Origin of the sequence: Psychroserpens sp. S379A, from assembly GCF_049800755.1 — a bacterium.
In the GTDB taxonomy this organism is placed as follows: Bacteria; Bacteroidota; Bacteroidia; order Flavobacteriales; family Flavobacteriaceae; genus Psychroserpens.
In genome coordinates, this window is record NZ_JBNAFQ010000005.1 from 5,001 (window position 1) to 62,671 (window position 57,671).

Sequence of the window (57,671 nt, forward strand, 5' to 3'; positions counted from 1 at the left end):
GCTGGGTTCAGAACGTCGTGAGACAGTTCGGTCTCTATCTACTGTGGGCGTTAGAAATTTGAGTGGATCTGACTCTAGTACGAGAGGACCGAGTTGGACTAACCTCTGGTGTATCTGTTGTCACGCCAGTGGCATTGCAGAGTAGCTACGTTGGGAAAGGATAAGCGCTGAAAGCATATAAGCGCGAAACCTACCACAAGATGAGATTTCTTTAAAGGGTCGTGGAAGATGACCACGTTGATAGGCTATAGGTGTAAAGGCAGTAATGTCATAGCCAAGTAGTACTAATAACCCATAGGCTTATTGTACACCTGTTTTTTAGAGTACAAACAAACTTTTTATGTAATTTTCTCAATATGTCAACAATATTAGTGTTGATTATTTATAACAACCATATCCTGAACAAGTTTAGGATAAAAATTTAAGGTGGTTATAGCGATGGGGCTCACCTCTTACCATTCCGAACAGAGAAGTTAAGCCCATTTGCGCCGATGGTACTGCATTTGTGGGAGAGTAGGTCGTCGCCTTTTTTAAACGCCCTTACTATAGTTTAGTAAGGGCGTTTTTCTTTTTATATATTATCTCCCAATACCAGCTCTTAATCAAATAGACTGCTCATAATTGTTTGGAATAAAAATTTTCTTATAGATTTTTGTTTTTTGAGTGTTTTAGAGGAATAGATAGACTGTTGAGAGATGATGTTGAGTAATACAGTAAATATGTATCATAAAAAAGTCCAACAAAGATATGTTGGACTTTTGTTTTTTATAAAAGTTCTTTATTTATTCTCTTATAACACCTCTTGAAATCACAATCTTTTGTATTTCAGAAGTTCCTTCATAAATTTGAGTGATTTTTGCATCTCTCATTAAACGTTCTACATGGTATTCTTTTACAAATCCATTTCCACCATGAATTTGAACGGCTTCAACTGTTTGTTCCATAGCTACTTTGCTTGCATATAATTTTGCCATGGCACTAGACATGTCATAGTTATTACCTTGGTCTTTATCCCAAGCAGCTTTCATAACAAGCATACGAGCAGCTTCAATTTCAGTAGCCATGTCTGCTAATTTAAAGGCAATAGCTTGATGATTACAAATTTCAGTACCAAATGCTTTACGTTCTTTAGAATATTTTAAAGCCAATTCATAAGCTCCTGAAGCAATACCTAGGGCTTGAGCAGCAATACCAATTCTTCCGCCAGATAGAGTTTTCATCGCAAACTTAAACCCAAAACCATCATCTCCAATTCTATTTTCTTTTGGAACTTTTACATCATTAAATTGTAGTGTATGTGTATCACTTCCACGAATACCTAGCTTATCTTCTTTAGGACCAATATCAAAACCTGGCATTCCTTTTTCAACAATAAAAGCATTAATGCCTCGATGTCCTTTATCTCTATCGGTTTGAGCGATTACCAAATAGACATCACTTCGTCCACCATTAGTAATCCAGTTTTTTGTTCCGTTTAAAACATAGTGATCGCCTTTATCTATTGCTGTTGTGGCTTGTGATGTTGCATCACTTCCAGCTTCAGGTTCACTTAGACAAAAAGCTCCTAAGTACTCACCTGTTGCTAATTTGGTTAAATATTTTTGTTTTTGCTCTTCGTTACCAAAAGCTTCTAAACCATAACAAACTAAAGAATTATTAACAGATACCATAACAGAAGCAGAGGCATCAATTTTAGAAAGTTCTTCCATTATAAGTACATATGAAATAGCATCCATTCCACTTCCTCCATATTTAGGATCGACCATAATACCTAAGAACCCTAAATCTCCCATCTTTTTTACTAATTCTTGAGGAAATTGTTGCTTGTCATCACGTTCTATAACGCCAGGAAGTAATTCGGTTTGCGCAAAATCACGAGCTGCGTCGCGTATCATTAGGTGTTCTTCAGTTAAGCTAAAATCCATAGTAAAGTTTTGTTATTAATTTGATAAAAAAATGATGTCAAAGATAAGTCTTTATTGGTATATTTTCAATAATGATTCCTATTTTTACTGAATATGATAAAATCTAGATACAATGTTATTGGTGTGATGTCTGGAACATCTTTAGATGGAATTGATTTAGCATATTTGACATTTGAGTGTAATAAAAAATGGACATTCGAAATACTTAATGTTGTAACTATTCCATATTCACAATTTTGGTTAGAAAAGCTTTCTAAGCTGATTTATCTAAATTTAAATGATTTAAAACAGATCGATGTAGAATATACAGTTTATCTCTCTAATGTAATTAATAGCTTTATAGATAAATATAAAATAAAGGATATTGATGCTATTTGCTCTCATGGACACACAGCTTTGCATCAACCAAAAAAAGGCTTTACATATCAGATTGGAAATCAAAAAAAAATAGCTAAACTTACACAACATAAAGTAGTATGTGATTTCAGGGTTCAAGATGTGGCTTTTGGCGGACAAGGTGCACCTTTGGTTCCTATTGGCGATCAATTATTGTTTTCAGATTATAAATACTGTTTAAACCTTGGAGGTTTTGCTAATGTTTCGTTTGAAGATAATAACAATCGTATTGCATTTGATATTTGTCCGGTAAATATTGTTCTAAATCATTATAGTAAAATATTGGGTTTAGAGTATGATGCTAATGGAAATATAGCTTCTGAAGGAAAAGTAGATTCTTTACTATTAGCAAAATTAAATGCATTAGAGTTTTATAAACTTGATTTTCCCAAATCACTTGGTTTAGAATGGGTAAATTTAAATATAATCCCAATTATTGATTCACATCAACTTGAAGTTAAAGACATATTACGAACAGTGGTAGAGCATATCGCTGTTCAAATTTCTTCAGTATTAAATAAACAAACAACTGCCTCAGTTTTAATTTCTGGAGGAGGAGTTTACAATACATTTTTAATTGAGCGATTAAAAGCTTTTTGTAAGAACGAAATTGTAATTCCTTCTAAATTGATAATAGAATACAAAGAAGCACTTATTTTCGGACTTTTAGGTGTGTTAAAGTTACGAGGAGAAACTAATTGTTTAGCTAGTGTTACTGGAGCGTCACATGACCATTCTTCGGGTACAATTTATACTATTTAACAGGATTAAAAATTAAAACAGTAAAAATATAGATTTGTAGAAATCAGCTTAAACTAAAATTTAATTGTTTTTGCAATAATATAATGGCTTTACTTTTTAAAGCCATTTTTTGTTTTTTATATTTGCTGAAATTTAACTAACTATCTTAATGAAAGACTTACTTCAAACGTACGAAGACAAAGAACCAGAAATTGTTTTTAATTGGAAAGATCCTGAAACTGAAGCTGAAGGATGGACAGTAATCAACTCGCTAAGAGGTGGAGCTGCAGGAGGAGGAACTAGAATGCGAAAAGGGTTAGACATGAATGAAGTTTTGTCTTTGGCAAAAACTATGGAGGTTAAATTTACAGTTTCTGGACCTTCAATTGGAGGAGCTAAATCTGGAATTAATTTTGATCCTCATGATCCTCGTAAAAAAGGTGTTCTTGAACGTTGGTATAAAGCGGTGTCACCTTTGTTAAAAAGTTATTACGGAACAGGAGGTGATTTAAATGTCGATGAGATTCATGAAGTAATTCCTATTACTGAAGAGAGTGGTGTTTGGCATCCACAGGAAGGTGTTTTTGAAGGCCATTTCAAACCAACCCAAGCCGATAAGATTAATCGCATTGGTCAATTACGTCATGGTGTTATTAAAGTTATTGAAAACCCGAAATACTCTCCTAATGTTTCAAGAAAATATACAGTAGCAGATATGATAACTGGTTTTGGAGTAGCTGAAGCAGTTAAACATTTTTATAATATTCAAAACGATTCTGTAGTTGGTAAACGAGCTATTGTTCAAGGCTTTGGAAATGTAGGAGCTGCAGCTGCATTTTACTTAGCTCAAATGGGAGCAAAGGTAGTAGGTATTATTGATAGAGTAGGCGGATTGATAAAAGAAGAAGGGTTTAGCTTTGAAGAAATCACACAACTATACTCTAATAAAGATGGTAATACATTAATTAGTGATCTTCTCATTCCATTTGATGAAATGAATGAAAAAATTTGGTCTTTAGAAACCGAAATTTTTGCACCTTGCGCAGCTTCTAGATTAATTACCAAAGAACAAATAGATGCCATGATTGATACTGGTTTAGAAGTTATTTCTTGTGGTGCAAATGTACCTTTTGCTGATAAAGAAATATTTTTTGGACCAATCATGGAACATACAGATAATAAAGTAAGTCTAATTCCAGACTTTATATCAAATTGTGGTATGGCAAGAGTCTTTGCTTACTTTATGGAACGCAAAGTTCAAATGACAGATGAAGCAATTTTTAATGACACTTCTAATACCATAAAAAAAGCCATCCAAAACGTTTACGATAAAAATCAAACAAAAACAGGAATTAGTGCAACTGCCTTTGAAATCGCATTGAGCCAACTTATTTAAAACAACCTATGGAAACAATAATAATTTTAGTTTTTGTATTAGGCTATTTAGCCATTACAGTAGAACATAGTATTAAAATTGATAAACTTATTCCAGCTTTAGTCATGATGGCTATTAGTTGGGCATTAATTGCTTTAGGAATCGATTCGTTCACACAATGGTTTGATTCTGCAAATCATGGCTTGGTTGATGGGTTTTCTACTTTAGATCATGAAAATAAGATGCATATTATGGAGGAAACCTTATTACATCATTTAGGAAAGACATCTGAAATTTTAGTGTTTCTTTTAGGCGCAATGACTATTGTCGAAATCATTGATTATTTTGACGGGTTTTCAACGATTAAAAGCTTTATAAAAACAAATAGTAAACGCAGTATACTATGGATATTTGCTATACTAGCGTTTATCTTATCAGCAATTATAGACAATTTAACAGCGACTATTGTATTAATTTCTATTCTTCAAAAAATTGTAAAAGATCGCAGTGTTCGTATCTGGTATGCAGGTTTGATTATTATTGCTGCTAATGCTGGAGGAGCATGGTCTCCTATTGGAGATGTTACCACTACAATGCTTTGGATTGGAGACAAAGTAACCACAGGAAAACTATTCATGTATTTATTTATTCCTTCGTTGTTGTGTATGATTGTGCCAACTTTAATCGCATCTTTTTTACCTGCTTTTAAAGGGAATTTGGAAAAGGTTGAAGATAATGATAAGCCAAAAAATAAGTTTAGCTCTACAATGTTATATTTAGGGTTAGGCGGAATTGTTTCTGTTCCATTTTTTAAAACAATTACTCATTTACCTCCTTATGTTGGTATGATGTTAGCTTTAGGTATTGTCGCTATTTTTGCTGAAATATATAGTAACTCTAAATTTGCGCTCTCTGGAGTTGATTCTGATGAGCATATTGAACACGCTAGCCATAGTCCTGTACATCATGCGTTATCTAAAATTGAATTACCAAGTATATTATTTTTCCTTGGAATTTTAATGGCAGTAGCAGCACTTGAATCTTTAGGAATCTTATTCGGATTTGCAGGAACATTACAAGAAACTATGCCAATGCTAGGAACAGAGTTTCATGGTGAAGGTGTTTCCGATTTAGTTGTACTGCTTTTAGGAGTAGGTTCTGCTGTAATCGATAACGTACCATTAGTAGCAGCAAGTTTAGGAATGTTCTCAGAACCAATTGATAATGAATTATGGCATTTTATTGCGTATTCAGCTGGAACTGGAGGAAGTATGCTTATCATCGGTTCTGCTGCTGGAGTTGTTGCTATGGGAATGGAAAAAATAGATTTTTTCTGGTACCTTAAAAAAATATCTTGGCTAGCACTTCTTGGCTTTATTGCAGGAGCTGCTACCTTTATGGTGACAAGAACATTATTTTAGTTCGAATACTTTTGAACCAAAAAAGGCGTTATTACACTAATAAATTAATTTCAATACTCTATTTATATGTTATTACAGAGTAATATTCAAGATGGAACTGAATTAGTTCCTGATTCAGAATCTACCGAAAAAACACTATCTATTATCGAATTAATAAGTAGTGGAGGAACTGCAGGTCAAATTATTATTGCAATACTTTTTGTACTTCTAATTGCAGCTATTTATATCTATTTTGAACGCTTATTTGCTATTAAAGCAGCTTCAAAAATTGATGCTAATTTTATGAATCAAATTAAAGATCATGTTAGTAATGGTAAAATTGATTCTGCTCAAATGCTTTGTGCTCAGGTTAATTCTCCTGTATCAAGACTTATTAATAAAGGGATAACTAGAATAGGTAAACCACTTGAAGATATCAATACAGCTATTGAAAATGCTGGTAGATTAGAGTTATATGGTTTAGAAAAAAATGTAAGTGTTTTGGCTACCATTTCAAGTATTGCTCCTATGATTGGGTTTTTAGGAACTGTAATAGGGATGATTTTATCAATCTTTGAGATTGCTAATTCTGGTGGACAAATTGATATCAAACAACTTTCGGATGGATTATATACTGCTATGACAACCACTGTTGCTGGTTTAATTGTTGGTATTGTTGCATACATGGCTTACAATCATTTGGTTGTTAGAACCGATAAAGTTGTATACCAAATGGAGTCAAATTCATTAGAATTCTTAGATCACTTAAACGAGCCTATTTAATGAATATTAGAGGTAGAAATAAAGTCAAACCAGAATTCAATATGTCTTCAATGACAGATATTGTATTCTTGCTACTGATATTTTTTATGCTTGCTTCTACGTTGGTAACCACTAATGCAATTGATATTTTATTACCAAAAGCCAGTGGGAAAACTGAAAATAAGCAGTCTGTTGCTGTAAGTATAACTAAAGACCTTAACTATTATATTGATCAGAAATTAGTAGGAGGAAGTGTTCTCGAAACCGAATTGATTACAATGCTTTCATCTCAAGAACAACCTACAATTGTACTACGTGCTGAAAAATCTGTTCCAGTTGAGAATGTTGTAAAAGTTATGGACATTGCTAACCGTAATAAGTTTAAAGTTATTCTAGCTGTCAAGCCAAATAATTAATCTTTAATTTGTTTTCGGAATAAAGTTTGCACATGCATTACTATGAAGTACTTAAAAACCAAACACGAACGTAATTCAGCAAAAATCACAACACTTATAGTGATGATATTGATATTGCTATTGTTTGTGGTTGGACCTCCATATATGGATCCACCCGAAGAATATGGAGTTGCGGTTAATTTTGGAAACTCACCTGTTGGTTCAGGGAATATTCAACCTACTGAACCTATAAAATCAAAACCTACTGAAGAAATTGTAAAGGAAGATACTCAAGCTGATAAAGCTCAACCTGAAGAAACAACAGAATCTAATAGTCAGTCGGAAGATGTACTTACTAATGAGTCTGCTGAAGCATTAGCCATAAAAAAAGCTAAAGAAGAAGCCGCTAAAGCAAAGGCTGAAGCCGAACGTTTAGAACAACTAAAAAAAGAAGAAGCTGAACGTATTGCTAAAGAAGAGCAAGACAAAAAAGATAAACTCGACGCATTAATTGGAGGTGTTAAAAACTCTGATGGACCTACAAAAAGTGGAGAAGGACCAGGTGATGGACCAGGAGATAAAGGAGAATTAGATGGAAGTCCTTATGCTCCTTACAAAGGAACTCCAGGTTCAGGTAATGGAGGTGTTGGTTATGGTTTAAATGGTAGAGGAACTCCAGATTATACGCTTTATGATGGTTGTGAAAATGAATATGGATTAATAGTTGTCGATATTGTAGTGAATCGTAGTGGTAAAGTTATTGAAGCTATTCCAGGAGCTAGAGGAAGTAATAATGCTACCTCATGTTTAAAAGCACAAGCAAAAAAAATAGCATTGTCTTATAAATGGCGTGCAGATTCTAAAGCACCAGCTAGACAGTATGGTAAAGTGAGTGTAAACTTTACACCGACAAACTGATGAACTATCAAGATACTGTCAATTGGATGTTTAAGCAGTTGCCTATGTATCAAAATCAAGGTAAATCAGCTTATAAAGTAGACTTATCTAACAGCATTCTTTTAGCCAAGTATCTCAATCATCCTGAAAAGCATTTTAAAAGCATTCATGTCGCTGGAACTAATGGGAAAGGTTCTACAAGTCATATGTTGGCTTCAATACTTCAAGAAGCTGGCTATAAAGTTGGATTGTACACATCTCCACACCTTAAAGATTTTAGAGAACGAATTAAAATTAATGGTAAGGAAGTAAGTAAGCAGTTTGTTATTGGATTTATAAAACGAAATTTTTCATTTTTTAAAAAGAATCCATTGTCTTTTTTTGAAATGACTGTTGGAATGGCTTTTGATTATTTTAAGAAGCAAAATGTTGACATCGCTATTGTTGAAGTTGGATTAGGAGGTCGACTAGATTCAACAAATATTATTACACCCGAAATTTCTGTGATTACAAATATTGGTTTTGATCACACACAATTTCTAGGAAATACATATGAAGCCATAGCCAAAGAAAAAGCTGGTATCATAAAACCTAAAGTGCCTGTTGTTATTGGTCAAACGCAAGACGAAACGAAAGATGTATTCATTGAAATTGCTGAACAGAATTCTACAGAGGTATATTTTGCAGATCAACTTATTAGTGAAAATTTTGAAAGTGATTTAAGAGGTAATTATCAAAAGCATAACATCAAAACAGTTGTGCAAACCATAAAAGTATTAAACAATCAAAAACAATTTTTTGTTTCACAAGCACAATTAATCAACGGACTTACAAATATTATAAGCAATACTGGTTTGAAAGGTCGTTGGCAAATACTTCAAAATAATCCAAAAGTGATTTGTGATACAGCGCATAATAAAGAAGGTTTGTATTATGTAATGAAGCAATTAGAGGAAGAAGACTTTCAGGAGCTACATATCGTCTATGGAATCGTTAATGATAAAGATCTAGATGCGATACTTCCATTGTTACCAAAGTATGCTACATACTATTTTTGCAAACCAGATATACCTCGAGGAATGGATGCAAAGCAGCTTCAAAATGAATTTTTGAAAAATGGTTTTAAAGGACGTTGTTATAATTCAGTAAATGAGGCGTTTAATTCTGCTTTTCAAAGCGCAAGTCCAGAAGATTTAATTTATGTTGGAGGTAGTACATTTGTAGTTGCTGAAATAATTTAATTTTTTTTAAAAAAAGCTTTTGCTAATTAAAAAACTAGACTATATTTGCAGTCCAATATTTAGGGCGCGTAGCTCAGTTGGTTCAGAGCACTTGGTTTACACCCAAGGGGTCAGGGGTTCGAATCCCTTCGCGCCCACAACAATAAAAAGTTCACATACTATGTGAACTTTTTTGTTTTTAATTAAAAGGGTCATTAACTCAGTTGGTTCAGAGTGTTACCTTGACAGGGTAGAAGTCACTGGTTCGAATCCAGTATGACCCACTTTTAAAGATCTTCTAAAATTCTCTCTAAGGCCATACCTCTAGAGCCTTTTATTAGTATGATTTTGTTTTTTAAAGGCATACGAGATAGTTTACCTTTTAAGTCTTCAAAAGATTCAAAACATTTTACATTGCTTGCATTATTTTTAGTTCTGAAAAAATGTTTTCCAACTAAAAAAATATGTTCGATATTAAACAGTTGTGCATAGTCTGTTATGGCTTGGTGTTCTACTTCTGAAGCTTTGCCTAATTCAAACATATCTCCTAAAACGGCAATTTTTTGCTTGCCTTTCATACTTCCAAAGTTATCTAAAGCAGCCATCATGCTTGTAGGATTTGCATTGTATGCATCAAGAATAATTTTATTGGTGTTTTTTTCTATGATTTGTGAACGATTATTAGAAGGAATATAGCCTTCAATTGCCTTAGCGATTAAATAATCTTCAACTTTAAAATGTAAACCAATTGCAATAGCAACACAAATATTATTAAAGTTATAAGCTCCTGTTAAATGGGTTTTTACTTGAATAGAATTAAACTGTACATTAATAAAGGGTTGAGCATCTAGCATGGTCATATTTGATCCAAATTTGATAATCTTTTTGTAGTTTCCAACTTGTTCAATTTGCAATTTGTCGTTTACATTAATGAATACAAATTTATCATTAGCTTTTAGGTGGTTATACAATTCAGATTTTCCTTTAATGACACCTTCAATACCACCAAATCCTTCTAAATGTGCTTTGCCAAAATTTGTAATTAATCCAAAGTCTGGTAAAGCAATATTTGATAAAAATTCAATCTCTTTTTGGTGATTTGCTCCCATTTCAACAATACCAATTTCTGTATCTTTTGTAAATTCTAAAAGCGTTAAAGGAACTCCTATGTGGTTGTTTAAGTTCCCTTTAGTTGCACTGGTATTATAAGTTGTTGATAGTACAGCATTAATCAATTCCTTCGTTGTAGTTTTTCCATTACTTCCTGTTAATGCAATGATAGGAATGTTTAAAATTTTTCTATGATGAGTTGCTAAATACTGCAATGCTTGTAACACATTGGCAACTAATATACAGGATTTGTGTTTGTTGTATTCTTCTTCGTCAATAACAACATATTTAGCACCTTTTTTCAAAGCTTCTAGAGCAAATGTGTTTCCATTAAAGTTGTCGCCTTTTAGAGCAAAAAACATGCAACCAGAAGTGATTTTTCGAGTATCTGTACATATAGAGTCGCATTTTAAAAAGGCTTTATAAAGTTCTTCTATTGTCATAAATTAAATGTAAATAAAAAAAAGTCCTAACATTAATAGTTAGGACTTTTTTTTATTGAAAATAAATTTTAGTTTCTTTTTTTACTGCCTTTAGATTTAGAACCAACTCTTGACATAGCACATCTAAAACCAATATAATCTGTAGCCATATCTTGAGGGAAATATCTACGCTGAGCAGGATCAATCCAATATGCTCTATCTCTCCATGAACCACCTTTATAAACTCTAACGTTATCATTAATTAAAGAAGTTCTTTGGTTAGAAGTATCATATTCTTTTAAAATTTTGCCAGTAGAATCTCTTTCTATGTTATGTTTAGGAGAATTATACATTTTTCTAGTCATAGTTTCTTCTGAATTTTCACCTTCTTCTTCATCAAAATCTGTAGCGTAGCTTCTAGATGATCTTACATCACCATCTCTAAAGTTTCTGTTGTCACTTCTATCAAAATTTGTTCTTAGGTATGTGTCATCTTCATCAACTGCAACTTGTAATATTTCTCCTGGAAGATTTCTAGCAACAATTTGACCATTACTTAAAGTATCGTATACAATTTCATCTGGCGTTACTACTTTAACAGTACCATCTTCGTTGATCGCATTTTTAGTATAAACATTACCTCTATAGTAGTTGAAATCACTAAACTCATCATCTACAATTGGACGATAAACATCTGCTACCCATTCAGCAACATTTCCAGCCATATCATATAAACCATAATCATTTGGTTCGTAACTCATTACTTGAGCAGTGATATCTGCACCATCATCAGACCAACCTGCAATTCCACCATAATCACCTTTTCCTTGTTTGAAGTTTGCTAATTGATCTCCTTTAGTTTTTCTTCTTCCAGAACGTGTATATTGTCCATCCCAAGGGTATTTTTTACGTCCTCGGTAAACATTAAAGCTTCTTAATTCGCTCATACCTAAAGCAGCATATTCCCATTCAGCTTCAGTTGGAAGTCTATAGTCTGGAGATATAATTCCAGATTCTCTTCTTGCATAATTGTTAATAGTATCACCAGCAGCAGTAACTTGAACTCTTTTTCTTGATTTAGCTGGATTGATAATACTATCGTTTCCTCCATAAGTTAATGTAGGAGCATTGATGTAAGTATCTGTACTAAAGTTACTATCTGCAGATGATGTTAAATGTGAATCTCTTTCTAAATAACCTGCATTTTGTAAATCCATTTCAGCAACTCTATCGGTTCTCCAGCTTGCAAATTCTACAGCTTGAATCCAGCTCACACCTACAACAGGGTATTCTCCATAACCAGGATGACGTAAGTAGTTTTCTGTCATCATTTCGGCATACCCTAATCGGTTTCTCCAAACTAATGTGTCTGGTAAAGCGCCTTGATAAATTAATCTGAAATTTTCTTCTTCTGGTGGATATGTTCTTTTGATCCAATCTAGGTATTCTGTATACATTTTATTGGTAACCTCAGTTTCATCCATATAAAATGATTGAACGTGTTGCTGATTTGGACTGTTATTCCAATCATGCATAACATCATCCTGAACTTTACCCATAGTAAATGTTCCACCTTCAATGAATACTAAACCAGGACTTGTTTCTTGTTCTTGGAACTTGTCATTGTATTGAAAACCACCATTTTTGTCATTAATTTTCCATCCAGTAGCTCTAGAACTGTTCTTGTTTGAAGAGTTTCTACTACAACCTACAATTGTTAAAGATATCATTAGGGCTAATAGTATCCTTAGGTTTAAGACGTTTTTCATATCCATACTTTTAAGTAAGCTAATTAAATTTTTAGACACGCAATATAGCAATTAAAGGTAAAATAACAACATTTTTTAGCAAATAGATTGAAAAAAAAGTTGCATTTCATCCTGTTTTTCATGCAATATAACGGACTTTTACTCAGTTTATCGATGTATTTTGACTTTAATAACGGTTGGTTAAATCAAATATTGTTGTAATTTTGAATAAAAAATTGAAGTGCTATAATAACATGACATTATAGCCGTTATTTGTACTATGAAAAAACTGTTACTCATATTTTTTATTGTCTATTCTGTTTTTGGTTTTGCTCAACAAAAACAATTTACAATTCAATGGAATGGTACAACTATATTAAAAACATCTACTTTTCAAATTGAGTTGCCAGCATTTAATAAAGAAAATTTCAGTTATAGTGATTCTGAAGGTTTGTATTATGTTTCCCAATGGGAAATAAATACGTTGTTAAACGAAAAATCTCTAACACTTTCAAGTGTATCTTATGAAACTATTTCAAATAATGAATTAAAAGGACTATCAAAAAATTTAATACCAAAATCGATAGACATAAAATTGTCTAATTCTATTGATAGAGATAAAGTTTATGCTTTTCTTAAGATCAGTCCGATTATTAATGATAACGGAGTTTTTAAAAAAGTTACGTCTTTTAGAATAAATTATTCTTCTGCTTCAACCATTGCTAATAGAAGTGCTTCCAGTTCTCAAGACATTACAAACTCTGTATTAAGCTCAGGAGAGTGGAGACGCTTTTATGTTGAAAATTCAGGAGTATTTAAGTTAACCAAAGATTTTTTAGAAGATATAGGAGTTAATACAGATGTGGATCCGAGAACAATTAAAGTATATGGAAATGGAGGCGCAATGCTTCCAATGCCTAATGATGAGTTTTATCCAATTGACCTTGCTGAGAATGCTATAAAATTTGTTGGAGAAAATGATGGTGTGTTTAATGATGGTGATTATATTTTATTCTATGCAGAAGGGCCTACAGGCAATGTAGAGTTACCTTTAATAAACACAAACATAAACCCTTATACAAGTAGGGCTTATTATTATGTCACTTTTGGAGGAGCGTTTGGTAAACGAATAGATACTGCTGTACAGCCAAATGGAAGCCCAGATTTTACAGTTGACACATTTCAAGATTATCAATTTCATGAAGTAGACGAATATAATATTGCTAAATTAGGTAGGCGTTGGTTTGGTGATCGTTTCGATATAGATAATGATAAAACATTTACGTTTAATTTTCCAAATTTGGTCACCTCAGAACCTGCGAAGCTAAAGGTTTATGTAGGAGCAGTATCTGAAGTACTAACCTCATTTCAAATTAAAGTAAACTCAGTAGATATAGGAAGCATTGCGCCTCCAGTTCTTACTGATGGTATATTGGGTTCAGGTGCGTCGTATAATAATGATATTCAATTAAATGCTTCTGAAGTTAATGTAAATATAAAATATAATAACTCTGGAAACCCTTCATCTTTGGGATATTTAGATTATGTTTCAGTAGAAGCTACTCGTGAATTAAAATACGCAGGAGGTCAATTGCGTTTTAAAAATAATAGTGTAGCAACAACAAATGGTGTTGTAGAATATTTAATGTCTAACACGTCTAATGTTATAGAAGTTTGGGATATATCAGATAAGTATAATGTGACTCGAATTCCAAATACTAATCAAGATTCAAATTTTAGTTTTAAGGCTGTTTCAGGAAGTCTTAAATACTATATAGCTATTAACAACCAAAGTTTCTTTGAACCATTTAGAGATTCAAATTCTTTTGTTAGTAATCAAAATATAAAAGGCACAATTTTTAAAAATAGTCAAGGAGAGTTTCAAGATGTAGATTACATTATTGTTACTCCCAACAGTTTGTTGTCACAAGCCAATCGACTAGCAGAGATTAACAGGCAGCAATATGACTTAAATGTAAAGGTTTTAACATTAGAAAGTATATATAAAGAGTTTAGTTCTGGTAATCAAGATATTGGAGGAATTAGAAATATGATAAGGTATGTGTATCATAATGCAAGTACTCCAGAAAATAGATTGAAGTATGTCTGCTTTTTTGGGGACGCATCTTTTGATTATAAAAACCGTATACCAAATAATACTAATTTTGTGCCTACTTGGTTTTCATACAATAGTTTTAGTCTAGTGAGTTCTTTTGTTTCTGATGATTTCTATGCTATGATGGATGATAATGAAGGTGATCTTGAAGAGGTTTCTAATAGAGCTGATATTGCTGTTGGAAGAATTTTAGCAAACTCACCACAACAGGCAAAACAACTAGTTGATAAAATTGAAGAGTATTATTCTGAAGCATCTTTTGGAAGCTGGAGGAACAATATTTTAATGATATCAGACGATATTGATAATCCAAGCTCAGACGCGCTTTTGCAGCAAACAACAGATGATATTACCAATACTATTACTCAAGAAAAACCATTTCTAAATGCTGTTAAAGTTCATACAGATGCATTTCTTCAAGAATCTTCTGCAGCAGGTGAACGTTATCCACAGGTGAATAAAGAAATTAGAGATGCTATAGATGTTGGTGCATTAGTAGTAAATTATTTTGGACATGGAGGTGAAGACGGTTTAGCAGCCGAACGTATTTTTGATAAAAATGATTCTCAAGAAGTTGCTAACGCATGTAAATACAATTTATTTATTACTGTGACTTGTGAATACACTAAGTTTGACGATCCATTAAGACAAACAGCTGGTGAGTTTACCTATTGGAATCCTAAAGGAGGAGCCATTGGTTTAATTACAACAACGAGACAAATTTTCGTGAGTCTTGGTCAAGATTTTAATGAAATAATAGAACCAAATTTATTCTCATTTGGCTCTAATGATTATCTGTCTGTCGCTGAAGCCTTAAGACAATCAAAAAATGATCCAGTTATAAGTAGCAATGGGCAAAAGTCTTTGGTTTGGTATATTGGAGATCCAGCAATGAAATTAGCATTTGTAAAACCAGATGTAAGATTAACGCATGTAAATGATGTGCCAATTGGAGGAAATACAGATGTTTTACAAGCTCTAAGTAGAGTTAAACTATCTGGTGAAGTAGTTAATGAATCTGGTAATTTATTGTCGGATTATAATGGTGTGTTAACTGCTATTGTATTTGATAAGGAAATTGAAAGACAAACTTTAGATAATGATAATCAAAATGTTGTTATGGATTTCAGAACATTAGGTGAAGTTATTTTTAAAGGTCAAGCCACAGTTGCTAATGGTCAGTTTGAATTTGAGTTTATCGTACCAAGAGATATAGGAATTCCAGTTGGTCCTGGGAAAGTGAGCTTTTATACTAAAAGAACTTTGCCGTTAGAAAATAGAGCAGGTTCAAGTTTTGATATTCAAGTAGGAGGAATTAATACAAATGCGCCTGAAGATAACACAGGTCCACTCATTAATTTGTTTATGAATGATGAAAATTTTGTGTCAGGTGGTATCACTAACGAACAACCAACACTTATAGCTGTATTACAGGATGAAAACGGAATTAATACGGCTAGCGGAATAGGTCATGATATTGTCGCTATTATAGATGGAGATGAGACTAATCCATTTGTTTTAAACGATTACTATCAAGCTAATATTGATGACTATCAAAATGGAAAAGTAAGCTATCCTTTTAGAGATTTAGAGCCAGGTTTACATACTTTGTCATTAAAAGCTTGGGATGTTTACAATAATTCATCTACAGCCGAAATTCAATTTGTAGTCTACGATAAAGATCAGGGATTAGTCATTGATAATGTTCTTAATTACCCAAACCCATTTGTTGATTATACCGAATTTTGGTTCAATCATAATAGTTCTGATGTTTTAGATATTTCTGTACAAATATTTACCGTTTCTGGAAAATTAGTTCGAACACTAAATGGACAAACCAATGGAGGAAGTAAAGTTGCTAACTCATCACTATCAAAGGATATCGTTTGGGACGGAAGAGATGACTTTGGAGATAAAATTGGTAAAGGCGTTTATGTCTATAAACTAAAAGTAAGATCTAATCGTTTAAATAAACAAGTTGAAAAAATTGAAAAACTTGTAATACTATAATAAAGATTTATATTTGCCTAATTGTTAGGTGACTTAAAATTGCTGAACAAGATAATAAATTACACATGAAAAAATACATTTTAGCCCTTATTACAATTTTGTTGTTTAATGTTTCTAATGCCCAAGAAACGGTTGTTATTCCTAATGACGTAGATTCTAGAGTAATTACAACAGGAGTCCCTTTTTTACTTATTGCTTCAGATGCACGTGCAGCTGGTATGGGAGATATAGGTGTTGCAACTTCAGCAGATGCTAATTCGCAACAATGGAATCCTGCAAAATATTCATTTTCCTTAGCAAAATCTGGAATTGCTGTTAACTATACTCCATATTTAAGCAAATTAGTAAATGATATTTTTCTTGGAAATATTGGGTATTTTAATAGAATAAATGAACGTAGTGCATTTGGTGTCAGTTTTAAATACTTTAGTTTGGGTGAAATTGAAATTGTTCAAGACGAGTTTTCTGAACCTCAAATTGAGAAACCAAATGAATTAACTATAGATGCCTCGTATTCGTTACGTTTGGCAGATCAATTTTCTATGGCAGTAGCTTTACGTTATTTGCGTTCAGATTTAAGAATTCAAGCTGTAGATGCTAATTCATCAGCAGCAAGCTCTATTGGAGTTGATATTGCTGGTTATTACCAAAGTGAAGAAGAAGCCTATGATAGTTTTAACGGTCGATGGAGAGCTGGTTTTGCTATTCAAAATTTAGGACCAAAAATTAAGTATGACGATGGTGGTAGAGAAAACTTTTTACCAACAACGCTAAGATTAGGTGCTGGTTTCGACTTTATATTTGACGATTATAACAAATTAGCAGTTACAGGTGAAGTGACTAAACTTTTAATTCCAACACCTCCAGAATTAGGAACACGCATTACATACAATGAGAGTGGTGATACACCAGGATTTCAAGAAGATGAAGATGAGGTTTTAACTGAAGAAGAAGACTATATCATTGCTGGTAAAGATAATGATGTTAGTTTTGGTAAAGGGTTATTTCAATCTTTTGGAGATGCACCAGGTGGTTTTAGTGAAGAGCTAAAAGAATTTACTTGGTCTTTAGGTGCAGAATATACGTACCAAGATTCATTTGCATTTAGAGCAGGTTATTTTAATGAAAGTGAAGAAAAAGGAGCACGTAAGTTTTTTGCTCTTGGAGCAGGATTTAAATACACAACTATAAATATTGATTTGTCATACTTGTTTTCTGCATCAAAAGTGCAAAGTCCATTAGAAAACACCTTGCGTTTTTCTCTAACATTTAATTTTGGAGATAATGAATATGACGAATATTAAAATAAAGTATTAATCATAAATCAAAAAAACTATTGTTTCATTTAAACAATAGTTTTTTTGTCTAATATCATATCGTATGAAGGAAATTAAAATTGAATCATCATTTTTAGTTTATAGTGATATAAACGAACTTCCAAATGATGTTAAAGGTCTTATGCAAGAAGCTATAGAAGCTCGTAAGAATGCATATGCACCTTATTCAAAATTTAAAGTTGGAGCAGCTATATTGTTAGATAATGGAGAAGTTGTAATTGGAAATAACCAAGAAAACGCAGCCTATCCTTCAGGAATGTGTGCAGAACGAGTAGCTATTTTTTATGCTAGTGCTAAGTATCCCAAGGCTAAATTTTTAAAGATGGCTTTAACAGCAGGTTCTATTGAACATGACACAAGTTCTCCAATTCCTCCATGTGGAGCTTGCAGACAGGTGATTTCAGAATATGAAATTAAACAAGATGCACCTATAGAAATTTACTTTATGGGAAAGACAGGTAAGGTTATAAAATCTAATTCTTTAGCAAATTTATTACCACTAGGATTTGATAGTAGTTACCTATAACGATTTCGTAAAAAAATTACGTTTCTGGGTTTTTTCATTATTATCTAATGTGTTATTTTTGTTATCCGCTTATTTTAATTTTTATTTATTTATCAATACTTGAATTAAATGCAAAAAGTAACTAAAGAAGTTTACCTAAAATGGTATGAAGATATGTTGTTCTGGAGAAAGTTTGAAGACAAGCTTGCTGCTGTATATATACAACAAAAAGTAAGAGGTTTTCTTCATCTATATAATGGTCAAGAAGCTGTTTTAGCTGGAGCACTTCACGCCATGGATCTTACCAAAGACAAAATGATTACAGCTTACAGAAACCATGTTCAGCCAATTGGTATGGGAGTTGATCCTAAACGTGTGATGGCTGAGTTGTACGGAAAAGCAACAGGAACGTCTCAAGGACTTGGTGGCTCGATGCATATTTTTTCTAAAGAACATCGTTTTTATGGTGGTCATGGTATTGTTGGAGGTCAAATTCCTTTAGGTGCAGGAATCGCTTTTGGTGATAAATACCACAATAGTGATGCTGTAACATTATGTTGTTTTGGTGATGGAGCTGCTCGTCAAGGGTCGCTTCATGAAACATTCAACTTAGCTATGCTTTGGAAATTACCTGTGGTTTTTGTTTGTGAAAACAATGGTTATGCAATGGGAACTTCAGTTGAGCGTACTGCTAATCATACTGATATTTGGAAGTTAGGTTTAGGCTACGAAATGCCTTGTGGTCCTGTTGATGGCATGAATCCTGTTAAAGTTGCTGAAGCTTTTGATGAAGCAATTCAACGTGCTAGACGAGGTGATGGACCAACATTTTTAGAATTAAAAACCTATCGATATAGAGGACATTCAATGAGTGATGCTCAGCATTACAGAACCAAAGAAGAAGTCGAAGAATACAAAAAAATAGATCCTATTACTCAAGTTAAAGATCTCATCTTAGAAAAGAAATATGCTTCAGAAGATGATATTGCAGTAATTGATAAACGCGTAAAAGATCTAGTTAAAGAATGCGAGAAGTTTGCTGAAGAATCACCTTATCCAGATAAGAATGTGATGTATGATGCCGTTTACGAACAAGAAGATTATCCATTTATACAACACAAAATATAAGCTATGGCAGAAGTAATTAACATGCCGCGTTTAAGCGATACAATGGAAGAAGGAACTGTCGCTACTTGGTTAAAAAAAGTAGGAGACAAAGTTGAAGAAGGTGATATTTTAGCCGAAATTGAAACTGATAAAGCTACGATGGAATTTGAATCCTTCCATGAAGGAATATTGCTTCATATTGGTGTTCAAGAAGGTGAAACCACAAAAGTAGACGAGCTTTTAGCAATTATTGGTGACGATGGAGAAGATATTTCTGGTCTTTTAAGCGGAAGTACTTCTGAAGCTGTCATTCAGAGCGATAGCGAAGAATCTCAACAAGATAACAATGTCGCATCGAGCGCAGTCGAGACCTCTGAATCACAAGAACTACCTGAAGGTGTAATCGTTGTAACTATGCCTCGTTTAAGTGATACGATGGAAGAAGGAACTGTTGCTTCATGGCTTAAAAATGTTGGAGATGATGTAGAAGAAGGTGATATTCTAGCCGAAATTGAAACAGATAAAGCAACTATGGAGTTTGAGTCATTCCAGTCAGGTACTTTGTTACATGTAGGTTTGCAAGAAGGTGAATCTGCAAAAGTAGATGCGCTTTTGGCTATTATTGGTCCTGCAGGAACAGATGTTTCAAACGTTGCAAAAAACTTTAAAATATCAGATTCTAATAGTAAAGAAAGTGTAGTTACAGACTCTGTCGAAGAATCTGTAAAACCAGTAGAAACCCAAAAAGAGCAACCTAAAGTTGTCACGTCGAGCGCAGTCGAGACGTCATCAACTTCAACTTCAAAAAGAGTATTCGTATCTCCTTTAGCTAAAAAAATGGCTGAAGATAAAGGGATCAACTTATCTCAAGTTAATGGTTCTGGTGAAAACGGAAGAATTGTTAAGCGTGATATAGAGAATTTTACACCAGCTACGCAATCGGTTTCAGTTGGAAAATTTGTGCCTACAGGTCAGGAAGATTTTGATGAAGTTCCAAACTCAAACATGCGTAAAGCGATTGCCAAAAACTTAGCAAAGTCTAAATTCACGGCACCACATTATTACTTAAATGTGGAGTTTGATATGGAAAATGCAATGGCGTTTAGAGCACAATATAATTCGTTACCAGATACTAAAATATCCTATAATGATATGATTGTTAAAGCTTGTGCATTAGCATTGAAGCAACATCCTCAAGTTAATTCTCAGTGGTTTGATGATAGAATGAAACTCAACAACCATGTACATATTGGTGTTGCTGTGGCTGTTCCTGACGGCTTGGTTGTGCCAGTAGTTAAGTTTGCTAATGAACAAAGTTTAACACAAATTGGTGCTGCTGTAAAAGAGTATGCTGGAAAGGCTAGAAATAAAAAACTAACTTTAGATGAAATGGAAGGTAGTACATTTACCATTTCTAATTTGGGAATGTTTGGTATTGAAAGTTTTACATCTATTATCAATCAGCCAAATTCTGCGATTTTATCGGTTGGAGCTATTGTGTCAAAACCAGTGGTTAAAAATGGGCAAGTTGTTCCTGGTAATACTATGAAATTAACGATGGCTTGTGATCACAGAACTGTAGATGGAGCAACAGGAGCACAATTCCTTCAAACCTTAAAAGGCTACATTGAAAACCCAGTAACAATGCTAGTTTAATACATTAATGTCATTCCGAGAGGTCACTAAGCAGTTCGACAAATTCACTGTAGTACTTGTAGAAGTGTGGTCGAGGAATCTATAATATTTAAATCCCAATTTGACTATTCAAGTTGGGATTTTTTTATCTTTAAACTTTAATTAAACGCTACTATGAAATACATAATCCCTTTATTCGCTTTACTCTTTATTACAAGTTGTAAAACGAAAACAACTACTAAATCAGAATCAATTTCAATCACGAGCAACGAAGTTAAAAATATGGTGAGTTATTTAGCTTCAGATGATTTACAAGGACGTCATACTGGTAGTAAAGGGATTGAAAAAGCAGCTAGGTATATTGAGTCTCAATTTAAGGCTTTTGGTGTAAAACCTTATTTTGAAAGCTATAGAGATAATTTTAAAATTAAAGATTCTATCAGTGCATTCAATGTCGTTGGTTTTGTTGAAGGCAGTGATGAAAAACTTAAGGATGAAGTAATCATTATTGGTGCACATTACGATCATATTGGTTTTGGTGATGATGCTAGGCATAAAAGTAGAAAAGGAAGTATTACTAAAACAGATACCATTGCAAATGGAGCTAATGATAATGCTTCAGGAACATCTGCTGTATTAGCTATGGCAAAATATTTTGCTAAAACTAAAAAGAATAAACGCAGTATTATGTTTGCTCTGTTTTCTGCTGAAGAATTAGGATTGCTAGGATCTAAACATCTAGCGAAACGTTTAAAGTCTGAAGAATTAAACTTATATGCAATGGTTAATTTTGAAATGATTGGCGTTCCATTTAAAGGTCGTAATTATCAAGCTTTTGTAACTGGATATGATTTGTCTAACATGGCTCAAAAAATAAATGAATATGTTGGTAATAACTTAGTTGGTTTTTCAGAAGTCGCTAAAAAATATAATTTGTTTAAGCAATCTGATAATTATGCCTTTTATGAAGAGTTTAAATTACCATGTCAAACCATCTCTTCTTGTGATTTATCTAATTATGATTACTATCATCATGCTGATGATGAAATAAACGAATTAAATTATGATTTTATGGCTAGTCTAATTAACGAAGCCATAAAAGCAATGGAACAAATGAGCAATACACCAACAAAAGAAATTTTAATGTATGAGTCAAAGTAAAAATATTATCATCACAGGAACAAGTCGAGGTATTGGTTTTGAACTCGTTCACTTATTTGCAAATCAAGGCCATAATGTACTAGCATTGTCTCGTAATGCTCAACCTGTAAACAATTTAAATTTTGATAATATATCTTCTTTTGCTTTTGACTTATGTGAGGAAGAAGATTACAAAAAAGTTGAGCAGTTTATTGAAGATGAATGGACTCATGTTGATATTTTGATAAATAATGCTGGACTGTTATTAAACAAGCCATTTGCTGAAACGACATTCAAAGATTTTTCAAAGGTGTATGAAACCAATGTGTTTGGCGTGTCAGAAATGACACGAATCGTATTACCATTCATGAAAAATGATGGACACGTTGTAACTATAAGCTCGATGGGAGGAATTCAAGGAAGTATGAAATTTGCTGGACTAGCAGCTTATAGTTCTAGCAAAGGAGCTGTGATTACGCTTTCAGAATTGTTAGCCGAAGAATATAAAGACACAGGTCCACAATTTAATGTGTTAGCCTTAGGAGCAGTACAAACCGAAATGCTACAAGAAGCATTTCCAGATTATCAAGCACCAACGACTGCTAAAGAAATGGCAACCTATATCCATGATTTTTCACTCAATGGAAACAAATATTACAATGGGAAAGTCCTTCAAGTTTCTAATTCTACACCATGATTATGTTTAAAATTATTTCATCTGTTTTTGAATAATGCAAGAAACACTTCAATCGTATATACCAGAAAAGGCAGTGAGTCAAGTTTTAAAATTACTGAAACATGATAATCTTGTTGTAAAAGTAAAACAAGAACGAAAGACTAGACATGGAGATTATAAACGTTTGCCTAACGGAAAACACCAAATTACAATCAATTCTAATTTAAATAGTTATCGATTTCTAATCACATTAATACATGAAATCGCACATTTTGAAGCTTATAAAACTTACGGAAAGCTAATTAAACCACATGGTATTGAATGGAAAAGAACGTTTCAACATTTAATGTTGCCATTTTTAAATCCTAAAATTTTTCCTGAAAACATACTACCATTATTAGCCAAACATTTTAAAAATCCGAAAGCAAGCAGTGATACAGATGCAGAATTGGCCTTAGCTTTAAAACAATTTGATGAACCTAACGATAAAACTTATATTTTTGAAGTGCCTTTAGGACAAGATTTTAAATTGTATAATGGTCGTGTGTTTAAAAAAGGACATAAACGTGTCAAACGTTTTGAATGTATTGAGATAAAAACAGGTAAATTGTATTTGTTTAATCCCAATGCTGAGGTTGAATTATTAGATTAGTAATAAGGTCACCTTGAGTGCAGTCGAAAGGTCTTTCGTCTTAAAAAAGATGCTTCACTGCTTTCTGAATGACAAAAAATAAATTTTTATGAATAAAAATAATTATGCCATTTTAATGGCTGGAGGAGTAGGCTCAAGATTTTGGCCAGTAAGTACACAAGATTTTCCTAAGCAGTTTCACGACATGTTGGGAACTGGAGAAACTCTAATTCAAAAAACATTTCATCGTTTAGCAAATATTATCCCAAAAGAAAATATTTTCATTTTAACCAACGAACGTTATAATGATTTGGTTTTTGAACAGCTTCCAGATGTTACAAAACGCCAAGTCGTTTTAGAGCCTGCAATGCGAAATACAGCACCTTGTATTTTATATGCTGCCTTAAAAATTCAAAAGGAGAATAAAGATGCTGTAATGATTGTTGCGCCAAGTGACCATTGGATTGAAGATGAAGTTGCTTTTACCGAAAATGTTCAGCAAGCCTTTGATTTTTGTTCACAAAATGATGCCTTAATGACTTTAGGAATTCAACCTACATTTCCTAATACAGGTTATGGCTATATCGAATTTGATAAATCAAATATTTCAAATATTAAATCGGTTAATCAATTTCGAGAAAAACCAGATTATGAAACAGCTAAAACATTTATAGATCAAGGTAATTTTCTTTGGAATGCTGGAATATTTATGTGGAGTGTGAGCAGTGTTATTGAAGCTTATAAGAAAAATCAACCTGATTTGTTTCAACTTTTCGAACAAGGTATCGACGTGTATAACACCGATTTTGAAGATGATTTTATAAGAGATAACTATGGTAAGGCTGAAAACATTTCGGTAGACTATGCTATTATGGAATCTTCTCAAAATGTTTATGTACTTCCAGCAACTTTTGATTGGAATGATCTTGGAACTTGGGGAAGTTTATATGATAAATTAGATAAAGACGAAAGCAACAATGCTGTAGTGAATGCTAGAACTCTAACTGAAGATGCTTCAGGAAATATGATTCGTACAAAAAATGATAAAATTGTTGTCGTTGATGGTTTGCAAGATTACATTATTGTAGATAAAGACGAAGTTTTGCTTATCTTTCCAAAGACAAAAGAACAAGACATTAAAAAAGTACTCCAAAATGTAAAATCGACTTTTGGAGAGCATTACGGATAATTATGAGTGAAGAAAGTAAATTCAATTTCTCTGAAGAAGAAGCTCAGATAAATAAAGATAAAGCAGTAGAGCAATCTAAAGAAGCGGTTAGGAAAGATGCTAAAGGACTTTGGCAAAGTATGACGCAGTTTTTAAATGAACTTCTTGATTTTAGAGATGATACAGATAGAGATGCAACGATTCAAGCCATTAAAGGTGATATTCCTTTTAAAGGTGCAACAGCTTGGATTTTGGTCTGCTCCATTTTTGTAGCTTCTATCGGATTAAATGCAAATTCAACAGCTGTGGTTATTGGTGCCATGCTTATTTCACCTTTAATGGGTCCAATTTTAGGTGTAGGTTTATCAATAGCTATTAATGATATTGATACACTCAAGCGTTCGTTAATAAACCTAGCTATAATGATAGTGTTGAGTTTGTTAACCGCTTTTTTGTTTTTTAGATTTTTCCCCTTAAGTGAAGATACATCTGAACTATTAGGACGTGTAAAGCCTGACATAAGAGATGTGCTTATTGCTTTTTTTGGTGGTTTAGCACTCATCATTGCACGTACAAAAAAAGGAACAATTGCGTCTGTTATTTTTGGTGTTGCAATTGCAACAGCCTTAATGCCTCCATTGTGTACAGCAGGTTATGGTTTGGCAAAAGCCAATTGGGTATACTTTGGTCAAGCCATGTATTTGTTTACGATTAACACGATATTTATTGCATTAGCTACATTTTTAGTACTGAAGATATTGCGTTTTCCTATGCTTAAGTATGCTAATTCTAAGAAAAGAAAACGAATAGCACGTTTAGCATCATTGGTTGCAATAATTGTTATGATACCTGCTAGTTTTACATTTGTAGATGTTCTAAAACAGAGTCGTTTCGAAATTGATGCTAAAGCTTTTATTGATAATGAATTAGATGCGTTGCCAAACTCTAGTTACATAAAAAAGAATGCTAGTATTAATTATGATCCTCAAGGAGATTCATTTATAGAACTGATTCCTTTTGGTAATGATAAAATTACCGATGAGGCAAAGAACTTACTTGAGTCTCGTTTTGTTGACTATTCTGCATTAGTAAATGCTAAACTATATGTAAATCAAGTAAAGAATAGAGCAATTAATAATTTAGAGTATATGGAGGAATTACGAACTCGTGATTCGATTGACCTTTTATCTCAAAGTCAGAAAATTTCATTTTTAGAAAATAGAATATCAAAGTTGCTTTATTTGGAAAGAGATCAAATTCCATTTGAAAATATGGTTAGAGAAGCCAAAATAAACTATGAAAATTTAAAGTCAATATCGTATTCAAAACAAGTAACTTCAGATTTCTCAAAGATCGATACCATTTCAGTTTTTTCGTTTACATGGATAGATTCTTTAACGACACAAAAGGAGAAAGAAAAGGATATGAAAAAACTTAAGTTGTGGTTTAAAGATAAATTGAAGTTAGATACACTTATTGTGAAATAGATGAAAAATTATTCATTCTCTTCAAGATACATTTTGCGCACTTTTTTAAATAGTTCAGACGAATAGACAAAGTCTGTAACGACTTCGTTATCGGTTTTAAAAATGGTGTTTTTAGAGCCTTCCCAAGCTTTATAACCATCTTTTAAAAAGACGATTTTTTCACCTATTTCCATTACAGAATTCATATCGTGAGAGTTAATTACAGTGGTAATATTATATTCATCTGTAATTTCTTGAATAAGGTTATCAATTACAATGGCAGTTTTAGGATCTAAGCCAGAGTTTGGTTCATCACAAAACAAATATTTGGGATTGTTTACAATCGCTCTTGCAATAGCAACACGTTTTTGCATTCCACCTGAAGCTTCACTAGGCATTTTTTTATGCGCATCAGGAAGATTTACTCTTTTAAGTACAAAATCAACACGATCTTGCATTTCACTTTTGCTTTGTTTGGTAAACATTCGCAACGGAAACATGACATTTTCAGCAATCGTCATCGAATCAAAAAGTGCACTGCCTTGAAATACCATTCCCATTTTAGCTCTTAAATTTCGCTTATCATCATCACTCAATTCAGAATAAACATTCCCATCATATGCAATGCTTCCAGATTCAGGCGTAAATAATCCTAAAAGGCATTTTAAAAAAACAGTTTTTCCCGAACCACTTTGTCCAATAACTAAACTTGTTTTACCTTTTTCAAAAGAGGTACTTATTCCTTTTAAAATATGAGCATCACCAAATGATTTTTCTATGTTTTTAACTTCTATCATTAGCTTAAAAGCATTTGGGTTAATATGTAGTTTAAAAGAATAATCATAACACTGGTCCAAACAAACGATGTTGTACTTGCTTTTCCGACCTCTAAAGCACCACCTTTCATATAATACCCATAAAATGATGGAATTGTTGCTAATAGAAATGCAAATACAATGGTTTTAATAAAAGCATAAATAATGTGAAACGGAATAAAATCGGTTTGAACACCTGTAATGTAATCTTCCAAAGTGCTAAAACCACCATACACACAAGCTGCCATTCCACCTATAACACCTAAAAACATAGCAATAGAAATGACAAAAGGATATAACATTAAGGCTATAAACTTTGGGAATACTAAATAATTGATGGCGTTTATTCCCATGACTTCTAAAGCGTCAATTTGTTCTGTAACACGCATGGTTCCAATACTTGATGTGATAAACGAGCCTACTTTACCAGCCATAATTATTGAAATAAATGTTGGCGCAAACTCTAAGACTACAGACTGTCGCGTGGCAAAGCCAACCAAGTATTTTGGAATTAATGGGTTGCTAATATTTAAAGCTGTTTGAATCGTAACTACACCACCAACAAAAAATGAAATAAAAGCTACTATACCTAAAGAACCAATAATGAGGTCGTCAATATCTTTCAAAATAAGAGTACGCATAACCGACCATTTGGTTGGTTTGCGAAACATTTCAGCAATCATTAAAAAATAGGTGCCAATATTATGAAGGTATTGCATAGCTCAATTTGATTATGCTAAAGTAAAAAACTAATCTTATTTAACCTTAATTTTAAAGCACGATGTTATAAAATCTGTATTTTTGAAACTCCAAACACACCATTTATGTCTAAATATATTTTCTTATTTGTTGGTCTATTTTTTGCAACCAATACAGCTCAATCTCAAAATGATAACCCAAAATTAGTCGTTGGCATTGTTGTCGATCAAATGCGATATGATTATCTAACCAGATTTTATGATAAGTATGGCGAAGGTGGTTTTAAACGTTTGATGAATGAAGGGTTTAATTGTAAGAATAATCATTTCAACTATGTACCAACATATACTGGACCAGGACATGCTTCGGTGTATACAGGAACGACTCCAAAATACCATGGTATAATTAGTAATAATTGGTATGATAAAACACTCAAAACTGATGTGTATTGTGCTTCTGATGCTAAGGTGAATTCTGTAGGAACGTCAAGCGATGCAGGAAAAATGTCACCTCATAGAATGTTGACCACAACTTTTTCAGACGAAAATAGATTGTTCACCCAAATGCAAGGCAAAACCATTGGCATAGCTTTAAAAGATAGAGGTGCGATTCTGCCAGCTGGACATACTGCTAATGCAGCATACTGGTTTCATGGCAAAGATGAAGGTCGATTTATTTCAAGCACCTATTATATGAATGTTCTTCCAAAATGGGTTGATAATTTTAATACATCAAATAAAGCTGCTTCATATTTTAAGGTTTGGGATACCTATTATGATATATCAACCTATACTGAAAGCGGAACTGATAATAATTCATTTGAAGGCGGATTTAAAGGAAAGGAAGATGCAACGTTTCCGTATGATTTAAACAGTTTAAAAGCTAAAAATAGAAATTTTGATATTCTTAAATCAACGCCTTTTGGAAATAGTTTAACCACAGATTTTGCTTTAGCAGCAATAAACGGAGAACATTTAGGACAAGATCAATTTACCGATGTTATAACGATTAGTTACTCAAGTACTGATTATGTTGGTCATAATTTTGGTGTAAATTCTAAAGAAATTCAAGATACTTATATTAGACTCGATAAAGATTTAGAGCGCTTGTTACAATTTTTAGATGCCAATATTGGAAAAGGTGAATATACGGTGTTTTTAACTTCAGATCATGGCGCTGTTGATGTACCATCTTATTTGCAAAGTGTTAAGGTTCCTGCTGGTTATTTAGATTATAATAAACGAAAGGAGCAGTTTCAAAAGTTTTTAAAGGAAACATATGGAACAACAGAGATTGTTGAAAAAGTGAGCAATAATCAAATCTTTATTAATAAAGAAAAACTTAAAGCGTTAGGCCTAAATCTTCAAAAGTTAGAACAAGACTTTGTTAATGAGCAAATCACTTATAAGAATGTTGCTAAAGCTTATACTGCTACAAGTATGACGAGCACAAATTTTACAACAGGTATTGAAGCCTTATTACAAAATGGGTTCAACCAAAAACGCTCTGGAGATGTTATTGTAGTTGATGATATAGCTTATATTGCCTACAGTCGAACAGGTTCTACACATGGAAGCGGTTTAAATTACGATACACATGTACCTTTATTGTTCTTCGGAAAAGGAATTAAGAAAGGACATACCTATAAAAAAACAGTTATACCAGATATTGCGCCAACCATTTCTGCATTGTTGGGAATTAGTTTTCCTAACGGAAGTACTGGTCAACCTTTAGAGTTTGTAGTAGATTAGTTGTGAAAAGGCGAACACTATATCCAGTTTTAGCCATTATAATTGTAGTGGTAATTGTTGGTTATGACTTTTTTCTTGAAGACAAAGCAACCACAGAAATTATAGAGCAAGGAACTGAAGTAAAATCAAACACTAATGAATACTTCTTGCCAACAAGTACAACAGGTCAAATTGTACATCATGAAAACTATTCTTTGTCTTACAGTGAACCTCATGAACAAGCCGAATGGGTAGCTTACGAGTTGAAGGCTTCACATTTGTCTAATACCAATTTTAAGCGACCATATTTTGAAATTGATAAGACTGTAAAAACTGGAGCAGCACATTGGCGTAATTATAAAAAATCGGGTTATGATAAAGGTCATTTGTGTCCTGCTGGAGACAGACGTTTTAGTAAAGATGCTCACGACGAAACCTTTTTAACCAGTAATATTAGTCCGCAAAACCATCAATTCAATGCAGGAATTTGGAATACGCTTGAACAAAAAGTAAGGTATTGGGCTAGAAAATATGATGGAGTTTTTGTGATTACAGGAGGAATTTTAAAAGGCGATATGAAAACTATAGGAGAAGAGAATGTTAGTGTGCCTAATCAGTTTTATAAAGTGTTGATTGATACAAACTCTGGAAACACAAAAATGATTGCCTTTTTAATGCCACATAAAGATTCTAATCGACCATTATACAAGTTTGTGGTTCCAGTTGATGAGATTGAAGCATTAACAGGAATCGATTTCTTTTCAGAATTAGAGGATGGTATCGAAAACAAATTAGAAGCTTCAAACAGTTATAAGGATTGGAGTTTTTAGTTTTGCTAAGAGCTAAGAGCTAAGAGCTAAGAGCTAAGAGCTAAGAGCTAAGAGCTAAGAGCTAAGAGCTAAGAGCTAAGAGTTGTCATGCTGAACATTACTGAAATGAAAATATATTTTTATTGAAAGTACCTTGTGAAACAAGTCGAAGCATCTGCAACTTACTGAGTTTTATTGTCATTTCGAGCCTTGTCGAGAAATCTATCATTATAATAGATTCCTCCATTTCAGTCAGAATGACAAGCTGATATTGAAAAGTATGGATTTAAATAATTTATCTAAATTTTTCAAAAATCCCTTTCCAACGTAAATTTCTAATGAATTGACCTTCAGCTTCGGAAACTAAAAAGTCTAGCTTTTCTTTTTTTGCTTTAAAATAGCCTTTTATATAGTCGTTAAAAAGTGATAGACTTCGCTTTTTTAATGTCATTTTTAAAGCTGTAATTGCAGTAAGGAGAATGCCATAACGCATTTTATATAAAGCTTCGCCTTGCGAGTGTTTAGAGTCTTTGTTATAGCTAATACCTGTAGGTTTTAAGTGCTTTACGTGTAAAGATTCATCAGTTAAAATCGTCCAATTATAATATTTAGCCAGTAATTCATCTACAGTGTCCCAACCAATGGATGATTTCAATTGTCCTATAGCTTCAAAGCATTGTTTTTTGTAAGCTTTTAAGGCACCACGAATATGATCTTTTCGTGTTAGATTTTCCAAAACCCAATCTTCATTCTTTTTGATGTAACAGAAACCTGCTGCCATGCCAAGTGTTTTATCATTTTTAAAATGAATTGCAAGTTGTTCTAAATAATTCTTCGGAAAAATAAGATCTGCATCAAATTTGCAAATTACATCGTAGTCTTGGTCTAAGGTTTCAAAACCTTTGTAAAACGCATTTACAATTTTGGCTCCTGGCAAATGCTTATCTGAAGAATTGTTATTTACAAGTGAAATAAACGAATGTGATTCTGTGAGTTTTTCAACGATATGTTGTGTGTTGTCTGTTGAATGATCATTCACGACTACAATACGCTTCGGTTGAAGCGTTTGATTTACTAAAGAGTCTAAAGTTAATGCTATAGAGTCTTCTTCGTTATGCGCAGGAATGATGATGTAGAAATTCAAGAGTTAATAGTTTGAAATTCAAAGTTACACTTTAGAAATTTAAGAATACTTAGGTTTTAATTCTTTCAGCATAAACTATATAGTATCTTGGTGTGAATAAGCGAAGTAATGGTCTTATACCAATTTTTTTTGTCGGATTAGTCCATTTTTCGGAAGCGATAATTTTCCATCCAGATTTTTCAAGTAACCAATCAAACTGCCAATCTTCAAACTCATGGTAGTGTCGATCTCTCATATCTATTTTACTTCGATAAGCTGAGGCAAACCAAAGTTTCAAAGGAATGCTAGCTACGAGTTTGTCGGCCTTAATAGATTGCAATACAGTAAAAGGCGAAAGCAAGTGTTCAAAAATTTCAAAGGCAGTTACGACATTTGCCGAAGAATTTTCAATTTCAGAAGTATCAATATCTAAATCTAATCCAGAAGTGTTTTTTACAGTATATCCTTCAGCTTTTAAAATAGCAGAGAGTGGATTTTCGACACCTAAGTCTAATAGGTTTTCAGTAGTTTGAACATGTCGTTTTAAAAACTGAACTGTATGTTTAAAACGTTTATTAGGAAAGCTGTTTTCGTACATTAATTTAAGTCGTAATCTTGTCAATATTTATAAACAATAGCGTTGATATGCATTCCAGCGCCAACACTGGCAAAAATAATCACATCACCTTTATTTATAGAATGATGCTCCAATTTATTATTTCGAATCAAATCAAAAAGTGTAGGAATAGTAGCCACAGAGCTATTTCCTAGTTTATGAATACTCATTGGTATGATACCTTCTGGAACATCCATTTTATAGAGTTTGTAGAATCGTTGAATGATGGCTTCGTCCATTTTTTCATTGGCTTGATGAATCAATATTTTTTTAAGATCCTTAATGTCAATACCACTTTTGTCTAAATAAGTTTTCATGGCTAACGGAACATTCGTTAAGGCAAATTCATATATTTTTCGACCATGCATTTTTATATAACGTGTGTCTCTACATAAATCTTGGTTGTTTGAATTGCCAAAGTAGAGATAGTAAGCTTCATCATAGGTGAAAGATGCTGTTTCGTGAGCTAGAATACCACCTTCGTCTTCTAATTCTTCAACAATAGTTGCTCCAGCTCCATCAGAATATATCATTGAATCTCTATCGTGTTTATCAACCACACGAGATAAGGTTTCAGAACCAATAACTAAGCAACGTTTTGCCATTCCAGATTTTATAAATGCCTTTGCTTGAATAACGCCTTCAATCCAACCAGGACAACCAAACAATATGTCGTAAGCAACACATTTAGGGTTTTTAATACGTAAATTGTGCTTAACTCTAGACGCTAAACAAGGCAATATATCACTTTGAATAGTATTAGCTTTAACATCGCCAAAATTATGAGCGCAAATAATATAGTCTATAGTTTCTGGGTCAATATTGGCATCTTCAATTGCTTTTTGAGCTGCTAAAAATCCTAAATCGGATGAAGTTAGCCTATCGTCGGCATATCGTCTTTCAGTTATACCAGTTATTGCTTTAAACTTGTCAACAATAGTTTTGTTAGGATGATTTATATCGGAACCATCAGCATTTAAAAACTCATGTTGATGGAAGCTTTCATTTTTTTCAATCAATGCTGGAATATAGTTTCCAGTTCCTGTGATTTTTATTGACATACGAAATGTATCTTGTTTAGATTACTAATGTACTCAATAAAATCAAGCCTCGAGTTCAATTTGCTTAAATATTGCTGATTTTTAGTGAATTATCAAAAAAGGAGGTTTAGATTATAGAATATGTAAAAAATGCCCTTGAAAATCAAGGACATTTATGTTGAATAACTGAATATATTAAGCTTCCATATATGCTTCAATTGGAGCACAAGTACAAATTAAATTTCGATCTCCATAAGCGTCATTAACACGACGAACACTAGGCCAAAACTTATTATCTTTTACATAATCTAATGGAAATGCAGCTTGCTGACGCGAATAAGGAAGTAACCATTCGTCATTTGTAACCATATCTAAAGTGTGAGGCGCATTTTTTAGAACATTGTTTGCATCTTCTTTCGAAACAGTATCGATTTCTTGCCTTATAGAAATCATAGCATCACAAAAACGATCCATTTCTTGTTTGCTTTCGCTTTCTGTTGGTTCAATCATCATAGTTCCTGCTACAGGAAACGACACTGTTGGTGCATGAAATCCGTAATCCATTAAACGTTTAGCGATATCTACAACTTCAATGCCATTTGCTTTAAAAGGTCTGCAATCAATAATCATTTCGTGAGCAGCGCGACCTAATTCTCCAGAATATAAGGTTTCAAAAGCACCTTCTAAACGTTTTTTAATATAGTTGGCATTTAGGATAGCCATTTCGGTTGATTTCTTTAATCCTGATGCGCCAAGCATTTTAATATAACCATAAGAAATTAAGCAGGCTAAAGATGAACCAAAAGGTGCCGCAGAAATTGCTGTGATGGCTTGATCTCCTCCAGTTTTAACTAATGGACTTCCTGGTAAAAACGGAACCAATTGTTTTGCAACACAAATTGGGCCAACACCTGGACCTCCACCACCATGAGGAATAGCAAATGTTTTGTGTAAGTTAAGATGACAAACATCAGCACCAATTTTTCCAGGATTGGTTAATCCTACTTGCGCATTCATATTTGCGCCATCCATATATACTTGTCCGCCATTATCATGAATAATTTGTGTAATATCTCTAATTGAGGCTTCGTAAACACCATGAGTAGATGGATAAGTAACCATTAAAGCAGCAAGATTGTCTTTATGTAATTCGGCTTTTTCTCTTAAATCATCAACATCTATATTTCCTTTTTCGGTTGATTTGGTAACAACGACTTTCATTCCAGCCATAACAGCACTTGCAGGATTAGTTCCATGTGCTGAAGATGGAATAAGACAAATGTTTCTGTGATGATCTCCTCTAGATTCGTGATATGCTTTTATGACCATTAGTCCAGCAAATTCTCCTTGTGCTCCAGAATTAGGTTGTAATGAAGTGCCAGCAAATCCAGTAATTTCTGTTAGTTGATCTTCTAAGGCTTTTAAAACCGTTTGATAGCCTTCAGTTTGGTCAAGAGGTGCAAACGGATGAATTTTTCCCCATTTAAACCAACTTAATGGTAACATTTCTGAAGCTGCATTGAGCTTCATCGTACAAGAACCAAGAGAAATCATCGAATGATTTAAAGCTAGATCTTTGCGCTCTAATTGTTTAATATATCGCATTAATTCGGTTTCTGAATGATGCGAATTAAATACAGCTTCTTGTAAAAAAGAAGTTTGACGCTTAAGTTGGTCGTCAATACTATCTTCTTCAGATAGTTGATTTATTTTAATGGTGTTTTTGTTTGCTGCTTTAGCAAAAACAGCAATAATTGCATTAAGTGCTTCTAGTGTTGTTGGTTCATTTATAGATATGATTACTTCATTTTTATTAGGATAATAGAAGTTTATTTTTTTAGCTTCAGCTTCAGTTTTTATAGCTTTAGCATCTGCTTTAAAATGAAGTGTGTCAAAAAAGGAATCGTTAACTTGTTCAAAACCTAAACTCTTAATAGCATCAGAAAGGGAAACTGCTTTATGATGTATGTCGTTAGCGATAAACTCTAAACCGTTCGGTCCATGATAAACCGCATACATTCCAGCCATAACAGCTAATAATACTTGAGCAGTACAGATATTTGATGTGGCTTTATCTCGTTTAATATGTTGTTCACGAGTTTGTAAAGCCATACGTAAGGCTCTATTGTCGTTGGCATCTTTTGTAACTCCGATGATACGACCAGGAATATCTCTTTTGTAAGCTTCTTTAGTTGCAAAATACGCAGCATGTGGTCCACCATAACCCATTGGAATTCCGAAACGTTGAGTTGTACCTACAACTACATCTGCACCAAATTTACCAGGAGCTTCAAGTTTAACTAAGCTCATGATGTCTGCAGCCACAGCAACTTTAATACGAGAAGCGTTGGCTTTTTCAATAAACGATTTGATGTCGGTTACTTGTCCGTATTTTCCAGGATACTGTAAGATTGCAGCAAAATAATCTTCAGAGAAATTAAAATCTTCTTCTTTACCAACTACTAATTCAATTCCAATTGGGTTTGCTCTAGTTTGTAATAATGATAAGGTTTGAGGAAGGATATTTTCAGAAACAAAAAACTTATTAACTCCAGCTTTTTTTTGATCTCTTTCGCGTACAGCAAATAATAAACTCATGGCTTCGGCAGCAGCAGTGCTTTCATCTAAAAGTGACGCATTGGCAATTTCCATACCAGTAAGGTCAGTAATCATGGTTTGAAAGTTTAATAAAGCTTCTAAACGACCTTGAGCTATTTCCGCTTGATAAGGAGTATAAGCTGTATACCAACCTGGATTTTCTAAAATATTTCGTTGAATTACAGCAGGCATTATCGTTGGATGATATCCTAAACCTATATAGGTTTTGAAGACTTTATTTTTTTTAGAAAGATTATAAATATGTAATAAGTATTCTTGTTCACTCATTGGTTCATCAAGATTTAAATCTGATGTTAAACGAATGCCATCTGGAATAGTTTCATGAATTAATTGTTCTATTGAATTTGCTCCAACGGTTTCTAACATTAGTTTTTGATCTGCTGCTCTTGGACCAATATGACGAAGTGAAAAATCTGCTGTATTCATTACCTTATTTGAGTTGAAATTTATTTCGGCAAAATTAAGCAATTATTGACCTTAAATTGTTAACGAAAATGAAACTTTTCAACCATTTGAATTGGTTATTAACAGTTTGCCTATTTTTGTGTTATGCGTGCTTTTAAATCGATATTAGATTTTTATATTAATAGTAGTATTCATGTGGCTTTAGCTATTGTTGCAATGTCTTGTGTGACCTGTTTAGAATTTGCTATTGTATTAGATGTAAGCATGCTAAGTTTTATTGGTTTTGCTTCAATTACTGGTTATAATTTTGTGAAGTATTTTGGACTAGCAAAATTTCATCATAGAAGCTTGTCAAATAAGTTAAAGACCATTCAGATTTTTTCGTTGTTTTGTTTTTTGGCCATGTGTTATTTTTTAATGCAGTTAAGTGCCACAAGTCTTGTTGTTATTTCAGTTTTTGCAGTGATTACTTTTTTATATGCTATTCCGTTATTGCCTAATCGATTTTTTATTGATAAAAAGAAAAAGTTGCGAAGTGTTGGTGGACTTAAAGTGTATATTATTGCTTTAGTTTGGTCTGGTGTAACTGTAGTATTACCTTTAATTAATGATGCTTATCACATGCATAGCGATGTTGTAATAAGTGCGATTCAGCGATTTATTTTTGTGATTGTATTAATGCTTCCTTTTGAGATTAGAGATTTAAATTATGATAGTTTAAAACTAGCTACAATTCCGCAACGAATAGGAGTAAAGCGTACCAAAATTATTGGATTTATATTGTCGGTTTTGGTAGTTGCTTTAGAGTTTTTTAAAAATGATATAAATTTAAATCACTTACTATCATTAGCTGTAATCATTTTTACAACGTTAGTGTTTTTAAAATTTTCTACGAGATTACAGGGAAAGTATTACAGTTCGTTTTGGGTGGAGAGTATTCCTATTTGGTGGTTGGTTTTATTATTGATGCTTAGCTAATTCTTGCTCAAAGGCTGATTTTAAATTTTCTTTATCAGAAGCATCCATAGGGATTTGTTTTTTGGTAATGAGCTTGGTTAACTTGTTATTGTTTTTGGTGTAGTTTTGAGTCACTCTACACCATAATAAACGTATGGTAAGTTTGATGCGTTCCCATAAGGTAGCTTCGCCATATTGGCTTTTGTCACATATATGCTGCGCTTCTTCACAAGTGATAAACAAAAAACTTTTTTTCATTAGTATTAATTTTTAAAACCAATTTTTTTCTAGACAACTCGCCATAGCAACACGCGCTCTATGGATAATTACCCATAGGTTAGACGCAGTAATGCCTAATTCATTACAAATAGCTTCAGTTTCATAATTTAAAATGGTTTTCATTTCAAAAACTTGAGCTTGTTTTTCAGGAAGCTTACCTAAGCAATTATCGATAGCTAAACCTAGTTCGGTATTTTCAATGCTGTCTTCAGCAGTTTTATCAAAAGGATCTGCAACACGTTCCTCTAGCCAATCGCCTTCATTTTCATCTGTATTGTAAGTCATTCTCACTTCGGCTTTTCCTTTATTAGAATTGATCTTACGATAGTAATCTATAATTTTTCGCTTTAAAATTGAAATGAGCCATGTACGTTCACTAGCTTCGCCTTTAAAATTTTTCATGGATTTTAAACCAGCCATAAACGTATCTTGCACTAAATCTTTAGCAATTTCTCTATCATTAACACGTGTAATGGTGTAATTGAATAGGTAATCGGAATAAAGATTAATCCATTGATTAGGATCTATGATATGTTTTGGCATTTCTTTTTCTGAAAAATTTAGTTCAAAAATAGGCAAAAATTTAATGATAGTTATATTCCTTATATAAGTTCTAGTTTTTGCAGTTTTTGAAGGATTCCCTTTTCAACAGAAACATAAGAACCATCAACCACACAAGTTTTTATATGTTTTGCAGTTTTAAATTGTTTTGGGAGTAAAGAAAGAATGTTATGATCTACGTGAGTGTAAATGGAATTATATAATCTCCAAGGCTTATGATTTATCTTATATTGAAATGTTTTTTGTTTATTACTTTTTATAAATGCAGTATATCTATCCACTACAAAATCTTCAAACGAGTTTTTAATTAAAGGTTGTGTTGATTTATTTGTGTTTGCTTCAATTACCATATTTTTATATGAATACTTTATGTTTTTTTTACCTTCATGGATTGTTTTATTAAGTTTTATGTTTTTGTAGAAAAAAGGTTCGTTGTAAAACAAATTTGCAATTGAAGCCACCAGTGGTTTTGGTGCAAACTCTTTAATAAAAACAACACCTTTGACATTATTGATTTTTGATTTTACATAAAACCGAAAATTAATTTGTCCGAAATTTTGATGAAAAGGAATTTTAACTCCGAAGAACTTTACGTTTGAAAATGTAAATGCAACTATACTCATTAATGCTTTACCATTATATAAATCTATTTCTGTGTTATTTGGTAAATATGCTTCAAGAATTTCTTTTTCGATTTCAAATGTTGAAATGATTAAATCTTTCCAGTATCCTGTCATGAAAATATTTGATTTTTTCATTTTTAATAGTTTTGAACTTTCAGAAAATATTGAAAGTTTGATTTAAAATTTTTTTATTTGATGAGTTTAAGCAAAGATTTAGTAATCCAGTTCTGTTTTTGGTTTACAAGTTTGTTAATCATCGTATCTGCATCACGAGTTAAATCGTGTAAGGCTTTGGTTTGTTTAATAAGCTCTTTTGTTTTTTCTGTGCCATCATCTTTAATAGAGGAAACATCACTAAGTACTTTTATGACTGGTTGAATTTCTCTTCTGCTTCGTTCTTTAGCAATGATTCTAGTGAGTTCTTGAACGTCTTTTTCGGTTGTAAAATATTCTTTTCTTTCGCCAGGAATCAGTTCTTTTGTTACAATTCCCCAATCCATTAACTGACGTAAATTCATACTTGTATTGCCACGAGATATTTGAAGTTCTTCCATAATATCTTCCATAGATAATGGCTTTGTTGAAATAAAAAGTAAAGCTTGAATTTGAGCCATAGCTTTGTTAATTCCCCAAAGTGAACCTAAACTTCCCCAAGTACTAACAAATTTTATTTTGGCTTCATCGTAATTCATATCACAAATATATAAAATATTTTAAACTTTCAATAATTATTGAAAGTTTGTTTTGGCTATTTGTTTTATTTGAATTATTTTTCAATAAGTCCAGCACGTTTCAACAAGGCTTCAGGTCTTGGTGCTTTTCCTCTGAAACGTTTGTATAAAGTCATTGGGTCTTGAGTACCACCTTGAGATAATACATGATCTTTAAACTTTTGAGCCACATTTTTATTAAACACACCTTGTTCTAAAAAGTATTCAAAGGCATCAGCATCTAAAACTTCTGCCCATTTGTAGCTGTAATAACCAGAACTGTATCCTCCTTGAAAAATATGTGAAAAGGCAGTGCTCATACAATTCTCTGCAACATCAGGATATAATTTTGTGTTTTTAAAGGCTTCATTTTCATGTTCTTTTACGGAAGTAATTGCACTTGGATTATGACTGTGCCATGACATATCTAGTAAACCAAAACTTAATTGTCTTAAGGTTTGCATGCCTTCATGAAATGTTGCTGAAGCTTTAATTTTTTCAATTAATTCCATCGGAATAACTTCACCAGTTTCATAATGTGTAGCAAATAACTCTAAAGCGTCTTTTTCATAACACCAATTTTCTAACACTTGACTTGGTAGTTCTACAAAATCCCAAAACACACTTGTGCCAGATAAGCTAGGATACCTTGTATTGGCTAGCATGCCATGAAGTGCGTGCCCAAATTCGTGAAATAAGGTGGTCACTTCATTAAACGTTAATAATGAAGGTTTTGTTTTTGTTGGTTTTGTAAAGTTGCAAACAATAGAAATATGAGGTCTGCTGTTTTCTCCGTTCTTGATGTATTGAGGTTTGTAAACTGTCATCCAGGCACCATTTCGTTTTCCGGATCTTGGAAAAAAGTCGGCATAAAATATTGAGATTAAATTACCTTTTAAATCGGTCACCTTATAGGTTAAAACATCATCGTGATACTTGTCAATAGTGTTTATCTCTTCAAATTTTAAATCGTATAAACGTTCTGCAATAGTGAAAACACCATTTATTACATTTTCTAGTTTGAAGTATGGTTTTAGCTGTTCATCATCTAAACTGAATAATTTTTGCTTTAATTTTTCAGCATAATAAGAACCATCCCATTTTTGAAGCGTATTAATACCATCTAATTCTTTAGCAAAATTTTCAAGAGTTTTAAATTCACGTTCAGCAGCTGGTTTTGCTTTGTCTAAAAGGTCATTTAAAAAGTTTAGAACGGTTTCAGGTGTTTTAGCCATACGCTCTTCTAAAACAAAATGCGCATGTGTTTTGTAACCTAAAAGATTGGCGCGTTCATGTCGTAATTTAACAATTTGAAGCACGTTATTTTGATTGTCAAATTCATTGTCTTTAAAAGCTTTTGCTCCAGCAGCTATTGCTAATTTTTTACGAAGTTCACGATTATCAGCATAGGTCATAAATGGAATATAACTCGGATAATCTAAGGTGATGAGCCAACCTGTTTTGCCTTTAGATTCTGCTAATTGTTGTGCAGCTTCTTTTGCACCTTCTGGTAAACCAGCTAAATCTTCTTCGTTGGTTAAATGCATTTCAAAGGCGTTAGTTTCTGCTAATACATTTTCGCCAAATTTGAGTTTTAACTGACTTAATTGTTTGTCAATTTCACGAAGACGTTCTTTTTTGTCTTCCGATAAATTGGCACCATTTCTGGAAAACCCTTTATATTTTTTATCTAAAAGTGTTTGCTGTTCTGTGTTGAGGTTTAAACTATCTTTCTTGTCGTAAACGGTCTTTACTCTTTTAAATAATGTTTCATTTAAAGTAATGTCATTACTAAATTCTGAAAGTAAAGGCGATACCTCTTGAGCAATCTTTTGAATTGTGTCGTTGGTTTCTGCACTATTTAGGTTAAAGAAAATACTAGAAATTCGATCTAATTGCTCACCTGAAAAATCTAAAGCTTCAATCGTGTTTTCAAAGGTTGGTACTTCAGTATTATTGGTAATTTCGTCAATTTCAGCTTTGGCATCTTTTATAGCTTTTTTAAAAGCAGGTAAGAAGTCTTCGTTTTTAATTTTTGAAAAAGGTGCTGTTTGATGTGCTGTATCGAATGGGATATTAAGAATATTCATTGTTGTTTTACGAATTTATAAAAGAAATACATGTTTGGTAGTAATAATCTTACGATAATGTGAATTGTGAATTACTTTGTTCATTATTTATCATAACTTTTTGAAAATAAGCCAAAATAAAGTTTAATTTTGGCTTTATTATTTTAAAAGGAGTTAACCAACTCTATACAAATAATTGATTAATAGCTCAAAACCTCGTTCTCCAACGAGGTTTTTTATTATAAGTTTTTTGAAGACTCAATGACTTTGGTTTTTAAACCTTCTTTATAGTTTATTATTGTGTTTAGAACGGTTTTGTTTGAAGCTCCAATAATTTGTGCTGCTAAAATACCTGCATTTTTTGCTCCATTTAAAGCTACAGTTGCCACAGGAACTCCTCCAGGCATTTGTAAAATTGATAGTACAGAATCCCAACCATCAATAGAATTGCTGCTTTTTACAGGAACTCCAATAACTGGTAAAGGCGATAATGAGGCGACCATTCCTGGTAAATGTGCAGCTCCTCCAGCTCCTGCAATAATTACATTAATACCTCGAGTATGTGCATTTTTGCTAAAATCGAATAATTTTTCAGGTGTTCTATGTGCTGAAACAATGTCAACTTCAACATCAATATTAAATTCTTTTAAGATATCAATAGCGTCTTGCATTACTGGCAAATCACTTTTGCTTCCCATAATAATGGCTACTTTTTGCATAATTTAAAAATTTTATCAAACCGAAAGTAATCGAAATTTTGAATGTATAGAGACTTCTCGACTACGCTCGAAGTGACATTATTCACTTTCTACTTTAATTGTATTTTTTACTTGCTCAGCAATTTGTCTTGCTGTATTTAAATCTTCATTAACAATAGTAACATGTCCCATTTTTCGAAATGGTCGTGTTTGTTTTTTTCCGTAAATATGTGGAGTCACGCCATCAAGCGACATAATATCTTCAATGTGTTTATAAACCACATTTCCTGTATGACCTTCAGCACCAACAAGGTTAACCATAATGCCACCAACTTTACTTTCAGTTTTTCCTAAAGGTAAATTTAAAATGGCACGAATATGTTGTTCAAATTGTGAAGTGTAACTCGCTTCAATAGTTTGATGACCAGAATTATGAGGTCTTGGAGCCACTTCGTTGACTAAAATATCATCATCTTCAGTTTGAAACATTTCAACAGCTAATAATCCAACATGAGCAAAGGCTTCAGAAACTTTTAAAGCTACATCTGTTGCTTTTTTTGCAACAGCTTTATCAATACGAGCAGGACAAATTACATATTCTACTTGATTGGCTTCAGGATGAAATTCCATTTCAACAACAGGATAAGTTTTTACGTCACCAGAAGCATTTCTTGCAACGATTACTGCCAATTCATTTTTAAATGGAATCAATTCTTCTGCGATACATTCACCTTTTGGAAGGTTGTTTAAATCTGATAATTGCTTTACAATTTTAACACCATTGCCATCATAACCAAACTGAGCAGCTTTCCAGACAAACGGAAAATCTAAAGCTTCATTTTCTAAGGCATCTTCTACTTCAGATAAATAAGCAAATCTCGAAAACTCAGATGTCGGAATTTCATGGTCTCTATAAAATAACTTTTGAGTTGCTTTATTTTGAATGGTTCGCAATGTTTTAGACGAAGGATATACTTTTTTGCCTTCTTTTTCTAGAGCCTCTAGCGCATTTACATTTACATTTTCAATTTCAAAAGTGAGCACATCAACTTGCTTTCCAAAATTGTAAACATCGTCATAGCTCATCAAATCACCTTTAACAAAATGATTGCAAGCCATTTTACAAGGTGCTTCGTCACTTGAATCCATAACATGTGTTGTAATGTCAAACTTTCTGGTAGTATACAACATCATTTTGCCTAATTGTCCACCACCAAGAATACCAAGTTTAAAATCTGAAGAAAAATAATTTGTCATTTATAATTACTATAAAGTTGTCACATTGAGCATAGCCGAAATGTCTTCTGCTTTAAAATTTACAAGTTTTATGATACAAAAATACATTATAAAATAGAAAGGGATTGCAAAAATGGAATTCAAAAATCGGTAATCGACAATCTATTGATTATCTTTGCTTTTTTAAAATTAAAAACAAGTGATTAAGCTCAACGATTTATACTTTAAACCATTTATTTCTGAAACCGAAATTGATGCTGCTGTTCAAAAAATGGTTGATGCTATTGCGAATGATCTTCAAGATGAAGTGCCTGTATTTGTTGGGATTTTGAATGGTTCGTTCATGTTTGTGAGCGATTTTGTAAAGAAATACCCAAAACCTTGCGAAGTTACCTTTATTAAATTAGCATCGTATGAAGGCATAAAGTCTTCCGAAGACATTCAGCGTTTGATAGGTTTAACACAAGATTTATCAGGTAGAAAAGTAGTGATTCTCGAAGATATTATAGATTCGGGAAACACTTTAGAAGAAGTGCATCGCATTTTTGAAAACGAAAGCGTTGCTGAACTCAAAATAGCCACTTTGTTTTATAAACCTGAAGCTTACAAAAAAGATTACAAATTACATTATGTAGGTCTCGAAATACCAAATAAATTCATCGTTGGTTACGGATTAGATTACAACGGTTTAGGTCGAGATTTACCAGAAATATATCAATTAAAAACAACACAACACATGACCAATTTAGTGCTATTTGGACCTCCAGGAGCAGGCAAAGGAACACAAGCAGAATTTTTAAAAGATAAATATAACCTCGTTCATATTTCTACAGGAGATGTGTTTCGATTCAATATAAAAAATGAAACCGCTTTAGGAATGTTAGCTAAGTCTTTTATGGATAAAGGCGAATTGGTTCCAGACCAAGTCACTATTGATATGCTTAATGCTGAAGTAGAAAAAAATGCTGATGCCAACGGATTTATTTTTGACGGTTTTCCAAGAACCAACGCGCAAGCTGAAGCTTTAGACAAGTTAATGGATAGCAAAGATTCTCAAATTAATGCCATGATTGCTCTTGAAGTAGATGATGAGGTGTTAGTTGGACGCTTATTAGAGCGTGGAAAAACTAGCGGAAGAAAAGATGATGCTAACGAATCTGTCATTAGAAATAGAATTACAGAATACTATAAAAAAACAGCCATTTTAAAAGAGTATTATGCTGCTCAAAATAAATATTTTGGTGTGGATGGTGTCGGAAGTATTAATGAAATTACAGAGCGTTTAAATACTGTGATTGATAAACTGTAAGTTTGGTTTGAAAGTAGAAAAGTTGAAAGTATGAATGTTCAGCTTTTAACTTTTTAACTTTTAACTTTTTAACTAAAGAACATGACTGAAGGTAATTTCGTTGACTACGTAAAAATGCATGTGTCCTCTGGAAAAGGAGGACAAGGTTCTGCGCATTTGCATCGCGAAAAATATATAGAAAAAGGTGGTCCAGATGGAGGAGATGGTGGACGAGGAGGTCACATCATTGTGCGCGGAAATGAAAATCTATGGACCTTATTACACCTTAAATTTAAGCGTCATGCTAGAGCTGGTCATGGTGAACACGGAAGCAAAAGTAGAAGTACAGGAGCAGATGGTTCTGATGTATATCTAGATGTACCTTTAGGTACTGTAGTTAAAGACACTGAAACCGATGAAGTGCTTTTTGAAATTACCGAAGCTAATCAAGAGACAATTGTTGCTAAAGGAGGTCGAGGAGGTTTAGGAAACTGGCATTTTAAAAGTTCTACAAACCAAACACCTCGTTATGCGCAACCTGGTGAACCTCTTGAAGAAAAAAATATAACGCTTGAACTTAAAATCTTAGCAGATGTTGGTTTGGTCGGATTTCCAAATGCTGGAAAATCAACACTACTATCTGTAATTACTGCTGCAAAACCTAAAATTGCAGATTACGAATTTACGACCTTAAAGCCCAATTTAGGGATTGTTCAATATCGCGATTATCAAACCTTTGTTATGGCTGATATTCCTGGAATTATCGAAGGAGCTGCCGAAGGTAAAGGTCTAGGGCATTATTTTTTGAGGCATATTGAGCGTAATTCGGTATTATTGTTTTTAATTCCTGCTGATGCAGACGATATTCGTAAACAATACGATATTCTTTTAGATGAATTAAAACGTTATAATCCAGAAATGCTTGATAAGGAACGCATGATTGCGATTTCAAAATGTGATATGTTAGATGAAGAACTTCAAGCTGAACTCAAACAAGAATTAGATCAAACTTTACCTATTGATTACGTGTTTATTTCTTCGGTTGCTCAAAAAGGAATTACGACATTAAAAGATAAGCTTTGGAAGATTTTAAATGACTAACTAGTCATTTCAACAAATTCAATACACTACAAAAAGGCTCTTGCGGCAGTTTTAGTAATTCTGAAACTTTCAGAATTGTATTGAGAACAAAATAATTTTAATCTATTGCTTTTATGTGTACTAACCTGTATTTTTGAGTATGTAACCACCCATTAAAGATGAGAGAAAAAATTAAAAGCATTGTAGAAATCAATGATAATAAACTAAGTCGCTATTTTGCGTTTTTTATTCAAGCCTTAATTTTAATTTCTATTGTTACCTTTTCTATTGAAACGATTCCTAATCTAAAACCTCAAACAAAAACCATTCTTTATGTTGTTGAAGTATTTTGTGTGAGTGTGTTTACTGTTGAATATGTGTTGCGAATTTATGTGGCAGATAGCAAACCAAAATTTATTTTTAGTTTTTTTGGAATTATAGACTTCTTAGCGATTCTTCCATTTTATTTATCCTTCGGAATTGATTTACGATCCTTACGTGCTTTACGTTTTTTAAGACTGTTTAGAGTTTTAAAATTGGTGCGTTATAATAAAGCAATGAATCATTTTATGCGAGCTATAAAATCTGCTAAAGAAGAAATTTTTCTTTTTCTGTTCGTCACATTAATTCTCATTTATTTTGCTGCAGTTGGGATTTATTACTTTGAAAATGAAGCACAACCAGAACATTTTTCATCGATTTTTGAAAGTCTTTGGTGGTCCATTATTACTTTAACGACTGTTGGTTATGGTGATGTCTATCCTATTACAGTTGGCGGAAAAGTATTTACCTTTTTTATATTGATAATTGGTTTAGGAATTGTAGCCATTCCTACAGGTATTATTTCATCAGCCTTGACTAAGGCTTTAGATACAAAAGAAACAGAATAATTTTGCTATCTTAGTGAAGCTTCAAATTTTAATTGATTTAGTTGAACTAATCCTAATGAAGATTGGGATTTTATAAAACTCGCATGAAATATTTTTCTATCCTATTGCTATTGATTATAACGACTTCTTGCGCTCCGATTCGTGTGAATTATGATTATGAAAGAACAACAGATTTTAAAGCTTATAAGACCTATAATTATTATGCCAATTTAGATTCAGGATTAAGTGAATTAGACACTAAACGATTGCTTGATGCTTTAGATGATGCCATGCAAAGTCAAGGCTATTCTTTATCTGAAACACCAGATTTTTTTATTGATATTAAAAGTAGCGAATATCAAGAACGCGCTCGTAATAATGTAGGAGTTGGTGTTGGTGGTACAGGTGGACATGTTGGAGGAGGAGTCTCTATCGGAATTCCGGTTGGACAAAACAAGCTTAACAGGCAAATCATTTTTGAGTTTGTTGATGAAAACAAAACCGGTTTGTTTTGGCAAGCAGTTTCCGAATCTAGTTATAGTCCCAATGCTTCTCCTGAAAAACGTGAAGCATTATTTAAAGCCATTGTTACTAAAGTACTTGAAGGGTTTCCTCCTGAAAAAAAATGAAAAATCTGAAGTGTCAGTTTGAGGGATTCATAAATTTTCAGAATTGTATCGAAAACTGAGCGGTTTTCAAACTATAACTTACTTTATTATAAGAGATTCTTCGCTTCACTTTGTTCGCTCTGAATAACAAGCTTAACATTAAAATCTATTCCACTTCAATACGAACACCTTCACTATGGCTACTAAATTCAGGAGCATACATGCTTTGAATCATGGTAATACCATTACTCATATGTCCAGCATTAGTCACTCTCAAATCGTATTCAAATACATAAATGCCTTTTGGTAAATAATCAAAAAAGAAATTAGTAGCAGCATCTTTTGTACTTTCATAATAGCCTAAACCATCTTGCCATTTGTATTGCGACAATACATTTACAGGTTCTAATCCTGAAGCTCGCATGTCTTTCATATGAATGAACTCCATATTGCGATCACTTTTTAGTTCTATGTGTACACGAACTAAATCACCAACATTAAGTTGTGTTTCCGAAGTGATTTCAGTGATTTGTTCTCCAGTATCTGTATTGGTTTTTTTGAATAATTTTTTCTGAAGTTTTAGAGGTGTTTCCGCTGAAGTAATTTTGTCTAAATCTTCAAAATATTGCCAATATAAACTTCCCCAAGCTATCCCTTCGCCTTTTTTAGTGAGTTCGACAGTTGCCATTGAAGGATCAATCTCTTCCGAAGACCAATTGGTTTTATAATAACCAGTTCCTGCTTCAAGCTCTACATCTTTTAATTTTGAAGGATTAATCACTCTTGCACCAATAACAACATCAACCATATCTGTAACACTCAACCAATCGCTACCTTGCAATAATAAAGCATAAATAGCTTTAGTGGTTGCTTTTGTGGTTTTCCACTGATTGGTTTGCTTGTTTTTTAATAACCAGATTTTAAGGTGGTCTACTGTTTCAAGATTTTTCGCTTCACTCTGTATGACATGTCCAGCTTCAGAAAAGGCTTCAACCATTAGAGCTTGGGTTTCAATTGGTGCTTGATACCAATACCAAGAGTTGGTGTTTTCTTTCCAATACATGCCTAATTCATCTGAAGTAATACTGTTTTCTTTTAAAGAGTTTAAAATCTTTTTGACTGTTGAATCTTCATTTTTTCGATGCATGATTAAAGCCATTAACCCTTTAGAATACAATGATTTTTTTAGCCAATAGGTCTTTATTTGACCATAATAGTAATCCATAATTTCAGAAACTTCTTTAGATGTTTCAGTGTTAGGAAGGAAACTTCTTAAATACAAATATTGTAACTGTGTATTGCTTAAATGGTCTTTTGATAAGTCGGCTTTTGAATTGTATTTTCTTATGTCATTATATTCTTTTACAAATTCAGTGTCTAAATAATTCATGGCTTTATGTATCATGGCTTCTTCGCCTGAGCCAGTCCTGATTGTAGTCGAAGGGCTCTGAATGACATTTAGCTTTTTAAGATGTGCAAAACCTGTAATAATGTGTTGTGTGATGTGACGATTTGCGCGTCCACCTTTAAACCAAGGCCAAGCTCCATTAGACATTTGATTGCTTTTAAGCTTTCGTTTAGCGGTATCTAGTTCGTAATTCATTTTATTTAAATCGAATAGTAAAGCAATACGTTTTTTCTGTTCGGTTTCGTTTTGCGCATCGCGTAACCAAGGCGTTTCCTGAATTAAAATAGATTTTAATTCTTCGTTTTTCTCTAAGTTAGAGATTAGTACATCAGCATTTCTCCATTGATTAAAGACCTCTTGAATTTTAGGGTTGCTATTTGCAATATGACTTGCTAATGCATTCGCATAATAGCGACTAAAGGTTTGCTCATTACAGTCGTAAGGATATTCCATTAAATATGGCAAGGCTTGAACGGCATACCAAGCAGGATTTGAAGTCATTTCTAACGTGAGCTTATGATGCTTAAGCGTTGTTGAGGTGTTTGTTCTTAACTTATCTAAAGTAAAGGTTCTAGAGGTATTACTCTTAATCCACATTGGTAAGGTTTCGGTCACTAACATTCTATTGGTAAGAATTGGTAATGTATGTTGTTCGCCGTCACTAAAGTCACCTGCTTTGGCTTCAAAATTTAATTCGATAAGATTTAAATCATCAGGAATTACCATTGACCAATTTATATTCACATTTCCTTTAGCAGGAATAGTAAACGCTTGTTGTACAGTGTTATTTTGAATTCTAGCATTGATACTTTGTTTCATTTCTGAAGGAGCAAAACATTGTAATACAGCAGTTCCTTTGAGTTCTTTATCTGTAAGATTAGCAATTTTACTACTCATCACCAGAGAATCTCCTTGACGTAAAAATCGTGGTACATTTGGAATCACCATCAATTCTTTTTGTGTTACAGTTTCTAAACTTGTGATAGCACTTTTCATGGTTTTGGTATGTGCCAACAGCTGTAATTTCCACTTAGTTAAAGCTTCAGGAGTTGTAAAGTTAAAACTCACATGACCTTCGTTATCAGTTTGCAATTGCGGAAAGAAGAATGCTGTTTCTTGAAGGTTTTTTCGGATTTTGACAGGATTTAAATCATTTAAACTTCCTGATTTTGTAGTGATTACAATGACTCCGTTTTCGCCTTTTTTTCCATATAAAGTAATGGCTTCATCTCCTTTTAAAACTTTAACGTTTAAGATGTCTTCAGGTTTTAATCTACTGAAGTTATCTTCATTTACAATCTCTCCATCAATAACAAAAAGAGCTTCACTAAAATCTTTAGAAGATACTCCTCTTAGAATTGTGCTAGTATCCGAATCTGGTTGTTCATTATCAGTTGAAATATTTAAACCAGATACTTGACCTGAAAGTGTTTGAGCTATACTAACATTTGGAGCCATAACAGATTCATCCATTTCCATATCTTCGGATACTACTTGAACAGCTGAAGTATAGTTTTTATAAAGTCTGTTTCTGTATCTATTACCAAAATAAAACCCAAACCAATTCAATTGGTCGTATTGTTGTCTGTAATAATTTGGATAGTTGTTCAATTGGTCATGTGTTCTAAATCCTCGAACACCAAAACTTTGACCAGAATTTTGTCTGTGTCTTGAGTAGTAACTAGGCTTTTGAATTGGGTTAAAATGCCATGCATGCGGTTGAAATTGATCTAAGGACATGTCGTACATGCTTGCTAAAATTTCAGCAGTTACTTTTTCGCCTTTAGAACCTTTAATTTTAAAACTCCAAGTTTCATCAGCTCCAGGTTGAAGCTTGTTTCTAAAGGTTTTGGTTTCAATTTGCAAATCACTTTTTGGATAAGGCACATTAACCGAAATTGAACCTCCAGAATAACTATTGTGAAATGCATAGCTATAATGAATACTAAAACCACCAATATCATCTTTATTGACTAGAATTTTAAAAGTCTTTTTATTTCTATTTAATGGAACGATATAGGTGTTAATAATCTCTTGCTGTTTTTCAACACTTACAGTTACAGTAATATCTTCGGCTGCAGATGCTAAAGTCAATTCAACCAAATCACCAGCAGCATATTGCGTTTTATTTGTTGAGATACTAAAGAGCTGTTGGTCTGATAAGGTTTTATCATTGTCACTAAAAAGTGTTGTTCTAGCTTCATCTGTCACAGTTTGACCAAATTTGTCTTTGCTTTCTAAAACAATAACATATTGACCAGATTCCCATTTTTTAATGTTACCTAGTGCAAGTTCTTTTGAAGCTTCAGTATCAAATGTGTTTTCAAAAACAAGTTTACCTTTCTCCCAATGGTTTGCGTTTTGCTCATTAGCATAGGCTTCATGTGGAAACTTGTTTATAAACTCATCTTTCGGAATCACTTGATAATCTGGTGCATGCCAAGGTCGAGGTCGTAACACACGATTTGGTGCTTTGAGTTTGTAAATTTTAATCGAACCTTTTGCAGGAACAAATTCACCATTTAAGTTATTGGTAGAAATTTGAAGTGTATGATCTTTTTTAGTTTTGTCTAGTTGTTCTGCAACTAAAATTTGAGCGTTTAACGTATGATATCCTACTCGTACAGTAGTTGTTGCACTTCGTGTTTCGCCATTAAGATCTGTTACATCTGCAGTAATCTCGTAATTAAATACTGGTAATGAAGATCTATCGACACTATTATCAGGAAGTGCTTTAAATGTAATTTCAAATTCACCTTTGTTATTAGTCGTGGTTTCGCCATGTGAAATTTCTTGTGGTTCACTATTAAACCAAGGTCTATACCAATAATACCAATCAGGATATTGTACTTTTCTAACCACGCGATAAACTACTTTTGCGTCTGTAATATTGCTTCCAGCATATGCCAAAGCAGTACCTTTTGCCGTAACAGAATTGTTAACTTTAAAGGTTTCAGTAATTGGTTTAAAACTAGTTTCAAACTTCGGACGTTTGTATTCTTCGACTAAAAAATAATGGTTCTGATTGATCTTGATAGCAGTAGATTCAATTTTAATATAATATTGACCATTTAAACCAGAACTTGGTAATATAAATTCACCAGCAACCGAACCATAATCATTAGATTCAAAATCTAATTCCGAAAGTTTTTCGCCATTTACATTATGAAGTGTAGCAGTTAAGCGTTTATCAGAAAGCGGTTTAGATGTTCCTGTTTTACTTTCTAACACAATGGCTTTAAAATAAATTGTTTGTCCTGGTCTGTAAATACTTCTATCTGAAAATAGAAAAGAATTGTAATCAACATTATCTTTTTGTCTGTCTTTTTCTTTAGAGGTATAATAACTACCAAATGAAGCTGTTTCATTATGCTTTTTTATGGCAATACTTAAATCAATATATTGTTGTGAGGTTTTCTTTAAGTGAATTTCGCCATTGGCATCAGAAGTGAGCTTATGAGTATGGTAAATACCATTGTAACTTTTCTGAAAATTTAGAGTTACTGAAGCATTAACTACTGGATGACCATTAGTTCTATCAATAATTTGGTAAATAATATCCTTGCCTGTTGATTTATCAATCACAGCAAAATTAGTGGCTTGCAATGTTTGTGTGGCAAATGTGTTATTGTTTTTTGTTTTGGCAAGAATAATATAATGACCATTTTCTAGTTTCGGAACAATTACTTCTGTAGAATGGTTTTGATAATCACCTTCATCTTTCAAAGTTTCTGTCCAAGTGAGATGCTCACTCTTTTTCTTAAGAAACTTAAGTTTTTCTTCAGATCTGTATAATCTTTCAAACGCTTTTTTTTGTGAATAATTAACTTTAAATATTTTGAATTCTAGCGCTTCAACATTTGTATATCTGACTAAAAATTTTGAATAAGACTGAACAGGAATAGCAGTTTCAGTAGATAAATTTAAACGGTTTGACAATATTTGCGATTTGAGTATTTTGCATGATTCTGAAGCTCTACTTTTAGGGAACTTTTCAATAACAGCATCACATAATTCTATAGCATCCTTGAGTTTCCATCGAATATCAGTATTAGTGTTTGCATTGTATTGTTGACCTTGATTTCTCCAAACTGAAGCAATTTCAAAATCGTATAAACCAGACACATGATGCGTTGACCAAGTATCACTTGAGGTTTTTAAAGTATTTAAAAGTATAGTGTCTTTGTTGTTAAATGTTGCATGTTGTGCTACATATTTTAAACGAGCTATATCTACATCAGCCAACGCTGTAGGATCGTTGTTTTTAGAATGAAGTAAAATTAAATCTTGATAAATTTTAAGCGCATGTAATTGTAAGGATGTTGAATCTTTAGAGGTCAAGTTTACAGCAGCAAATACACTTGATGGAGCTAATACATTTGGATTGTCGATTTCAAATTTATATGCTGGTTTAGAAATGCTATGCTCAGGAGTTTTATAAAATTCAAGCGCATTATGACTCAGTAAATCATAGAGTGTTGGTCGAAATGCTTTAGAACCATCTTGTTCATGAATGATTTCTTTATAATCAGAAAGTGATGCTTGCTGAAGTAGAAGTCCGTTTTGTAACGAACGTTGATAATAGGTGTGAATTTCGGTGAATAAGGTTTGTAAATCCCAAGTTCTAAAATCGTTATTTACCTTTTCAGAAGTATTCGTACGATTATAAAATTGATAGCGATGCTGCTGAAAATATTGCCAATACATTGTGGCCAACATATTCTCAAGAATGTTTTTTGTTGGTGCTTCGTTATTAGAAATGTTAGTTTTAAAATCTTCAACAATGTTAAGCTGCGCATCTTCTTCAAGAGTTAGCATGTATTTGCTTTTATGTAATAAAGCCTTAATCTCTTGAGACGTATTTTTTTCAGTTTTTGCCAATTCTGAAATGGTTTCAACGACGTTTAAAGCCGATTTAGGTAACCCTTCAGATTCGTATTTAGTGACCTCTTTCCAAAGACTTTCAAAATCATTAGAAGATTGCGCTTCAGAAAAATTTGCGAAACATAATATCATCAATATGTTGGTAATTAATTTCATAAAACAAGTTTTAATTATCGTGCAATTTAAACCCAAAAATAAGTTCAATACAAAACAAATGAGTCATTAAACGGTTTGGCTTAGTGAAGTTATCAATTTTAAATGTAAACACCTTATCTTTACATTGTCAAAATCAAAAATAATACCAAGACATATTAAGGCATAAAAATTGTGTGTTTATTTATATGAAATACTTGTTGTTTTTTCTTTTCATTTGTCCTGTAATCGGTTTTGGTCAGTCGATTTCTTTAGATCGTGCAGAACAATTGCTAGAAGAAAAAAAGTATGCAAATGCTGAAGAAATTTTGGAATCTTATCTTAAAGAAATTCCTAATGATATTAAAGGAATTGAATTACTTGGAGATGCTTATGGATATCAAGAAAAATGGAATGAAGCCATTGAAGAGTTCGAGAAATTGGTAAGTATGAAACCTAAGATTGCCAATTACCATTATAAATATGGAGCAGCTCTAGGAATGAAAGCTTTGAGTGTCAACAAACTTAGAGCTATTACTTTTATAAGCGATATTAAATCGGCTTTTTTAAAAGCAGCAGAATTAGACCCTAAACACATCAACACACGTTGGGCTTTAGTTGAATTGTATATACAATTGCCTGGTATTGTTGGTGGTAGCAAAAGTACATCACTTAAATATGCTGAAGAGTTAGAAGTACTTTCAAAAGTAGATGGTTATTTAGCTAAAGGTTATATTTATGAGTATGATGATGAGCCTAAATTAGCAGAGTTATTTTATAAAAAAGCAATACAAATTGGAGGTTCTTTAACCTGTTTTGAAAAGCTAACCAATTTGTACGAATCTCAAAAGCAACCTCAAAAAGCCATTGCTAATATCGAAGAAGCTCAGAACAAACACAATAGAAACGCATTGCATTATCAAATTGGTAAGGTTGCGGCCGAATATAATATTGAGCTTAATAAAGGAGAGCAATGTTTGCATATGTATATTAAAAACTATTCGGCAGCAGATGGTGTTCCTAAAGCTTGGGCAAACTACAGGTTGGCGCAAATTTATAAGCATAAAAAAAACAAAACAGAAGCTTTAAAATATGTAGATTTAGCAATTTCAGCCTTGCCAAAAATTAAAGTGTTTCACGAAGAAAAAGCAGATATTCTAAAACGTTTTCAATAGTTACACGACATTATTTATCTTTAGACTTTTAATCTGTATTCTTTTATGGACCTTCAAACCAAACTGCCACTTAAAGCTCAACAGCATAACCCAATAGATTATCACTCTAAAATAGCATTGTTTGGCTCTTGTTTTTCTGAACATATTGCAGGTAAGTTTGACTATTATAAATTTCAAAAATTTAATAATCCCTTCGGAATTTTATTTCATCCACTTGCTATAGAACAGTTAATTACCAATGCAATTAATGAAAAAGTCTACACAGAAGATGATCTTTTTTTTCATAATGAACAATGGCATTGTTTTGAAGCACATTCAAAGTTGAGTAACGTTTCAAAAGATCATTTGTTAGAAGCGTTAAATAATCGAGTCAACACGACACGTAATTTTTTAATAGAAGCTTCACATATTGTGATTACACTAGGTACAGCTTGGGTTTATAGACAAATTGAAACGGATACCATTGTGGCTAATTGCCATAAAGTTCCTCAAAAGCAGTTTTTAAAAGAACTGTTATCTATTGATGTCATTGTAGAATCTCTTGAAGCAATGATAGCTTTAATCCGAAGTATAAATCCAAAAGTGACTATTCTATTCACAGTGTCTCCAGTTAGGCATCTAAAAGATGGGTTTATTGAAAACACCCAAAGCAAATCTCACTTAATTTCTGCGATTCATCAGGTTGTAGATTCTAGAAATCGATTACATTATTTTCCGTCTTATGAAATTATGTTAGATGAACTTAGAGATTATCGTTTTTATAAAGCCGATATGTTGCATCCAAATAATTTGGCTGTCAACTATATATGGAATCGTTTTCAAGAGGTTTGGATTTCTGATGAAGCAAAACCGACTATGCAAGATGTTGAACAGATTCAAAAAGGATTACAGCATAAACCATTTAATTCAAATTCTGAAGCACATCAACTCTTTCTTCAAAAGTTGAGCGACAAGCAAGCCAGTCTTCAATCTGAATTCCATCATATTCAATTTTAAAAAATCAAAATACTTATTGTAAGTCTAATTTTATGTTGAGGTTGTTTTTGTAAACGACTTATTTTCAGGTTGTTTTAAAAATATACGACATATGTCGTATTGATTGCATTTCTGATTTATAGCAAATTTGTGTCATTATTAACCATAAAAACAAATCAACAATGAGACATTTTAAAAACTTTATGATTTTGGTCATGACATTAACTGCAGTAACTCTTACATCATGTTCAAGTGATGATGATAGTGGAGATGATGGAGGAGGTTCAGGTGGAGGAGGAGCTGCTCCTGGAGTATTAGTAGCAAGTGTAGATGGAACAACAGTAACCTCTGTTGAAATAGCAACATTTGCAACCTTATCAAATGGTGTATTACAAATACAAGGTAATACTGGAGGAACTTCAAGCAAAGCAATTGTTTTAAATCTATTAGATTATAATGGAGCAGGAACTTATCCGTTAGGAGGCGGAGTTAACATAATAAACAATGCTTCTTATGTAGAAACTGATGTCGATCTTAATAATCCTACCAATCCAGATGTGAGAACTTGGCAAGCACCTTACAATGATTCACAAGTTGGAGAGATTATAATTACAGAAGTATCTGATACCAATGTAAAAGGAACGTTTAGTTTTAGTTGTAAAAATGGCGCAGACGATTCTGTTAGAAATATTACAGATGGTTCGTTTAATATAGACTTTTAAAGTTATGAAAACGCTATTAATTCAATTTAAAAGCTTGGTGATGGTTGCATTCGTTTTGAGTGCAACTTCGCTATTTGCTCAAAAGGCAGAAGCTCCAGATCATAGCTACCAATTAGGAGCAAAGATTAACGAAATGACCATTACTGAGGGAGGAACAGTGGTTGTTGCTACTAACGATGGGTTAGTTGGAATTAAACCTGGAGAAAATGAACTTCTATTTAATTTTACAGATTATGGACGCGTAAAACCAGAAGAATTATTTTATGTGCCTCAAGCACCTTATGTTATTGTTGGTCAGACTGGATTTGCAAATTTGTCTACAAAAAAGGCAGTTATAGATTATATGTCTGGAAAAAAATTATTCAGTACAGAAGGTAACGGTTGGAAACAAGTATTTACTTGTGATGTCATGATGCCACAAAATAAACTTGTGGTTAGTGGTTTTCAAAAAGGAGGTGAAAAAAGCGCTTCTGTTACTCCAAAGGTTGCGGTTTATGATTTAAATACAGGAAAAGAAGATTATTCTTTTTATCTGTTTAAACCAGGTAAAGTAACCATGAGAAATTATGCTGTTACAGGACGACCTTTATTGTTAGAGGATAAATTGCTTATTCCAACAAGTCAAGGCATTATTGCAAAATCAAAAACTGGTGAAACCATTTGGGAAAATAAAATTAAGAATGTCAATTGGATGACTAACAATGAATCTGAGACTGATATTTATGCATTTGCTAAAACAGCAAACCTAAAGAACACAAGAATCTATAAAATTAATGCTGATGGTAGTGAAGCTTGGCAAGATGAAAGAAAGGTAAAAGGAGCTGTTTCAAATTTTCAAATTTTGCCTCAAGGCTTAGCTGTAGTTAGTGATGTGGCTGGAGGAAGTGGAACTTTCGCAGCAAAGTCTGAGTCTAAAATCACCATGTTTAGTGCTGCTACAGGAGATGATTTATGGGAAAAAGCACCAAAAACAAAAGGTTATGTTCAGCATTTTTATGTAATGGATGATGGAATTTTATTTGGAATTGCATCTGGAGGGATTAATAAAATATCATATGACGGAAAAACCTTATTCAAAAAACCATTAAAAACAGGAGCGAATATTTTAACAATGGCTCAAACACCACAAGGCTTAATTTATATCACTTCTGAAGATGCCAATATTGTTAACCTTAATACAGGAGAACAAGTTTGGAAAAAACCATTAAAGTTTAAAAGAGCCGAAGTTGTAAGTTCTGATTATGATGCAAAAAATAACCGTTATTTAATTAGTGCAGATGAGCAATTATTCGCCATTGATGAAAATACTGGAGAAGCAAGTACTTTAACTAAATCAAATTTTGAAGGTAAAGAAGATCC

45 protein-coding genes, 2 tRNA genes and 2 rRNA genes (2 of these 49 cut by a window edge) are annotated in these 57,671 nt (G+C 32.8%); 32 read left to right on the forward strand and 17 right to left on the reverse strand.

All coding sequences use genetic code 11. The features are described 5' to 3' along the window. Window positions 1-308, forward strand: a 23S ribosomal RNA gene (locus tag ACP15M_RS11860) (it extends 2,511 nt beyond the left edge of the window). A gap of 114 nt (window positions 309-422) precedes the next feature. Beyond that, window positions 423-530: ribosomal RNA gene (gene rrf, locus ACP15M_RS11865) — 5S ribosomal RNA — on the forward strand. 252 nt (window positions 531-782) lie between these two features. Here the strand turns inward: rrf and ACP15M_RS11870 are convergent. Continuing rightward, entirely contained in the window at window positions 783-1,925 is a 1,143-nt protein-coding gene (locus ACP15M_RS11870) for an acyl-CoA dehydrogenase (protein WP_425077427.1), read from the reverse strand. 93 nt (window positions 1,926-2,018) lie between these two features. Between ACP15M_RS11870 and ACP15M_RS11875 the strand changes: the two genes are divergently transcribed. The 9 genes from ACP15M_RS11875 to ACP15M_RS11915 all read left to right on the forward strand — a co-directional run bounded on the left by ACP15M_RS11875 (window position 2,019) and on the right by ACP15M_RS11915 (window position 9,395). Then, window positions 2,019-3,083 (forward strand): anhydro-N-acetylmuramic acid kinase, encoded by a 1,065-nt coding sequence (locus ACP15M_RS11875; RefSeq protein WP_425077428.1) that lies wholly within the window; start codon window positions 2,019-2,021, stop codon window positions 3,081-3,083. A gap of 148 nt (window positions 3,084-3,231) precedes the next feature. Then, the gene (locus tag ACP15M_RS11880; protein WP_425077429.1) at window positions 3,232-4,458 is read left to right on the forward strand and encodes a Glu/Leu/Phe/Val dehydrogenase dimerization domain-containing protein; all 1,227 of its coding nucleotides are present in this window, start codon (window positions 3,232-3,234) and stop codon (window positions 4,456-4,458) included. 8 nt (window positions 4,459-4,466) lie between these two features. Further along, window positions 4,467-5,858, forward strand: a complete 1,392-nt coding sequence (nhaD, locus tag ACP15M_RS11885) for a sodium:proton antiporter NhaD (protein WP_425077430.1) — start codon at window positions 4,467-4,469, stop codon at window positions 5,856-5,858. Window positions 5,859-5,924: 66 nt separating this feature from the next. Next, window positions 5,925-6,620, forward strand: a complete 696-nt coding sequence (locus ACP15M_RS11890) for a MotA/TolQ/ExbB proton channel family protein (protein ID WP_425077431.1) — start codon at window positions 5,925-5,927, stop codon at window positions 6,618-6,620. Next, window positions 6,620-7,015: an ExbD/TolR family protein gene (locus ACP15M_RS11895; protein WP_425077432.1), complete on the forward strand. Its 396-nt coding sequence runs from the start codon at window positions 6,620-6,622 to the stop codon at window positions 7,013-7,015. The genes ACP15M_RS11890 and ACP15M_RS11895 overlap by 1 nt, the downstream gene beginning before the upstream one ends. Before the next feature lie 42 nt (window positions 7,016-7,057). Then, complete coding sequence (locus ACP15M_RS11900) at window positions 7,058-7,912, forward strand: energy transducer TonB (RefSeq protein WP_425077433.1); 855 nt, start codon at window positions 7,058-7,060, stop codon at window positions 7,910-7,912. Beyond that, a complete protein-coding gene (locus tag ACP15M_RS11905; protein WP_425077434.1) occupies window positions 7,912-9,132 on the forward strand; it encodes a bifunctional folylpolyglutamate synthase/dihydrofolate synthase in 1,221 nt (406 codons plus the stop codon). Before ACP15M_RS11900 ends, ACP15M_RS11905 begins: the two co-directional genes overlap by 1 nt. A gap of 62 nt (window positions 9,133-9,194) precedes the next feature. Next, window positions 9,195-9,269: transfer RNA gene (locus tag ACP15M_RS11910), tRNA-Val, on the forward strand. 51 nt (window positions 9,270-9,320) lie between these two features. Next, window positions 9,321-9,395, forward strand: a tRNA-Val gene (locus tag ACP15M_RS11915). A gap of 3 nt (window positions 9,396-9,398) precedes the next feature. On the opposite strand, the gene ACP15M_RS11920 is transcribed toward ACP15M_RS11915, so the two are convergent. Both ACP15M_RS11920 and gldJ read right to left on the reverse strand, forming a co-directional pair. Next, window positions 9,399-10,664, reverse strand: a complete 1,266-nt coding sequence (locus ACP15M_RS11920) for a UDP-N-acetylmuramoyl-tripeptide--D-alanyl-D-alanine ligase (protein WP_425077435.1) — start codon at window positions 10,662-10,664, stop codon at window positions 9,399-9,401. Between the two features lie 68 nt (window positions 10,665-10,732). Further along, window positions 10,733-12,418 carry a gliding motility lipoprotein GldJ gene (gldJ, locus tag ACP15M_RS11925; RefSeq protein WP_425077609.1) on the reverse strand — a complete coding sequence of 562 codons (1,686 nt, stop codon included), beginning with the start codon at window positions 12,416-12,418 and terminating at the stop codon, window positions 10,733-10,735. A 253-nt stretch (window positions 12,419-12,671) separates the two neighbouring features. Here gldJ and porU point away from each other — a divergent pair, with 253 nt between their 5' ends. The 10 genes from porU to ACP15M_RS11975 all read left to right on the forward strand — a co-directional run bounded on the left by porU (window position 12,672) and on the right by ACP15M_RS11975 (window position 26,203). Next, window positions 12,672-16,517, forward strand: coding sequence for a type IX secretion system sortase PorU (gene porU / locus ACP15M_RS11930; RefSeq protein WP_425077436.1), 3,846 nt, complete (start codon window positions 12,672-12,674; stop codon window positions 16,515-16,517). Window positions 16,518-16,582: 65 nt separating this feature from the next. After that, complete coding sequence (gene porV, locus ACP15M_RS11935) at window positions 16,583-17,821, forward strand: type IX secretion system outer membrane channel protein PorV (protein WP_425077437.1); 1,239 nt, start codon at window positions 16,583-16,585, stop codon at window positions 17,819-17,821. A gap of 76 nt (window positions 17,822-17,897) precedes the next feature. Beyond that, window positions 17,898-18,380 (forward strand): cytidine deaminase, encoded by a 483-nt coding sequence (cdd, locus tag ACP15M_RS11940; protein WP_425077438.1) that lies wholly within the window; start codon window positions 17,898-17,900, stop codon window positions 18,378-18,380. A 108-nt stretch (window positions 18,381-18,488) separates the two neighbouring features. Continuing rightward, on the forward strand, window positions 18,489-19,487 hold the full coding sequence (gene pdhA, locus ACP15M_RS11945) for a pyruvate dehydrogenase (acetyl-transferring) E1 component subunit alpha (RefSeq protein WP_425077439.1): 999 nt from the start codon (window positions 18,489-18,491) through the stop codon (window positions 19,485-19,487). A gap of 3 nt (window positions 19,488-19,490) precedes the next feature. Continuing rightward, complete coding sequence (locus ACP15M_RS11950; RefSeq protein WP_425077440.1) at window positions 19,491-21,122, forward strand: pyruvate dehydrogenase complex dihydrolipoamide acetyltransferase; 1,632 nt, start codon at window positions 19,491-19,493, stop codon at window positions 21,120-21,122. A 153-nt stretch (window positions 21,123-21,275) separates the two neighbouring features. After that, the gene (locus ACP15M_RS11955; protein ID WP_425077441.1) at window positions 21,276-22,262 is read left to right on the forward strand and encodes a M20/M25/M40 family metallo-hydrolase; all 987 of its coding nucleotides are present in this window, start codon (window positions 21,276-21,278) and stop codon (window positions 22,260-22,262) included. Beyond that, on the forward strand, window positions 22,249-22,938 hold the full coding sequence (locus ACP15M_RS11960; RefSeq protein WP_425077442.1) for an SDR family NAD(P)-dependent oxidoreductase: 690 nt from the start codon (window positions 22,249-22,251) through the stop codon (window positions 22,936-22,938). Before ACP15M_RS11955 ends, ACP15M_RS11960 begins: the two co-directional genes overlap by 14 nt. A gap of 34 nt (window positions 22,939-22,972) precedes the next feature. Further along, a complete protein-coding gene (locus ACP15M_RS11965; protein WP_425077443.1) occupies window positions 22,973-23,569 on the forward strand; it encodes a SprT-like domain-containing protein in 597 nt (198 codons plus the stop codon). Window positions 23,570-23,657: 88 nt separating this feature from the next. Beyond that, entirely contained in the window at window positions 23,658-24,737 is a 1,080-nt protein-coding gene (locus ACP15M_RS11970; protein ID WP_425077444.1) for a mannose-1-phosphate guanylyltransferase, read from the forward strand. 2 nt (window positions 24,738-24,739) lie between these two features. Next, the gene (locus ACP15M_RS11975) at window positions 24,740-26,203 is read left to right on the forward strand and encodes a DUF389 domain-containing protein (RefSeq protein WP_425077445.1); all 1,464 of its coding nucleotides are present in this window, start codon (window positions 24,740-24,742) and stop codon (window positions 26,201-26,203) included. Between the two features lie 8 nt (window positions 26,204-26,211). On the opposite strand, the gene ACP15M_RS11980 is transcribed toward ACP15M_RS11975, so the two are convergent. Then, window positions 26,212-26,979: an ABC transporter ATP-binding protein gene (locus ACP15M_RS11980; RefSeq protein WP_425077446.1), complete on the reverse strand. Its 768-nt coding sequence runs from the start codon at window positions 26,977-26,979 to the stop codon at window positions 26,212-26,214. Beyond that, window positions 26,979-27,716, reverse strand: coding sequence for an MlaE family ABC transporter permease (locus ACP15M_RS11985; protein ID WP_425077447.1), 738 nt, complete (start codon window positions 27,714-27,716; stop codon window positions 26,979-26,981). Before ACP15M_RS11985 ends, ACP15M_RS11980 begins: the two co-directional genes overlap by 1 nt. A gap of 105 nt (window positions 27,717-27,821) precedes the next feature. On the opposite strand from ACP15M_RS11985, the gene pafA reads away from it, so the two are divergent. Continuing rightward, a complete protein-coding gene (gene pafA / locus ACP15M_RS11990; protein ID WP_425077448.1) occupies window positions 27,822-29,447 on the forward strand; it encodes an alkaline phosphatase PafA in 1,626 nt (541 codons plus the stop codon). Window positions 29,448-29,449: 2 nt separating this feature from the next. Beyond that, window positions 29,450-30,256, forward strand: coding sequence for a DNA/RNA non-specific endonuclease (locus ACP15M_RS11995; RefSeq protein WP_425077449.1), 807 nt, complete (start codon window positions 29,450-29,452; stop codon window positions 30,254-30,256). Window positions 30,257-30,530: 274 nt separating this feature from the next. Here the strand turns inward: ACP15M_RS11995 and ACP15M_RS12000 are convergent, their stop codons facing one another. The 4 genes from ACP15M_RS12000 to gcvP form a co-directional block, all read right to left on the reverse strand. After that, on the reverse strand, window positions 30,531-31,379 hold the full coding sequence (locus tag ACP15M_RS12000) for a glycosyltransferase (RefSeq protein ID WP_425077450.1): 849 nt from the start codon (window positions 31,377-31,379) through the stop codon (window positions 30,531-30,533). 49 nt (window positions 31,380-31,428) lie between these two features. After that, window positions 31,429-31,956 (reverse strand): methyltransferase, encoded by a 528-nt coding sequence (locus tag ACP15M_RS12005; protein WP_425077451.1) that lies wholly within the window; start codon window positions 31,954-31,956, stop codon window positions 31,429-31,431. A 20-nt stretch (window positions 31,957-31,976) separates the two neighbouring features. Next, entirely contained in the window at window positions 31,977-33,035 is a 1,059-nt protein-coding gene (locus ACP15M_RS12010) for a 3-oxoacyl-ACP synthase III family protein (protein WP_425077452.1), read from the reverse strand. Window positions 33,036-33,209: 174 nt separating this feature from the next. Next, window positions 33,210-36,059, reverse strand: a complete 2,850-nt coding sequence (gene gcvP / locus ACP15M_RS12015; protein WP_425077453.1) for an aminomethyl-transferring glycine dehydrogenase — start codon at window positions 36,057-36,059, stop codon at window positions 33,210-33,212. Between the two features lie 123 nt (window positions 36,060-36,182). Here gcvP and ACP15M_RS12020 point away from each other — a divergent pair, with 123 nt between their 5' ends. Next, window positions 36,183-37,016 (forward strand): hypothetical protein, encoded by an 834-nt coding sequence (locus tag ACP15M_RS12020; protein ID WP_425077454.1) that lies wholly within the window; start codon window positions 36,183-36,185, stop codon window positions 37,014-37,016. On the opposite strand, the gene ACP15M_RS12025 is transcribed toward ACP15M_RS12020, so the two are convergent. The 7 genes from ACP15M_RS12025 to ACP15M_RS12055 all read right to left on the reverse strand — a co-directional run bounded on the left by ACP15M_RS12025 (window position 36,999) and on the right by ACP15M_RS12055 (window position 43,192). Beyond that, window positions 36,999-37,253, reverse strand: coding sequence for a hypothetical protein (locus ACP15M_RS12025; RefSeq protein WP_425077455.1), 255 nt, complete (start codon window positions 37,251-37,253; stop codon window positions 36,999-37,001). The two genes, ACP15M_RS12020 and ACP15M_RS12025, sit on opposite strands and share 18 nt — an antisense overlap. A gap of 12 nt (window positions 37,254-37,265) precedes the next feature. After that, window positions 37,266-37,817, reverse strand: a complete 552-nt coding sequence (locus ACP15M_RS12030) for a sigma-70 family RNA polymerase sigma factor (RefSeq protein WP_425077456.1) — start codon at window positions 37,815-37,817, stop codon at window positions 37,266-37,268. Between the two features lie 59 nt (window positions 37,818-37,876). Continuing rightward, window positions 37,877-38,593 (reverse strand): DUF2071 domain-containing protein, encoded by a 717-nt coding sequence (locus tag ACP15M_RS12035; protein ID WP_425077457.1) that lies wholly within the window; start codon window positions 38,591-38,593, stop codon window positions 37,877-37,879. Window positions 38,594-38,646: 53 nt separating this feature from the next. Further along, complete coding sequence (locus ACP15M_RS12040) at window positions 38,647-39,150, reverse strand: GbsR/MarR family transcriptional regulator (RefSeq protein ID WP_425077458.1); 504 nt, start codon at window positions 39,148-39,150, stop codon at window positions 38,647-38,649. A 74-nt stretch (window positions 39,151-39,224) separates the two neighbouring features. Next, window positions 39,225-41,258, reverse strand: a complete 2,034-nt coding sequence (locus ACP15M_RS12045) for a M3 family metallopeptidase (protein ID WP_425077459.1) — start codon at window positions 41,256-41,258, stop codon at window positions 39,225-39,227. A 218-nt stretch (window positions 41,259-41,476) separates the two neighbouring features. Continuing rightward, window positions 41,477-41,956, reverse strand: a complete 480-nt coding sequence (gene purE / locus ACP15M_RS12050; RefSeq protein ID WP_425077460.1) for a 5-(carboxyamino)imidazole ribonucleotide mutase — start codon at window positions 41,954-41,956, stop codon at window positions 41,477-41,479. Between the two features lie 78 nt (window positions 41,957-42,034). Next, a complete protein-coding gene (locus tag ACP15M_RS12055) occupies window positions 42,035-43,192 on the reverse strand; it encodes a 5-(carboxyamino)imidazole ribonucleotide synthase (protein ID WP_425077461.1) in 1,158 nt (385 codons plus the stop codon). Window positions 43,193-43,370: 178 nt separating this feature from the next. Here ACP15M_RS12055 and ACP15M_RS12060 point away from each other — a divergent pair, with 178 nt between their 5' ends. The 4 genes from ACP15M_RS12060 to ACP15M_RS12075 all read left to right on the forward strand — a co-directional run bounded on the left by ACP15M_RS12060 (window position 43,371) and on the right by ACP15M_RS12075 (window position 47,037). Continuing rightward, window positions 43,371-44,480 carry an adenylate kinase gene (locus ACP15M_RS12060; RefSeq protein WP_425077462.1) on the forward strand — a complete coding sequence of 370 codons (1,110 nt, stop codon included), beginning with the start codon at window positions 43,371-43,373 and terminating at the stop codon, window positions 44,478-44,480. Window positions 44,481-44,561: 81 nt separating this feature from the next. Further along, window positions 44,562-45,560, forward strand: a complete 999-nt coding sequence (gene obgE / locus ACP15M_RS12065; protein ID WP_425077463.1) for a GTPase ObgE — start codon at window positions 44,562-44,564, stop codon at window positions 45,558-45,560. Between the two features lie 158 nt (window positions 45,561-45,718). Continuing rightward, on the forward strand, window positions 45,719-46,429 hold the full coding sequence (locus tag ACP15M_RS12070; protein ID WP_425077464.1) for an ion transporter: 711 nt from the start codon (window positions 45,719-45,721) through the stop codon (window positions 46,427-46,429). Between the two features lie 83 nt (window positions 46,430-46,512). Next, window positions 46,513-47,037: a DUF4136 domain-containing protein gene (locus ACP15M_RS12075; RefSeq protein WP_425077465.1), complete on the forward strand. Its 525-nt coding sequence runs from the start codon at window positions 46,513-46,515 to the stop codon at window positions 47,035-47,037. Between the two features lie 145 nt (window positions 47,038-47,182). Here ACP15M_RS12075 and ACP15M_RS12080 read toward each other — a convergent pair whose 3' ends face one another. Then, on the reverse strand, window positions 47,183-53,464 hold the full coding sequence (locus ACP15M_RS12080; RefSeq protein ID WP_425077466.1) for an alpha-2-macroglobulin family protein: 6,282 nt from the start codon (window positions 53,462-53,464) through the stop codon (window positions 47,183-47,185). 185 nt (window positions 53,465-53,649) lie between these two features. Here ACP15M_RS12080 and ACP15M_RS12085 point away from each other — a divergent pair, with 185 nt between their 5' ends. From ACP15M_RS12085 to ACP15M_RS12100, 4 genes are all read left to right on the forward strand, one after another. Next, window positions 53,650-54,615, forward strand: coding sequence for a tetratricopeptide repeat protein (locus tag ACP15M_RS12085; protein WP_425077467.1), 966 nt, complete (start codon window positions 53,650-53,652; stop codon window positions 54,613-54,615). 45 nt (window positions 54,616-54,660) lie between these two features. After that, window positions 54,661-55,611, forward strand: coding sequence for a GSCFA domain-containing protein (locus ACP15M_RS12090; RefSeq protein WP_425077468.1), 951 nt, complete (start codon window positions 54,661-54,663; stop codon window positions 55,609-55,611). A 161-nt stretch (window positions 55,612-55,772) separates the two neighbouring features. Then, window positions 55,773-56,312, forward strand: a complete 540-nt coding sequence (locus ACP15M_RS12095; RefSeq protein ID WP_425077469.1) for a DUF6252 family protein — start codon at window positions 55,773-55,775, stop codon at window positions 56,310-56,312. Between the two features lie 4 nt (window positions 56,313-56,316). Beyond that, window positions 56,317-57,671 carry the 5' portion of a PQQ-binding-like beta-propeller repeat protein gene (locus ACP15M_RS12100; RefSeq protein ID WP_425077470.1) on the forward strand. The gene runs 523 nt beyond the window's last position, so 1,355 of the gene's 1,878 nt are visible here — the first part of the coding sequence; it begins with the start codon at window positions 56,317-56,319; its stop codon lies off the right edge, out of view.

Excerpts from the sequence above, each read along its gene's own strand:
- ACP15M_RS11870 (WP_425077427.1), bottom strand. The coding sequence starts at position 1,925 with ATGGATTTTAGCTTAACTGAAGAACACCTAATGATACGCGACGCAGCT.
- ACP15M_RS11875 (WP_425077428.1), top strand. The coding sequence starts at position 2,019 with ATGATAAAATCTAGATACAATGTTATTGGTGTGATGTCTGGAACATCT.
- ACP15M_RS11880 (WP_425077429.1), top strand. The coding sequence starts at position 3,232 with ATGAAAGACTTACTTCAAACGTACGAAGACAAAGAACCAGAAATTGTT.
- nhaD (WP_425077430.1), top strand. The coding sequence starts at position 4,467 with ATGGAAACAATAATAATTTTAGTTTTTGTATTAGGCTATTTAGCCATT.
- ACP15M_RS11890 (WP_425077431.1), top strand. The coding sequence starts at position 5,925 with ATGTTATTACAGAGTAATATTCAAGATGGAACTGAATTAGTTCCTGAT.
- ACP15M_RS11895 (WP_425077432.1), top strand. The coding sequence starts at position 6,620 with ATGAATATTAGAGGTAGAAATAAAGTCAAACCAGAATTCAATATGTCT.
- ACP15M_RS11900 (WP_425077433.1), top strand. The coding sequence starts at position 7,058 with ATGAAGTACTTAAAAACCAAACACGAACGTAATTCAGCAAAAATCACA.
- ACP15M_RS11905 (WP_425077434.1), top strand. The coding sequence starts at position 7,912 with ATGAACTATCAAGATACTGTCAATTGGATGTTTAAGCAGTTGCCTATG.
- ACP15M_RS11920 (WP_425077435.1), bottom strand. The coding sequence starts at position 10,664 with ATGACAATAGAAGAACTTTATAAAGCCTTTTTAAAATGCGACTCTATA.
- gldJ (WP_425077609.1), bottom strand. The coding sequence starts at position 12,418 with ATGGATATGAAAAACGTCTTAAACCTAAGGATACTATTAGCCCTAATG.
- porU (WP_425077436.1), top strand. The coding sequence starts at position 12,672 with ATGAAAAAACTGTTACTCATATTTTTTATTGTCTATTCTGTTTTTGGT.
- porV (WP_425077437.1), top strand. The coding sequence starts at position 16,583 with ATGAAAAAATACATTTTAGCCCTTATTACAATTTTGTTGTTTAATGTT.
- cdd (WP_425077438.1), top strand. The coding sequence starts at position 17,898 with ATGAAGGAAATTAAAATTGAATCATCATTTTTAGTTTATAGTGATATA.
- pdhA (WP_425077439.1), top strand. The coding sequence starts at position 18,489 with ATGCAAAAAGTAACTAAAGAAGTTTACCTAAAATGGTATGAAGATATG.
- ACP15M_RS11950 (WP_425077440.1), top strand. The coding sequence starts at position 19,491 with ATGGCAGAAGTAATTAACATGCCGCGTTTAAGCGATACAATGGAAGAA.
- ACP15M_RS11955 (WP_425077441.1), top strand. The coding sequence starts at position 21,276 with ATGAAATACATAATCCCTTTATTCGCTTTACTCTTTATTACAAGTTGT.
- ACP15M_RS11960 (WP_425077442.1), top strand. The coding sequence starts at position 22,249 with ATGAGTCAAAGTAAAAATATTATCATCACAGGAACAAGTCGAGGTATT.
- ACP15M_RS11965 (WP_425077443.1), top strand. The coding sequence starts at position 22,973 with ATGCAAGAAACACTTCAATCGTATATACCAGAAAAGGCAGTGAGTCAA.
- ACP15M_RS11970 (WP_425077444.1), top strand. The coding sequence starts at position 23,658 with ATGAATAAAAATAATTATGCCATTTTAATGGCTGGAGGAGTAGGCTCA.
- ACP15M_RS11975 (WP_425077445.1), top strand. The coding sequence starts at position 24,740 with ATGAGTGAAGAAAGTAAATTCAATTTCTCTGAAGAAGAAGCTCAGATA.
- ACP15M_RS11980 (WP_425077446.1), bottom strand. The coding sequence starts at position 26,979 with ATGATAGAAGTTAAAAACATAGAAAAATCATTTGGTGATGCTCATATT.
- ACP15M_RS11985 (WP_425077447.1), bottom strand. The coding sequence starts at position 27,716 with ATGCAATACCTTCATAATATTGGCACCTATTTTTTAATGATTGCTGAA.
- pafA (WP_425077448.1), top strand. The coding sequence starts at position 27,822 with ATGTCTAAATATATTTTCTTATTTGTTGGTCTATTTTTTGCAACCAAT.
- ACP15M_RS12005 (WP_425077451.1), bottom strand. The coding sequence starts at position 31,956 with ATGTACGAAAACAGCTTTCCTAATAAACGTTTTAAACATACAGTTCAG.
- ACP15M_RS12010 (WP_425077452.1), bottom strand. The coding sequence starts at position 33,035 with ATGTCAATAAAAATCACAGGAACTGGAAACTATATTCCAGCATTGATT.
- gcvP (WP_425077453.1), bottom strand. The coding sequence starts at position 36,059 with ATGAATACAGCAGATTTTTCACTTCGTCATATTGGTCCAAGAGCAGCA.
- ACP15M_RS12020 (WP_425077454.1), top strand. The coding sequence starts at position 36,183 with ATGCGTGCTTTTAAATCGATATTAGATTTTTATATTAATAGTAGTATT.
- ACP15M_RS12025 (WP_425077455.1), bottom strand. The coding sequence starts at position 37,253 with ATGAAAAAAAGTTTTTTGTTTATCACTTGTGAAGAAGCGCAGCATATA.
- ACP15M_RS12030 (WP_425077456.1), bottom strand. The coding sequence starts at position 37,817 with ATGCCAAAACATATCATAGATCCTAATCAATGGATTAATCTTTATTCC.
- ACP15M_RS12035 (WP_425077457.1), bottom strand. The coding sequence starts at position 38,593 with ATGAAAAAATCAAATATTTTCATGACAGGATACTGGAAAGATTTAATC.
- ACP15M_RS12040 (WP_425077458.1), bottom strand. The coding sequence starts at position 39,150 with ATGAATTACGATGAAGCCAAAATAAAATTTGTTAGTACTTGGGGAAGT.
- ACP15M_RS12045 (WP_425077459.1), bottom strand. The coding sequence starts at position 41,258 with ATGAATATTCTTAATATCCCATTCGATACAGCACATCAAACAGCACCT.
- purE (WP_425077460.1), bottom strand. The coding sequence starts at position 41,956 with ATGCAAAAAGTAGCCATTATTATGGGAAGCAAAAGTGATTTGCCAGTA.
- ACP15M_RS12055 (WP_425077461.1), bottom strand. The coding sequence starts at position 43,192 with ATGACAAATTATTTTTCTTCAGATTTTAAACTTGGTATTCTTGGTGGT.
- obgE (WP_425077463.1), top strand. The coding sequence starts at position 44,562 with ATGACTGAAGGTAATTTCGTTGACTACGTAAAAATGCATGTGTCCTCT.
- ACP15M_RS12070 (WP_425077464.1), top strand. The coding sequence starts at position 45,719 with ATGAGAGAAAAAATTAAAAGCATTGTAGAAATCAATGATAATAAACTA.
- ACP15M_RS12075 (WP_425077465.1), top strand. The coding sequence starts at position 46,513 with ATGAAATATTTTTCTATCCTATTGCTATTGATTATAACGACTTCTTGC.
- ACP15M_RS12080 (WP_425077466.1), bottom strand. The coding sequence starts at position 53,464 with ATGAAATTAATTACCAACATATTGATGATATTATGTTTCGCAAATTTT.
- ACP15M_RS12085 (WP_425077467.1), top strand. The coding sequence starts at position 53,650 with ATGAAATACTTGTTGTTTTTTCTTTTCATTTGTCCTGTAATCGGTTTT.
- ACP15M_RS12090 (WP_425077468.1), top strand. The coding sequence starts at position 54,661 with ATGGACCTTCAAACCAAACTGCCACTTAAAGCTCAACAGCATAACCCA.
- ACP15M_RS12095 (WP_425077469.1), top strand. The coding sequence starts at position 55,773 with ATGAGACATTTTAAAAACTTTATGATTTTGGTCATGACATTAACTGCA.